Origin of the sequence: Propioniciclava coleopterorum (assembly GCF_011393335.1) — a bacterium.
In the GTDB taxonomy this organism is placed as follows: domain Bacteria; phylum Actinomycetota; class Actinomycetes; order Propionibacteriales; family Propionibacteriaceae; genus Propioniciclava; species Propioniciclava coleopterorum.
On the sequence record NZ_CP049865.1, the window covers coordinates 2,717,931 to 2,773,141 of the forward strand.

General features: G+C 73.1%; 56 protein-coding genes and 4 pseudogenes (2 of these 60 cut by a window edge). 36 read left to right on the forward strand and 24 right to left on the reverse strand.

The annotated features are described in order from the left end of the window. The 4 genes in view from sufC to G7070_RS12950 are tightly spaced (each overlapping or abutting the next) and all read left to right on the forward strand, a layout consistent with a single transcriptional unit that may run on beyond the window. On the forward strand, positions 1 to 693 hold the 3' portion of the coding sequence (gene sufC / locus G7070_RS12935; RefSeq protein WP_166234074.1) for a Fe-S cluster assembly ATPase SufC. 72 nt of this gene lie to the left of the window's left edge; only the last 693 of its 765 coding nucleotides appear in the window; the start codon falls outside the window, past its left edge; its stop codon occupies positions 691 to 693. Beyond that, entirely contained in the window at positions 686 to 1,963 is a 1,278-nt protein-coding gene (locus G7070_RS12940) for a SufS family cysteine desulfurase (RefSeq protein ID WP_166234075.1), read from the forward strand. The genes sufC and G7070_RS12940 overlap by 8 nt, the downstream gene beginning before the upstream one ends. Next, positions 1,960 to 2,418 (forward strand): Fe-S cluster assembly sulfur transfer protein SufU, encoded by a 459-nt coding sequence (sufU, locus tag G7070_RS12945; RefSeq protein WP_166234076.1) that lies wholly within the window; start codon positions 1,960 to 1,962, stop codon positions 2,416 to 2,418. Before G7070_RS12940 ends, sufU begins: the two co-directional genes overlap by 4 nt. Then, positions 2,415 to 2,798, forward strand: coding sequence for a metal-sulfur cluster assembly factor (locus G7070_RS12950; protein WP_166234077.1), 384 nt, complete (start codon positions 2,415 to 2,417; stop codon positions 2,796 to 2,798). The genes sufU and G7070_RS12950 overlap by 4 nt, the downstream gene beginning before the upstream one ends. Before the next feature lie 138 nt (positions 2,799 to 2,936). Here G7070_RS12950 and G7070_RS12955 read toward each other — a convergent pair whose 3' ends face one another. Continuing rightward, a complete protein-coding gene (locus G7070_RS12955) occupies positions 2,937 to 4,181 on the reverse strand; it encodes an AI-2E family transporter (protein ID WP_166234078.1) in 1,245 nt (414 codons plus the stop codon). Between the two features lie 87 nt (positions 4,182 to 4,268). Here G7070_RS12955 and G7070_RS12960 point away from each other — a divergent pair, with 87 nt between their 5' ends. The 10 genes from G7070_RS12960 (at position 4,269) to G7070_RS13005 (ending at position 14,435) form a co-directional block, all read left to right on the forward strand. Next, positions 4,269 to 5,486 carry a M20 metallopeptidase family protein gene (locus G7070_RS12960; RefSeq protein ID WP_246227102.1) on the forward strand — a complete coding sequence of 406 codons (1,218 nt, stop codon included), beginning with the start codon at positions 4,269 to 4,271 and terminating at the stop codon, positions 5,484 to 5,486. A 100-nt stretch (positions 5,487 to 5,586) separates the two neighbouring features. After that, positions 5,587 to 7,188, forward strand: a complete 1,602-nt coding sequence (locus G7070_RS12965) for an ABC-F family ATP-binding cassette domain-containing protein (RefSeq protein WP_166234079.1) — start codon at positions 5,587 to 5,589, stop codon at positions 7,186 to 7,188. A gap of 205 nt (positions 7,189 to 7,393) precedes the next feature. Continuing rightward, positions 7,394 to 8,344 carry a COX15/CtaA family protein gene (locus tag G7070_RS12970; RefSeq protein WP_166234080.1) on the forward strand — a complete coding sequence of 317 codons (951 nt, stop codon included), beginning with the start codon at positions 7,394 to 7,396 and terminating at the stop codon, positions 8,342 to 8,344. 106 nt (positions 8,345 to 8,450) lie between these two features. Beyond that, positions 8,451 to 9,548 (forward strand): DUF2330 domain-containing protein, encoded by a 1,098-nt coding sequence (locus G7070_RS12975; protein ID WP_166234081.1) that lies wholly within the window; start codon positions 8,451 to 8,453, stop codon positions 9,546 to 9,548. 9 nt (positions 9,549 to 9,557) lie between these two features. Continuing rightward, a complete protein-coding gene (locus tag G7070_RS12980; protein ID WP_166234082.1) occupies positions 9,558 to 10,049 on the forward strand; it encodes a DUF456 domain-containing protein in 492 nt (163 codons plus the stop codon). 256 nt (positions 10,050 to 10,305) lie between these two features. After that, positions 10,306 to 11,850 carry an acyl-CoA carboxylase subunit beta gene (locus G7070_RS12985; protein WP_166234083.1) on the forward strand — a complete coding sequence of 515 codons (1,545 nt, stop codon included), beginning with the start codon at positions 10,306 to 10,308 and terminating at the stop codon, positions 11,848 to 11,850. Between the two features lie 17 nt (positions 11,851 to 11,867). Beyond that, on the forward strand, positions 11,868 to 12,260 hold the full coding sequence (locus G7070_RS12990) for an OadG family transporter subunit (protein WP_246227997.1): 393 nt from the start codon (positions 11,868 to 11,870) through the stop codon (positions 12,258 to 12,260). A gap of 5 nt (positions 12,261 to 12,265) precedes the next feature. Beyond that, complete coding sequence (locus G7070_RS12995) at positions 12,266 to 12,796, forward strand: acyl-CoA carboxylase biotin carboxyl carrier protein subunit (RefSeq protein ID WP_166234085.1); 531 nt, start codon at positions 12,266 to 12,268, stop codon at positions 12,794 to 12,796. Position 12,797: 1 nt separating this feature from the next. Then, positions 12,798 to 13,919, forward strand: a complete 1,122-nt coding sequence (locus tag G7070_RS13000) for a sodium ion-translocating decarboxylase subunit beta (protein ID WP_166234086.1) — start codon at positions 12,798 to 12,800, stop codon at positions 13,917 to 13,919. Between the two features lie 150 nt (positions 13,920 to 14,069). Further along, complete coding sequence (locus G7070_RS13005; protein ID WP_166234087.1) at positions 14,070 to 14,435, forward strand: cupin domain-containing protein; 366 nt, start codon at positions 14,070 to 14,072, stop codon at positions 14,433 to 14,435. A gap of 198 nt (positions 14,436 to 14,633) precedes the next feature. Here G7070_RS13005 and G7070_RS13010 read toward each other — a convergent pair whose 3' ends face one another. The 5 genes from G7070_RS13010 to G7070_RS13030 form a co-directional block, all read right to left on the reverse strand. Then, positions 14,634 to 14,936: a zinc-binding metallopeptidase family protein gene (locus tag G7070_RS13010; protein WP_166234088.1), complete on the reverse strand. Its 303-nt coding sequence runs from the start codon at positions 14,934 to 14,936 to the stop codon at positions 14,634 to 14,636. Beyond that, positions 14,933 to 15,355 (reverse strand): peptidase dimerization domain-containing protein, encoded by a 423-nt coding sequence (locus G7070_RS13015; protein WP_166234089.1) that lies wholly within the window; start codon positions 15,353 to 15,355, stop codon positions 14,933 to 14,935. Before G7070_RS13015 ends, G7070_RS13010 begins: the two co-directional genes overlap by 4 nt. Positions 15,356 to 15,366: 11 nt before the next feature. Then, entirely contained in the window at positions 15,367 to 15,807 is a 441-nt protein-coding gene (locus G7070_RS13020) for a M20/M25/M40 family metallo-hydrolase (RefSeq protein WP_166234090.1), read from the reverse strand. A 10-nt stretch (positions 15,808 to 15,817) separates the two neighbouring features. Next, on the reverse strand, positions 15,818 to 17,230 hold the full coding sequence (locus G7070_RS13025; protein WP_166234091.1) for a bifunctional ADP-dependent NAD(P)H-hydrate dehydratase/NAD(P)H-hydrate epimerase: 1,413 nt from the start codon (positions 17,228 to 17,230) through the stop codon (positions 15,818 to 15,820). A 100-nt stretch (positions 17,231 to 17,330) separates the two neighbouring features. Next, entirely contained in the window at positions 17,331 to 17,612 is a 282-nt protein-coding gene (locus G7070_RS13030; RefSeq protein ID WP_166234092.1) for a hypothetical protein, read from the reverse strand. A gap of 20 nt (positions 17,613 to 17,632) precedes the next feature. Here G7070_RS13030 and G7070_RS13035 point away from each other — a divergent pair, with 20 nt between their 5' ends. Then, positions 17,633 to 18,151, forward strand: coding sequence for a hypothetical protein (locus G7070_RS13035; RefSeq protein WP_166234093.1), 519 nt, complete (start codon positions 17,633 to 17,635; stop codon positions 18,149 to 18,151). A gap of 30 nt (positions 18,152 to 18,181) precedes the next feature. Here G7070_RS13035 and G7070_RS13040 read toward each other — a convergent pair whose 3' ends face one another. Together G7070_RS13040 and G7070_RS13045 are read right to left on the reverse strand one after the other, a co-directional pair. Further along, positions 18,182 to 20,164: an acyl-CoA dehydrogenase family protein gene (locus tag G7070_RS13040; protein ID WP_166234094.1), complete on the reverse strand. Its 1,983-nt coding sequence runs from the start codon at positions 20,162 to 20,164 to the stop codon at positions 18,182 to 18,184. A gap of 4 nt (positions 20,165 to 20,168) precedes the next feature. Further along, positions 20,169 to 20,810 carry a TetR/AcrR family transcriptional regulator gene (locus G7070_RS13045; RefSeq protein ID WP_166234095.1) on the reverse strand — a complete coding sequence of 214 codons (642 nt, stop codon included), beginning with the start codon at positions 20,808 to 20,810 and terminating at the stop codon, positions 20,169 to 20,171. Positions 20,811 to 20,885: 75 nt separating this feature from the next. Between G7070_RS13045 and G7070_RS13050 the strand changes: the two genes are divergently transcribed. Next, a complete protein-coding gene (locus tag G7070_RS13050) occupies positions 20,886 to 22,130 on the forward strand; it encodes an acetyl-CoA C-acetyltransferase (protein ID WP_166234096.1) in 1,245 nt (414 codons plus the stop codon). On the opposite strand, the gene G7070_RS17960 is transcribed toward G7070_RS13050, so the two are convergent. After that, on the reverse strand, positions 22,105 to 22,314 hold the full coding sequence (locus G7070_RS17960; RefSeq protein ID WP_206079784.1) for a hypothetical protein: 210 nt from the start codon (positions 22,312 to 22,314) through the stop codon (positions 22,105 to 22,107). The genes G7070_RS13050 and G7070_RS17960 overlap by 26 nt on opposite strands. Positions 22,315 to 22,382: 68 nt before the next feature. Beyond that, the gene (locus G7070_RS19465) at positions 22,383 to 22,511 is read right to left on the reverse strand and encodes a hypothetical protein (protein ID WP_284690938.1); all 129 of its coding nucleotides are present in this window, start codon (positions 22,509 to 22,511) and stop codon (positions 22,383 to 22,385) included. A gap of 291 nt (positions 22,512 to 22,802) precedes the next feature. On the opposite strand from G7070_RS19465, the gene G7070_RS17965 reads away from it, so the two are divergent. From G7070_RS17965 to G7070_RS17975, 4 genes and pseudogenes are all read left to right on the forward strand, one after another. Continuing rightward, positions 22,803 to 23,531 (forward strand): SDR family oxidoreductase, encoded by a 729-nt coding sequence (locus tag G7070_RS17965; protein WP_206079785.1) that lies wholly within the window; start codon positions 22,803 to 22,805, stop codon positions 23,529 to 23,531. A gap of 103 nt (positions 23,532 to 23,634) precedes the next feature. Continuing rightward, the gene (locus G7070_RS13060; protein ID WP_166234097.1) at positions 23,635 to 24,390 is read left to right on the forward strand and encodes a MaoC family dehydratase; all 756 of its coding nucleotides are present in this window, start codon (positions 23,635 to 23,637) and stop codon (positions 24,388 to 24,390) included. Between the two features lie 58 nt (positions 24,391 to 24,448). After that, a pseudogene (locus G7070_RS19995) lies at positions 24,449 to 24,703 on the forward strand (PfkB family carbohydrate kinase); the annotation flags it as partial. 86 nt (positions 24,704 to 24,789) lie between these two features. Further along, positions 24,790 to 25,347, forward strand: a complete 558-nt coding sequence (locus G7070_RS17975) for a PfkB family carbohydrate kinase (protein ID WP_246227104.1) — start codon at positions 24,790 to 24,792, stop codon at positions 25,345 to 25,347. Here the strand turns inward: G7070_RS17975 and G7070_RS13070 are convergent. After that, positions 25,316 to 25,744, reverse strand: coding sequence for a M15 family metallopeptidase (locus G7070_RS13070; protein WP_166234098.1), 429 nt, complete (start codon positions 25,742 to 25,744; stop codon positions 25,316 to 25,318). The two genes, G7070_RS17975 and G7070_RS13070, sit on opposite strands and share 32 nt — an antisense overlap. 544 nt (positions 25,745 to 26,288) lie before the next feature. Continuing rightward, positions 26,289 to 27,209 (reverse strand): annotated as a pseudogene (locus G7070_RS20000) (CapA family protein); the annotation flags it as partial. Positions 27,210 to 27,665: 456 nt separating this feature from the next. Here G7070_RS20000 and G7070_RS13080 point away from each other — a divergent pair. The 3 genes from G7070_RS13080 (at position 27,666) to G7070_RS13090 (ending at position 31,726) form a co-directional block, all read left to right on the forward strand. Beyond that, the gene (locus tag G7070_RS13080) at positions 27,666 to 29,186 is read left to right on the forward strand and encodes a purine-cytosine permease family protein (protein WP_206079788.1); all 1,521 of its coding nucleotides are present in this window, start codon (positions 27,666 to 27,668) and stop codon (positions 29,184 to 29,186) included. Next, positions 29,183 to 30,031 carry a cysteine hydrolase family protein gene (locus tag G7070_RS18925; RefSeq protein WP_246227108.1) on the forward strand — a complete coding sequence of 283 codons (849 nt, stop codon included), beginning with the start codon at positions 29,183 to 29,185 and terminating at the stop codon, positions 30,029 to 30,031. The genes G7070_RS13080 and G7070_RS18925 overlap by 4 nt, the downstream gene beginning before the upstream one ends. Before the next feature lie 1,218 nt (positions 30,032 to 31,249). Further along, complete coding sequence (locus G7070_RS13090) at positions 31,250 to 31,726, forward strand: hypothetical protein (protein WP_166234100.1); 477 nt, start codon at positions 31,250 to 31,252, stop codon at positions 31,724 to 31,726. 463 nt (positions 31,727 to 32,189) lie between these two features. Here G7070_RS13090 and G7070_RS13095 read toward each other — a convergent pair whose 3' ends face one another. Then, positions 32,190 to 33,920, reverse strand: coding sequence for a long-chain-fatty-acid--CoA ligase (locus G7070_RS13095; protein WP_166234101.1), 1,731 nt, complete (start codon positions 33,918 to 33,920; stop codon positions 32,190 to 32,192). Positions 33,921 to 33,962: 42 nt separating this feature from the next. Continuing rightward, a complete protein-coding gene (locus tag G7070_RS13100) occupies positions 33,963 to 34,193 on the reverse strand; it encodes a hypothetical protein (protein ID WP_166234102.1) in 231 nt (76 codons plus the stop codon). 68 nt (positions 34,194 to 34,261) lie between these two features. Here G7070_RS13100 and guaA point away from each other — a divergent pair, with 68 nt between their 5' ends. Together guaA and G7070_RS13110 are read left to right on the forward strand one after the other, a co-directional pair. Continuing rightward, positions 34,262 to 35,833 carry a glutamine-hydrolyzing GMP synthase gene (guaA, locus tag G7070_RS13105; RefSeq protein ID WP_166234103.1) on the forward strand — a complete coding sequence of 524 codons (1,572 nt, stop codon included), beginning with the start codon at positions 34,262 to 34,264 and terminating at the stop codon, positions 35,831 to 35,833. Continuing rightward, the gene (locus G7070_RS13110; protein ID WP_166234104.1) at positions 35,830 to 36,714 is read left to right on the forward strand and encodes an oxygenase MpaB family protein; all 885 of its coding nucleotides are present in this window, start codon (positions 35,830 to 35,832) and stop codon (positions 36,712 to 36,714) included. Before guaA ends, G7070_RS13110 begins: the two co-directional genes overlap by 4 nt. Positions 36,715 to 36,739: 25 nt before the next feature. On the opposite strand, the gene G7070_RS13115 is transcribed toward G7070_RS13110, so the two are convergent. From G7070_RS13115 to G7070_RS13130, 4 genes are read right to left on the reverse strand one after another with little or no spacing between them, the layout of a single operon-like run. Beyond that, on the reverse strand, positions 36,740 to 36,988 hold the full coding sequence (locus G7070_RS13115; protein ID WP_166234105.1) for a PspC domain-containing protein: 249 nt from the start codon (positions 36,986 to 36,988) through the stop codon (positions 36,740 to 36,742). Positions 36,989 to 37,037: 49 nt separating this feature from the next. After that, positions 37,038 to 37,190 (reverse strand): hypothetical protein, encoded by a 153-nt coding sequence (locus G7070_RS13120; protein WP_166234106.1) that lies wholly within the window; start codon positions 37,188 to 37,190, stop codon positions 37,038 to 37,040. A 22-nt stretch (positions 37,191 to 37,212) separates the two neighbouring features. Further along, a complete protein-coding gene (locus tag G7070_RS13125; RefSeq protein WP_166234107.1) occupies positions 37,213 to 38,061 on the reverse strand; it encodes a cell wall-active antibiotics response protein in 849 nt (282 codons plus the stop codon). Continuing rightward, a complete protein-coding gene (locus G7070_RS13130; RefSeq protein ID WP_166234108.1) occupies positions 38,049 to 38,381 on the reverse strand; it encodes a PspC domain-containing protein in 333 nt (110 codons plus the stop codon). The genes G7070_RS13125 and G7070_RS13130 overlap by 13 nt, the downstream gene beginning before the upstream one ends. Positions 38,382 to 38,498: 117 nt before the next feature. Here G7070_RS13130 and G7070_RS20005 point away from each other — a divergent pair. The 3 genes and pseudogenes from G7070_RS20005 to G7070_RS13140 all read left to right on the forward strand — a co-directional run. Then, positions 38,499 to 38,645: pseudogene (locus G7070_RS20005) on the forward strand (PspC domain-containing protein); the annotation flags it as partial. Between the two features lie 38 nt (positions 38,646 to 38,683). Next, positions 38,684 to 39,757, forward strand: a complete 1,074-nt coding sequence (locus G7070_RS18930; RefSeq protein WP_246227110.1) for a sensor histidine kinase — start codon at positions 38,684 to 38,686, stop codon at positions 39,755 to 39,757. Next, complete coding sequence (locus tag G7070_RS13140; protein WP_166234110.1) at positions 39,754 to 40,440, forward strand: response regulator; 687 nt, start codon at positions 39,754 to 39,756, stop codon at positions 40,438 to 40,440. Before G7070_RS18930 ends, G7070_RS13140 begins: the two co-directional genes overlap by 4 nt. Positions 40,441 to 40,550: 110 nt before the next feature. Here the strand turns inward: G7070_RS13140 and G7070_RS13145 are convergent, their stop codons facing one another. Continuing rightward, a complete protein-coding gene (locus G7070_RS13145; protein ID WP_166234111.1) occupies positions 40,551 to 40,814 on the reverse strand; it encodes a GlsB/YeaQ/YmgE family stress response membrane protein in 264 nt (87 codons plus the stop codon). Positions 40,815 to 40,973: 159 nt separating this feature from the next. Beyond that, positions 40,974 to 42,203, reverse strand: a complete 1,230-nt coding sequence (locus tag G7070_RS13150; protein WP_246227112.1) for a phospholipase D-like domain-containing protein — start codon at positions 42,201 to 42,203, stop codon at positions 40,974 to 40,976. A gap of 79 nt (positions 42,204 to 42,282) precedes the next feature. Here G7070_RS13150 and pcrA point away from each other — a divergent pair. Beyond that, a pseudogene (gene pcrA / locus G7070_RS13155) lies at positions 42,283 to 44,747 on the forward strand (DNA helicase PcrA). A 111-nt stretch (positions 44,748 to 44,858) separates the two neighbouring features. On the opposite strand, the gene G7070_RS13160 reads toward pcrA, so the two are convergent. Next, complete coding sequence (locus G7070_RS13160) at positions 44,859 to 45,755, reverse strand: M23 family metallopeptidase (RefSeq protein WP_166234112.1); 897 nt, start codon at positions 45,753 to 45,755, stop codon at positions 44,859 to 44,861. 377 nt (positions 45,756 to 46,132) lie between these two features. On the opposite strand from G7070_RS13160, the gene sucC reads away from it, so the two are divergent. Both sucC and sucD read left to right on the forward strand, forming a co-directional pair. After that, positions 46,133 to 47,317, forward strand: coding sequence for an ADP-forming succinate--CoA ligase subunit beta (gene sucC, locus G7070_RS13165; protein WP_166234113.1), 1,185 nt, complete (start codon positions 46,133 to 46,135; stop codon positions 47,315 to 47,317). Between the two features lie 3 nt (positions 47,318 to 47,320). Then, complete coding sequence (sucD, locus tag G7070_RS13170; protein WP_166234114.1) at positions 47,321 to 48,205, forward strand: succinate--CoA ligase subunit alpha; 885 nt, start codon at positions 47,321 to 47,323, stop codon at positions 48,203 to 48,205. 58 nt (positions 48,206 to 48,263) lie between these two features. Here sucD and G7070_RS13175 read toward each other — a convergent pair whose 3' ends face one another. After that, positions 48,264 to 49,778: a sensor domain-containing protein gene (locus tag G7070_RS13175; protein WP_166234115.1), complete on the reverse strand. Its 1,515-nt coding sequence runs from the start codon at positions 49,776 to 49,778 to the stop codon at positions 48,264 to 48,266. Between the two features lie 111 nt (positions 49,779 to 49,889). On the opposite strand from G7070_RS13175, the gene G7070_RS13180 reads away from it, so the two are divergent. From G7070_RS13180 to G7070_RS13200, 5 genes are read left to right on the forward strand one after another with little or no spacing between them, the layout of a single operon-like run. Next, positions 49,890 to 51,125 (forward strand): cell division protein PerM, encoded by a 1,236-nt coding sequence (locus tag G7070_RS13180; RefSeq protein WP_166234116.1) that lies wholly within the window; start codon positions 49,890 to 49,892, stop codon positions 51,123 to 51,125. 9 nt (positions 51,126 to 51,134) lie between these two features. Next, positions 51,135 to 51,749: a phosphoribosylglycinamide formyltransferase gene (purN, locus tag G7070_RS13185; RefSeq protein WP_166234117.1), complete on the forward strand. Its 615-nt coding sequence runs from the start codon at positions 51,135 to 51,137 to the stop codon at positions 51,747 to 51,749. A gap of 9 nt (positions 51,750 to 51,758) precedes the next feature. Further along, positions 51,759 to 53,309, forward strand: coding sequence for a bifunctional phosphoribosylaminoimidazolecarboxamide formyltransferase/IMP cyclohydrolase (gene purH / locus G7070_RS13190; RefSeq protein ID WP_166234118.1), 1,551 nt, complete (start codon positions 51,759 to 51,761; stop codon positions 53,307 to 53,309). Positions 53,310 to 53,317: 8 nt separating this feature from the next. Continuing rightward, positions 53,318 to 54,172, forward strand: a complete 855-nt coding sequence (locus tag G7070_RS13195) for a bifunctional methylenetetrahydrofolate dehydrogenase/methenyltetrahydrofolate cyclohydrolase (protein ID WP_166234119.1) — start codon at positions 53,318 to 53,320, stop codon at positions 54,170 to 54,172. Further along, complete coding sequence (locus G7070_RS13200) at positions 54,169 to 54,498, forward strand: DUF3017 domain-containing protein (RefSeq protein WP_166234120.1); 330 nt, start codon at positions 54,169 to 54,171, stop codon at positions 54,496 to 54,498. Before G7070_RS13195 ends, G7070_RS13200 begins: the two co-directional genes overlap by 4 nt. Before the next feature lie 13 nt (positions 54,499 to 54,511). Here the strand turns inward: G7070_RS13200 and G7070_RS19470 are convergent, their stop codons facing one another. Continuing rightward, on the reverse strand, positions 54,512 to 55,114 hold the full coding sequence (locus G7070_RS19470; protein WP_284690939.1) for an AMP-binding enzyme: 603 nt from the start codon (positions 55,112 to 55,114) through the stop codon (positions 54,512 to 54,514). Further along, on the reverse strand, positions 55,006 to 55,211 hold the 3' portion of the coding sequence (locus tag G7070_RS13205) for an AMP-binding protein (protein ID WP_284690940.1). It continues 1,027 nt past the right edge of the window; the window shows 206 of its 1,233 coding nt (coding positions 1,028-1,233); the start codon falls outside the window, past its right edge; it ends in the stop codon at positions 55,006 to 55,008. The genes G7070_RS19470 and G7070_RS13205 overlap by 109 nt, the downstream gene beginning before the upstream one ends.

Here is a 55,211-nt window from a genome sequence, read left to right on the forward strand (position 1 = left end):
GTCGACCTGACCATCAACCCCGGTGAGGTCCACGCCATCATGGGCCCCAACGGCTCGGGCAAGTCCACGCTGGCCTACAGCCTCGCCGGCCACCCGAAGTACCACATCACCTCGGGCACCGTGACGCTGGACGGCACCCCGCTCAACGAGCTCACCGTCGACGAGCGCGCCCGCGCCGGCCTGTTCCTGGCCATGCAGTACCCGGTCGAGGTGCCCGGCGTCTCCACCGCGAACTTCCTGCGCACCGCCAAGACGGCGCTGGACGGCGAGGCCCCCAAGGTCCGCACCTGGGTCAAGGAGGTCAACGCAGCCATGCAGGAGCTCGGCCTGGACGACTCCTTCACCTCGCGCTCGCTGAACGAGGGCTTCTCCGGCGGCGAGAAGAAGCGCGCCGAGATCGTGCAGTTGCAGCTCCTGCAGCCGAAGTACGCGATCCTGGACGAGACCGACTCCGGTCTGGACATCGACGCCCTGCGCGTCGTGGCCGACGGCGTCAACCGCTACACCGCCCAGGGCGACCGCGGCGTGCTGCTCATCACGCACTACACGCGCATCCTCAACTACATCAAGCCCGACTTCGTGCACGTGTACGTCGACGGCCGCGTGGTGACCGAGGGTGGCCCCGAGCTGGCCCAGAAGCTGGAGGAGACCGGCTACGACTCCTACATCGCCGCGGCCCGGGCGAATGCCTGATCGAGCCGCTGCGCAGGCGCTGCCCGCCCGCGTCCGGTCCGATTTCCCCATCCTGGACCGGACGGTGGGCGGCGCGCCGCTGGCCTACCTCGACTCGGCGAACACGTCGCAGAAGCCCCGCGTCGTCATCGACGCGCTGGCGGAGCACTACGCCGAGCACAACGCCAACGTCGCCCGCGCCATGCACACGCTCGGCGCGGAGGCGTCGGCCGGCTTCGAGGGCGGCCGGTCGAAGGTCGCCACGTTCGTGGGCGCGACGCGCCCCGAGGAGATCGTCTTCACCAAGAACGCGTCCGAGGCACTGAACCTCGCCGCGCACACCCTCGGTGAGCACGTGCGCCTGGGCCCGGGCGACGAGGTCGTCATCTCGGTGCTGGAGCACCACTCCAACATCGTCCCCTGGCAGCTGCTGTGCCGCCGCACCGGCGCCACGCTGCGCTGGTTCGACATCACCGACGAGGGGCGCCTCGACCTGGCAGGGGCGGACGCCGCGGGCCTCATCAACGAGCGCACCAAGATCGTGTCGGTGGCGTGGGTGTCCAACGTGCTCGGCACGGTCACCCCGGTCGCCGACATCGTGGCGCGCGCGCACGCCGTCGGGGCGATCGCCGTCCTGGACGCCTCGCAGGCCGTCCCGCAGTTCGCGGTCGACCTGCCCGCCACCGGCGCCGACCTGGTCGCGTTCACCGGCCACAAGATGGTCGGGCCGACCGGCATCGGCGTGCTGTGGGGCCGCTACGACCTGCTCGCCGACCTGCCGCCGTTCCTCGGCGGCGGCGAGATGATCGAGGTCGTCACCATGGAAGGCTCCACGTTCGCGCCGCCGCCGGCCCGCTTCGAGGCCGGGACGCCGCCGATCGCGGAGGCCGTCGCGCTCGGCGCCGCCGCCGACTACCTCACCGGGGTCGGCATGGACGCCGTCGCGCAGCACGAGCACGCCATCACCGCCTACGCGCTCGAGCGGCTGCAGGCCGTCGAGGGGCTGCGGATCCTCGGGCCCACCGAGCCGGTCGACCGCGGGGGAGCGATCTCGTTCACGCTCACCAGCGAGGACGGCTTCGACATCCACCCGCACGACACCATGCAGATGCTCGACGCCCGGGGGGTCGCCGTGCGCGGCGGCCATCACTGCGCGCGGCCGCTGCACAAGCGCCTCGGCGTCCAGTCGTCGACCCGCGCGTCGTTCTACCTGTACACGACGCCGCAGGAGATCGACCAGCTGGGCGAGGCGCTCGACTACACCCGCGACTTCTTCGGGAGGCACCGATGAGCGTCGAGCAGATGTACCAGGAGATCATCCTCGACCACTACAAGGAGAAGCACCACGCCGGGCTCCGCGAGCCCTTCGAGGCGCAGGTGCATCACGTCAACCCGTCGTGCGGCGACGAGATCGACCTGCGCGTCCACCTGGACGGCGACCGGGTCGCCGACGTCAGCTACGACGCGGAGGGCTGCTCCATCTCGCAGGCGTCCACCTCGGTGATGGCCGACCTGGTGATCGGGCGTACCGTGGAGGAGGCGCTGGCCATCGAGGCGGCGTTCCACGAGATGATGCACAGCCAGGGCAGGGCCGAGCCCGACGAGGACGTCCTGGAGGACGGGATCGCCTTCCTCGGCGTCTCCCAGTTCCCGGCGCGCGTGAAGTGCGCGCTGCTGGGCTGGTCGGCCTGGAAGGACGCCGCCGCGCAGGCGCTGGCGTCGAACGAACAGCAGGAGGAAGCATGACCGAGACCCCCCGCCCCTCGGACCTGGTGAAGGACACCTTCCCGGACGCCGCGGCCGCCCCGGGCGCCGACGTCGCGTCCATCGAAGACCTCGAGGAGGCCATGCGCGACGTGGTCGACCCCGAGCTGATGGTCAACGTCGTCGACCTGGGCCTGGTCTACGGCATCACGGTCGACGAGGACAACAACGCCACGATCGACATGACGCTGACGTCGCCGACCTGCCCGCTGACCGACCGCCTGGAGTACGACACCCAGGTGGCGCTGTCGCCGCTGGTCAACTCGGCGACGATCAACTGGGTCTGGCTGCCGCCGTGGACCCTGGACAACATCACCGACGACGGCCGCGAGCAGCTGCGCGCCATCGGCTACAACCTGTAGCGCCGTCACACGAACGCCCGCCCGGGACGCCCGGGCGGGCGTTCGTGCGTCCGGTGCGCCGCGGTGCGGGTGGCCGAGGGCGCCGGGGGCTCGACGCCGACGCGTCCCCCGGACGGCGTGCGCGGTGGGGCGGCCGGGCTAGGAGGTCGCGGAGTCGCGAGGCGTCGGGGAGCCGGGCGAGCCGTCCGCGTCGGCGGCCGGGTCGGTGGCCGCCGGGGCCGGGCCGGGGACGGCGTCCGGGGCGGCGGGCCGCGACGCGGGCGTGCCGTGGTGGTGGTCCTCGTCGGACGCCGGGACGCGCGGGTCGGCCATCGCGGGGTCGTTGGAGATGAACGCGTTCAGCCAGCGCATCTGCGGGTCGTGGTCGACGAGGATCGCCTTGGCCAGCAGCGTCATCGGCAGCGCCAGCAGGGCGCCGAGCGCGCCGATCACCGAGCTCCACAGCAGCAGCGACAGGAACGACACCAGCGCGGTGACGCCGACGGCGTCCCCGTTGAACTTGGGCTGGATGATCGACTGGATCACGAAGTTGACCACCGAGTAGATGATCACGACCAGCAGCGCTGTCAGCGGGTCGTTGGCCAGCAGCGCCATGATGGCGGGCGGCACGAGGCCGATGACGAAGCCGACGTTGGGGATGTAGTTGGTCAGGAACGCGAGGATGCCCCACACCAGCGCGAGCGGCACGTTGAGGAACTCCAGCGCGATCACGTCGATGATCGCGACGATGAGGCCGAAGATCGTCGACACCACCCAGTACCGGCGCACGCCTGCGATGAAGTCGGCGATCGAGTGCCAGATGCGCGGCTGGTAGCGCTTCAGCGCGTCGTTGCGGCCGCCGAACGTGTCGGTGTCGAACGCCATCATGAAGATCATCACGATGATGACGGTGAGCATCGTCACGATGTTGGTGACGCTGCCCAGGGCGCTGGTCAGGATGCCGGTGAAGCTCGCCGGGTTGAGCGTCTTGAGCTGGTCCAGCACCTGCTGCTCGGAGATCCCGAACTGACTCAGCCACGACACCGTCTGGTGGTACAGCGTCCAGAACTGCCGCTGGTACTGCGGGAGTTCCTGCACCAGCGCGGTGATCGACCACACCAGCGCGAAGAAGAACGCGGACAGGATCGCGAACACGACGATCGCCAGGATGATCTGGGCCAGCAACTTCGGGACGCCCTTGCGGATCAGGAGCGTCTGGATCGGGTACGCGGCGATGAACAGGTTCAGCGTCAGCATCAGGGGGCCGATGATGTCGGCGTACTGGTGCATCCCGAACAGCACCACGAGCGCGCAGGTGAGCGTCAGCAGGATCGTGGTGACCGCGGGAATGACGACGCGCCTACTGCGCGGGGGCGTCGCGGCTGTGTCGCTGGGCTGTGCCATGGAGGAGAGCCTAGGCGGTGCGAACGACGTGTCGCGCACCGCCCACGCTTCCCTAGACTCGGGTCGACCACCCGATCATCCGGAGGAATGATGCGCGACTACACCGCGGACGCACGCGAGCTCCACACCGAGATCACGGAGCTGCGCCACCGGCTGCACTCCCATCCCGAGACGGGCAACGACGTGCCCTGGACGCAGTCGGTCGTCCTGGACGCCCTGGCGGGCCTGGACCTCGAGGTCACGAAGGGCACCGGCTCCACGTCCGTGACGGCGGTGCTGCGCGGCGGGGCCGCGCCGGACGGCGAGCGTCCCATCGTGCTGCTGCGCGCCGACATGGACGGCCTGCCCGTGCAGGAGGAGACCGGCTGGGAGCACGCGTCGCAGCGCGCCGGCTTCATGCACGGCTGCGGCCACGACGTCCACACCTCCTCGCTGGTGGGGGCCGCGCGGCTGCTGCACGCCCGCCGCGACGAGCTTCCCGGCGACGTCGTGTTCATGTTCCAGCCCGGCGAGGAGCTCCTCACCGGCGCGCCGATCATGATCGCCGAGGGCGTCCTGGACGCCGCGGGCCGGCGCGCCGACCGGGCGTTCGGCATGCACGTGTTCAGCTCGATCTTCCCCGCGGGCACCTGGTCGACCCGTCCCGGGCCGATCATGGCGGCCAGCGACTCGCTCACCGTCGACCTGGTCGGCAAGGGTGGCCACGGCTCGGCCCCGCACCTGGCCAACGACCCCGTGCCGGTGATGGCGGAGGTGATCTCGGCGATCCAGACGGTGATCGCGAAGAAGTTCGCCGCCACGGACCCCGTCATCATCAACGTCGGCGTCGCGTCAGCGGGGGAGGCCCGCAACGTCATCCCCGAGCGCTGCCACCTCGACATGTCCATCCGGACGTTCTCCGACGGCGCCCGCGACCGCATCGAGCAGGTGCTGCCCGCCCTGGTGGAGGGGATCGCGTCCGCCCACGGCGTCCGGGCGGAGATGGTGTACGCCCGCGGCGTCGGCCCCACGGTCTGCGACCCCGAGCAGGCCGCGTTCGCCGAGCGGGTGATCCGCGGCGTGGTCGGCGACCGCTACTTCGAGCTGGAGTCGCCGCTGGGCGGCTCGGAGGACTTCTCCGAGGTGCTCAACCTGGTGCCGGGGGCGTTCATCGCGTACTCGGGCGTCCCGGCGGGCACCGACCTGGCCGACACCACCTACAACCACTCGGCGACCGCGTTCTTCGACGACGCGGTCCTGCCCGAGGCGATGGCGGTGTACGCGACGCTGGCGCACGAGGCGCTGGACGAGCTCGCCGCGTCCTGAGCCGGGCCGGGCGGCCGGCGGCGATCGATCCTCGCCGGACGGCCGCCGCCGGATCACCCCGGTTCGGGTTGGGGACGGCGGGACGGTAGAGTGGATCCTCGTGATTGTTGCGCGCGATGTGTCCGTGGCCGTCGGCGCCCGCACCCTCCTGGAGCCCACCAGCTTCCAGATCGCCACCGGTGACCGCATCGGCCTCGTGGGCCGCAACGGCGCCGGCAAGACGACCCTGACCAAGATCCTGGCCGGCGAGGGACAGCCGGCGTCCGGACTGGTCACCAACTCGGGCCTGGTCGGCTACCTGCCGCAGGACCCGCGCACCGGCGACCCCGACCAGCTCGCCCGCGACCGCATCCTGTCGGCGCGCGGCCTGGACGGCATCCTGAAGCGGCTCGCGACGACGTCGCACGCCATCGCGGACGCCGTCACCGACGAGGCCCGCGACGACGCCATGCGCCGCTACGCCCGCGCCGAGGCCGAGCTGACCGCTGCGGGCGGCTACGGCGCCGAGTCCGAGGCGGCGCGGATCGCCGCCAACCTGGGGCTGCCCGACCGCGTCCTCACCCAGCCGATCCGCACCCTGTCGGGCGGCCAGCGCCGCCGCGTCGAGCTGGCCCGCATCCTGTTCTCGGGCGCCGACACGCTGCTGCTGGACGAGCCCACCAACCACCTCGACGCCGACTCGGTCGTGTGGCTGCGCGGCTTCCTGGCCGGCTACCCGGGCGGCATCCTCGTCATCAGCCACGACACCGGCCTGCTGGACGCCGTGGTCACGAAGGTCTACCACCTGGACGCCAACCGCGCCGAGATGGACCAGTACAACCTCGACTGGAAGAAGTACCTGGTCCAGCGCGAGACCGACGAGAAGCGCCGCCGCCGCGAGCGCGCCAACGCCGAGAAGAAGGCGTCCCGGCTGCTGGAGCAGGCCGCGAAGATGGGCGCCAAGGCGACCAAGGCCGTGGCCGCGCAGAACATGGCCCGGCGCGCCGAGAAGCTGCTCGCCGCCACCGAGGGGGAGCGCGCCCAGGACCGGGTCGCGAAGATCCGGTTCCCCGAGCCCGCCTCGTGCGGCCGGGTGCCGCTGACCGCCGAGAGCCTGTCGAAGAGCTACGGCAGCCTCGAGGTGTTCACCGGCGTCGACCTGGCGATCGACCGCGGCGCCAACGTGGTCGTGCTGGGGCTCAACGGCGCCGGCAAGACGACGCTGCTGCGCATCCTGGCCGGCCTGGAGGAGCCCGACACCGGCGAGGTCGTCCCGGGCCACGGCCTCAAGCTGGGCTACTACGCCCAGGAGCACGAGACGATCGACGTGGGCCGCAGCGTCCTGGACAACATGGTCTCGGCGTCGCCGAACCTCGACGACACCCAGGTGCGCAAGATTCTCGGCTCGTTCCTGTTCACCGGCGACGACGTCGACAAGCCCGCCCGCGTGCTCTCGGGCGGCGAGAAGACCCGGCTCGCGCTGGCGATGCTCGTCGTGAGCTCCGCCAACGTCCTGCTGCTCGACGAGCCCACCAACAACCTCGACCCCGCCTCGCGCGCCGAGGTGCTGGATGCCATCCGCACCTACGCCGGCGCCGTCGTCCTCGTCACCCACGACGAGGGCGCCGTCGAGGCGCTGCAGCCCGACCGCGTCCTGCTCCTGCCCGACGGCGACGAGGACCTGTGGAGCCCGGAGTACACCGAGCTGATCTCCCTGGCCTGACCCCCGGACGCCCGTCGGACGGGGGCGCGCCTCGCACACGACGCGAAGGTAAGGGGGCGTGCTGCGCGCACGACGCCGGGTCGCCCGGACGCCGCCGCGCGGATCTGCCGAATCGGTCCCGCCCCCGCGCCGGAGGTGATGGGATGAACGGCGGATCCCAGGCGACGATCCCGTCGCGTCCCGTTTCTCCCGGAGGTACCGACCCGTGCCCACGACCACCCATCGCCGCGTCTCGCGGTGGGCCGCCATCCTGATCTTCGTGACCGTCACGCTCGGCGGCGTCGTGTGCGCGACCGACTCCAGTTCGGCGTGCCCCGCGTGGCCGGTCTGCTACGCCGACCAGGTCGGCCCGGCGCTGCAGGCGGGGTGGCTGGAGAACCCGATCATCGAGTTCGTGCACCGGGCGATCAGCTTCGCCGGGCTGGTGCTGCTGGGCGTCTCGGGCCGGCTCGGACGCCGCAGCGCGGACGCGCGGGTGCGCGTCCTGCCCTGGGTGGCGCTCGGCTGCGCCGTCGGGTCGGCGGTGTTCGGGATGATGATCATCCTGTTCACGCTGCCGTTCGCCCTGGGGCTGCTGGACCTGGGCTTCGCTCTGGTCGCGATGGTGCTCGCGATCGTCACCGACCGCGCGCTCCGCGCCGAGCGCCGCGCCTCCTCCGAGCCGTTCCTGGCCCGGCTCGCCGCAGGCACGCTGGTCCTGCTCGGCGCCATGCACCTGCTGGGCAGCGTGGTCGCGGGCACGACCGCGGGCGGCGTCCAGTCCTACACCCGCTGCCTGAGCTGGCCGCTGTGGCAGATCCACGACATCGACCGGCTGCCCGCGCTGCAGGTGCTGCGGATCGGGATGGCGCTGTCGGCCATCGTCCTCATCGCCGCCGTGACCGCGCTCGCCGCGCGGCGGCCCGCCGTCCGGGTGCCCGCGTTCGTGGCGGCGGGCTGCCTGGCCGTGGAGCTCGCGCTGGGCGCGCTCATCACCACCGCCGGCCTGGCGCCGACCCAGACCAACGGCATCGACGCCACCATCGCGGTGCTCTACTCCGTCGCCGCGGTCGCGATCATGGGCGCCCTGGCCTGGGTGCTGGGGGCGGCGCTCCCCGCGGCCGACGACGGCGCCGACGACCACGCACTCGCACGGCTGGTCGCGCAGGCGGGCTGACCGCGCGGTCGGTCCGGCAACGGTGCGGTCACGATCGGTCGTCGGCGGGTCACCGTTGCGCATCGCCCCCTCCCGCGGGGCGGCCGCCGCGCCCTACCGTGGCACCATGGCTCGCTTCCGTGGTCGTGCTGCCGCCCTGCTCGCCCTGGCCGCCCTCGTCGCGGGGGTGCTGGTCGGTGCCGCTCCGGCGCACGCGTGCGCGTGCGGGGGCTACGTGGGGCCGCCCGGGGCGTCGGTGGCGGTGCAGTCCGAGTCGGCCGCCCTCGCCCTGGTCGACGGGCGCGAGACGATCGTGCTGTCGATGGGGGCCGTCACCGAGGCCGACGACGTCGCGCTGCTGATCCCGACCCCGGCGCCCGCCGAGGTCGCCCGCGGCGGCGCCGGCGTCTTCGTCGAGTTGGCCGGGGTCACCGCCCCGACGCCGCGCGTCGAGTACGACTGGTGGGGCACCGGCGGCGACGGGACGTCCGCGGGCGCCGCCCCGCAGGCCACCGGCGCGCCCGTCACCGTGCTGACGCAGGTGCAGTTGGGCGAACTCGAGGTCACCACCCTGGCGGCGTCCGACGCGGACGCGCTCGCGGGCTGGCTGGCGGCGCACGGGTACGTCATGCGGGACGGGCTGGCGGCCGCGGTGCGGCCCTACGTCGCCGAGGGCTGGTCGTACGCGGCGGTCCGGCTGCGGCCGGAGGCGGCGGCCACCGTTTCGGGCGAGATGCAGCCCCTGGTGCTCACGTTCGACGCCGACGAGCTGGTCTACCCGATGCGGCTCTCGGCGGCGGCGTCCACCGCCCAGCACGTCCGCACCTACGTGTTCGGCGCGCACCGCGTGGACCGCACCGACGCCCAGGCCCACACCGCGGTGCTGCACTTCGCCGCTCCGGTCGCCCCGTCCGACTTCGCCGACCCGCAGCTCGCCCGGTTCGCCGAGGCCGGCTTCCTGACCGCGCACGACCAGACGTTCCGCGACCCGGTCGCCCAGATCACCGCCGACTTCGCGTTCGCCAACGCCGACCAGGACGCCGTGTTCCGGCCGGAGTACCGGGTCACGCAGGCGGTGACGCTGCTCGGCCTGCCCGCGGGTCCGGTTCTGGTCGCGCTCGGCGTCCTCGCGGCCGCCGGTGCCGCGATGGCCGTCGCGGCGCGGCGCCGGAACCAGGCGGAGGCCGGGGACATCCCCGGCGTCCGGGACGCGGGGCGCCAGTAACCTGGGGACGTGCCCGAAGCCTTCATCGCCGCCCTGTGCATCATCCTGGCCATCGTCGGGATCTGCGGGGTCGTCGTCCCCGTCCTTCCCGGCTCCATCACCGTCGCGGTTTCGCTGCTCGTCTGGGCGATCTGGGGCGGCTCGTCGTGGGGCTGGGTCGCCTTCGGCGTCGGGATCGTGCTGCTGGCGGTGGGGTTCGCCTCCCAGTACGTGCTGACCGGCCGACGGCTCAAGGAGCGCTCGATCCCCAGCCGCTCGGTCGTCATCGGCCTCGTCTGCGGCGTCATCGGCCTGTTCGTCATCCCGTTCCTGGGGCTGCCGCTGGGCTTCGCCCTGGGGCTGTGGCTCGCCGAATACGCCCGGGTGCGGGACCCGAAGGAGGCGACCTCGACGAGCTGGGCCGCCCTGAAGTCGGTCGGCCTGGGCATGGCGGTCGAACTCGGCTGCGCCCTGACGGCCGGCGGCGTGCTGCTCGCCAGCATCCTCACCACCGTCTTCTGAGCGGCGCCGCCCCCGTGTGACGAACCGCCCGCGCCGACGCGCGGGCCCACCCCGCTCCGGGCTGCGCATCACCCCATTCCGCGTGGGCGCATCGCGGCGTTGCGGGCCGCTCCGGGACGCCGTTCTAGTCGCCCCGACAGCAACCAGGAACGAGGTTGTTGCATTCGGCGCGGGGGCCGAACACCCCCGCTACGTTGTGTAGTAGATCCCCGGAATGAACCGGGTGAACCCATTCACAACGGACGAGGCTGAACCGATGAGTGACCATTTGGCAACGCTGCGTGAGAAGAGACAGAAGGCTCTGGAGGGTGGTGGCGCCAAGCGCATCGACGCGCAGCATGCGAAGGGCAAGCTGACCGCCCGCGAGCGGCTGTCCATCCTGCTCGACGAGGCGTCCTTCCAGGAGTTGGGCGCCCTGGCGACCCACCACAACACCGACTTCGGGATGGACGAGCACCGCTACCCCGGCGACGGCATCATCACCGGGTTCGGCAAGATCCAGGGCCGCCGCGTCGCGGTGTTCGCCCAGGACTTCACGGTGCTCGGCGGCTCCTTCTCCGAGGTGCAGTCCAACAAGATCTCCCGCATCCAGGACCTGGCGATCCAGGCGGGCATCCCGCTGATCGGCCTCAACGACTCCGGCGGCGCGCGCGTCCAGGAGGGCGTCCGCTCGCTGGCCGCGTACGGCGAGGTGTTCGTCCGCAACGTGCGGGCCTCGGGCGTGATCCCGCAGATCTCGCTCATCCTCGGCCCGTGCGCCGGCGGCGCGGTCTACAGCCCGGCGCTGACCGACGTGACGATCATGGTCAACGACACCTCGAACATGTTCCTGACCGGCCCCGACATCATCAAGACGGTCACCGGCGAGGACGTCTCGGCCGAGGAACTGGGCGGTGCGCTGGTGCACAACGCGACGTCCGGCGTGGCGCAGGTGATGGCCGCCAGCGAGCAGGAGGCGCTGTCGCTGACCAAGTCGCTGCTGAGCTACCTGCCGCAGAACAACACCGAGGACCCGCCGCAGCTCGAGCCCTACGACCCGGCCGACCGGATGGACGAGTCGCTGAACACGATCGTCCCCGACGACGACCGGCTGGCCTACGACATGCGCGACGTGCTCGACATGGTGTTCGACCACGACTCGGTCTTCGAGCTCCACAAGGAGTGGGCGCAGAACGCGCTGGTCGGGTTCGCCCGTCTCGACGGCAACAGCGTGGGCTTCATCGCGAACCAGCCGCTGGTGATGTCGGGCTGCCTCGACATCAACGCCTCGGACAAGATCGCCCGGCACATCACGCTGTGCGACCAGTACAACATCCCGCTCATCACGTTCGTGGACTGCCCGGGCTACCTGCCCGGCGTCGAGCAGGAGTACAACGGCGTGATCCGGCACGGCGCGAAGATCATCTACGCGTACTGCCAGGCCACGGTCCCGCAGATCTCCCTGGTGACGCGCAAGGCGATGGGCGGCTCGTACGTCGCCATGAGCTCCAAGCAGATGAACAACGACGTCGCCTTCGCCTGGCCCAGCGCGCAGATCGCGGTCATGGGCGCCGAGGGGGCGGCCCGGCTGCTGAACCGGCGCGCCATCGAGGCCGCCGAGGACCCCGCCGCCGAGGAGGCCCGGTTCATCGCCGAGTACAAGGAGAAGTTCTTCAACCCCTACCAGGCCGCCGACGTGGGCCAGATCGACGAGGTCATCGAGCCCCGCGAGACCCGCGCCCGCCTGATCCGTGCTCTGGAGGTGCTGCGCACCAAGGTGACGCAGACCATCCCCAAGAAGCACGGCCTCTTCCCGGTGTAGGGGCGAGCACCGTGACGATGGACGACCTCCTGTGGGGGTTGATGATGATGGTGGTCGGCATGGGCGTCGTGTTCGCCCTGCTGCTGCTGCTGACGCTGGTCCTGACGCTGATCGGACGCCTCGACCGCACCCCGGTGGTCGAGGAGCCCGAGCCGGTGCCGCTCGAGGCCGTCGCGGCGCTCGCCGAGCTGGATGAGGCGCCCGCGGCGCCCGCGGTCCGGATCATCGCCGACGGCCTGGACGAGGACCAGGTGGCCGCGATCACCGTCGCCGTCATCACCCACGCCGAGACGAGGCGCCGCAAGGCCGCCCCTGAAACCCGCGCCCACGCGCCGGGCAGCCAGCTCTTCGCGAGCCGGTGGCTGTCGGTCGGCCGAGGGCTCCAGAACAACCCCTTCACCCGGAGGTAAAGGCGATGCGCCGCTACACCATCACCGTCAACGACACCACCAAGGTGGTCGACGTCGAGGCGCTGGGGGCCGACACGTTCCGCGTCCAGTTGGACGGACGCCTCGTGGACGTCCGCCTCGAGGACCACCGCGACCTGGCCTGGGAGGCGCCGATCACGCCGGCGATCCAGTCCCGCCGCGCGTCCGCCACCCACGGCGTCGTCGCGCCGTCGCCGGACCCGGCCGCCGCGGCCCCGTCCGCGCCGGCGCCCGCCGCCTCCGCGGGGGCACCCGCCCCAGCCGCGCCGCGGGCCGCCGCCCCGGCGTCCGGTGGGGGAGGCCGCGACAAGATGACCGCCCCCATGCCGGGCGTCATCCTCACCATCGACCAGGGCGTCGGCGCCCAGGTCAAGCGGGGCGACACCGTCATGGTCCTGGAGGCCATGAAGATGAAGAACGAGCTCAAGGCCCCCAAGGACGGGGTGATCGCCGAGATCTACGTCGCCGAGGGCGCGCAGGTGAAGTTCGGCGAGACGCTGGTGAGGTTCGAGGCCTGACATGAGTCCCGAAACCCTCCACTACCTGCTGCAGGGGGTCCAGAACGTCACCTGGCAGAGCCTGGTGATGATCGCGGTGGGCCTGCTGCTGATCTGGCTCGCGGTCAAGAAGGAGTACGAACCCCTTCTGCTGCTGCCGATCGGCGCGGGCGCCGTCCTGGCGAACCTGCCTCTGTCCCCGATGGTCGGCGAGCACGGCGCGCTGACCGTCCTCTACAACATGGGCGTCGGGAACGAGCTGTTCCCGCTGCTCATCTTCGTCGGCATCGGCGCCATGACCGACTTCGGGCCGCTGCTGGAGAACCCGAAGATGGTGCTGCTGGGCGGCGCCGGCCAGTTCGGCATCTTCCTGACGCTGCTGCTGGCGCTGTTCCTGGGGTTCAACCACAACCAGGCGGCGTCCATCGGCATCATCGGCGCCATCGACGGGCCGACGTCGATCTACGTGTCGAACAAGCTCGCACCCGAGCTCGTCGCCCCCATCACCGTGGCGGCCTACTCCTACATGAGCCTGGTGCCGATCATCATGCCCCCGATCATGCGGGCGCTGACGACGGCCAAGGAGCGGGCGATCAAGATGCCCTACACCAGCCGCGAGATCAGCCAGCGCACCCGCATCCTGTTCCCGATCATCGTCACCATCGTGGTGGGCACCCTGGTGCCGTTCGCGACGCCGCTGATCGGCATGCTGATGCTGGGCAACCTGATGCGCGAGTCGAAGGTCGTCGAGCGCCTGACCGGGGCGGCGTCCAACGAACTGGCCAACATCGTCACCCTGTTCCTGGGCCTGGCGATCGGCTCGACGATGGTGGGCGCGAGCTTCATCAACGTCTCGACCATGCTGATCCTGGTGCTCGGCCTCGTGGCGTTCTGCCTCGACACCGTGATGGGCGTGCTGTTCGGCAAGCTGATGAACCTGTTCTCGGGCGGCAAGTTCAACCCGCTCATCGGCGCGGCCGGCATCTCGGCCTTCCCGATGGCGGCCCGCGTCGTGCAGCGCGAGGCGCAGCGGGAGAACTTCGACAACTTCATCCTGATGCACGCGATGGGCGCGAACGCGGCCGGTCAGGTGGCCTCGGTGGTCGCCGGCGGCGTCCTGCTGGCCCTGATGGGCGCCGCCTGACGCTCGCACGCGCGACGGCCCGTCCCCTCCGTGGGGGCGGGCCGTCGTCGCGCGTGCTGCCGGACGCCGCGGTGCCGCGGGGCTGGGACGCGGCGGTGGCTGCGGCGGGACGCCGTGGCTCGTGGGGGCCGGGTGTGATTGGCTGACGCCATGAGCGACGGCGTCCGCAACGTGACCCAGGCCCTGGCGGGCGTGCAGCAGCCCTGGCAGCCGCACCGGCTGGTCAGCGTCAACGACTACGACGTGAAAGTGGTCAAGCTGCACGGCGAGTTCGTGTGGCACAGCCACCCCGACACCGACGAGCTCTTCCACGTGATCCGCGGCGAGCTGACGATCCAGCTCCGCGACGGCGACGTGCTGCTCGGCCCCGGCGACGTGTACGTGGTGCCGCGGGGCGTCGAGCACTGCCCGCGCGCGGACGCCGAGGTCGAGGCCCTGCTGATCGAGCCGCAGGGGACCCTCAACACCGGGGACGCCGGCGGCGAGCGGACCTCCCCGCTCCGCGAACTGGACTGAGCGCCCGGCGGGCGCCGAGCCCGCCGACGGCGACGTCGGGCAGGCGCACGCGCCGACCCAGAGCTTCGTGGTGGCGGCCTGCGCCTTCCTAGACCCAGCGCAGCAGCAGCGGTACGACCACGGCCAGCACCAGGACGCCCACCGTCACCGTCGCGCCCACGAGTTGCGGCGACGGGCCCGCCGCCGGTGCCGGACGCGTCAGGACGTGAGCAGGTCGGCGGCCGCGACGTAGCTCGCGGCGTAGGTGACGGCGCACAGCCGCAGCGCCTCGCGGCCGGGCAGGAAGCGCGCGTGGTGCAGGCCGACGCCCTCGACGGGGCCGGTCCCGACGAAGCTCATCAGCGAGGGCACCGACTCGCCGTACTCGGAGAAGTCGTCCGAGCCGCACGAGCGGAACGGGGTCTCGGCGACCCGGACGCCGAGGCGGGTCAGGGCGGCGTCCGCACGGGGGACCAGCAGCGGGCTGTTGACCAGGGCGGGGCCGCCCCGGGTGAAGGTCACCGACGCGGCGGCCCGCGCGCGAGCGCCTGGCCCTCGGCGAGCCGGGTGAGCGCGCCCTGCAGGACGGCGCGGTCGGCGTCGTGGAAGGTCCGCATCGTGCCGGTGCAGTGCGCGCTCTCGGCGATGATGTTCTCGGCGGTGCCGCCCCGGATGGTCCCGACCGTGACGACGCTGGGGTGGATCGGGTTGATCACCCGAGCCGCCGCCTCGGGCAGCGCGGCCACGATCGTGGCCAGCACGGTGATGGGGTCGATGGCGGTGTGCGGGTAGGCGCCGTGGCCGCCGCGTCCGGTGATCGTGATCTCGAAGGTGTCGAACGCCGCGTTCACCGGGCCCTCGCCCGTGGACACCACGCCGCGCTCGACCGCCGGCTGCACGTGGACGCCGACCATCGCCTGCACGTCCTCGTCGTCGAGCATCCCGGACGCGATCACGTCCCGGCCCCGGGCGGGTTGCTCTCCTCGCGGGGCTGCAGGATCGGGACCAGGCCGACCGGCAGGCCGGGGTCGGCGTCCTGGATGGCGGCGAGCACCGCCCACAGCGCGGCCATGTGGACGTCGTGCCCGCACGCGTGCATGATGCCGCGGCGCTGCGAGGCCCACTCGACCCCGGTGGCCTCGGTGATGGGCAGGGCGTCCAGTTCGGCGCGCAGCCCGACCGCGGGCCCGGCGGGGCCGAGGCGTCCGAACGCGCCGGTGTCGGCCAGCGGCAGCCACTCCAGCCAGGGGGCGGCGGTGGTGAAGGCGTCCCGGGTGTCGGCCTCGTCGCCGCCCAGGTGCGGGTCGGCGTGCAGCGCGCGGCGCAGCGAGGCGGCCTCGGGCAGGACGGCGTCGATGCCGGAGACGAGTCGGGCGAGGAGATCGTCGTTCACCCGGACGAGCCTAGTGCTGCAGCGCGACGATGGCGTCCGGCAGGCCGCGCGTGGCGACCTCCTCGGGCGTGCGGGGGCCGGGCAGCGCGTGGGCGGCGCGGGCCTGCAGCGAGGCGGCCAGCGCGCCGGCCCGCCACGGGTCGAGCCCGGCGGCGAGCAGCGTGCCGGCGATCCCGGCGAGGGTGTCGCCGGACCCGGCAGTCGCGGTCCACGCCGGGCCGGGCTCGGCGATCAGGACGCCGCCGTCGGGGGCGACGCTGTACTGGGTGGCCCCCTTGAGCAGGACGTGCGCCCCGGTGCGCGCGGCGGCGTCCCGGGCGTGCTCGATCGGCTCGGCCTCCACGTCGGCCCGCGGGACGCCGAGCAGCCGCGCCAGCTCGCCGGCGTGCGGGGTCAGCAGGCTGCCGTCGGGCAGCGCGGCCGGCAGGGCGGCGAGCGCCCCGGCGTCCAGCACCGTCGGGACGCCGTCGGCGAGGCGGCGGGCCAGCCGGTCGGGGTCGGCGTCCGGCCAGCCGGAGCCGCACACCCACGCCTGGACGCGGCCGGGGTCGGCCCCCTCGAGCGGGGCGACGACGCTGGGGAAGGCGGCCAGCACGGCGTCGCGCGCCGGGCCGACGTAGCGCACCATGCCGGCGCCGGCGTGCAGCGCGCCGCCCACCCCGAGCAGCGCGGCGCCGGGGTAGCCCGCTGAGCCTGTGTCGATCCCGACCACGCCGCGGGAGTACTTGTCGCTGAGCGGGCCGGGCCAGGGGTACCAGGCGCGCAGGTCGTCGGCGGTGACCAGCCAGGTGTCGGTGGCGGGCGGCTCGACGCCGATGTCGACGAGGTCGACCCGCCCGCACGCGGACGCCGCGGGTTGGGCCACCTGGGCGAGCTTGCGCGCGATGAACGTCACCGTCACGTCGGCGACGAAGCTGGGATGGGCCCGCGCCGAGTCGGCGACCAGGCCGCTGGGCAGGTCGACGCTCACGACCGGCACGGACGCCTCCGCCGCGGCCCGCGCGACCGCCAGGGCGGCGTCCGGCAGGCCGGGGCGGCCGCCGAGCCCCGACAGCCCGTCGAGGACGACGCCCACCCCGGTGGCGTACAGCAGCGCCGCCGCCGCGTCGATCACGACGGCGCCCTCGCCGAGCGCGGCCGCGAGGCCGTCCTCGTGGGTGCGGTCGGCGACGGGCCAGACCCACAGCGGGACGCGGCGGCCCAGCAGGTCCGACAGTTCCGCGGCGGCGAACAGCGCGTCGCCCGCGTTGTTGCCGGGACCCGCGACCACCAGGACGCCCCACGACTCGCGCCCGGCGAGTTGCGCGGCGGCGGCGCGGGCGACGGCGGCCGCGGCGCGCCCCATCAGGTCGCCGCGTGGGTGGGCGTCGAACCAGGACTGCTCGGCCGCGCGGATCCCGGCGGCGGTGGCGATCGGCTCCATGGCCGCACCCTACGACGGGCGGACGCCGCGGGCGGCCCCGTCCGGCGCGGCGCTCACCAGGGGACGCCGAGGATGGCGGAGGCCCCGCCCGCCGCTGTGCTCACCAGGGGACGCCGAGGGTGGCGGCCGCCACGCCCAGCGCGGCGCCCACGATCAGCGCCGGCCCCATCGGGACGTCGGCCTTCGGGTCGCGGGTCCGCACCAGGACGCCGACCGCGACCAGCCCGTGCAGCACCACCCCGGCGACGAGCCCCACGCCGACGGCGTCCCAGCCGAACCAGCCGAGCACGGCGCCGAGCAGGAGCGCGAGCTTCACGTCGCCGAAGCCGAGCATGCCGCGGGCCAGCAGGGCGGCCACGTAGAACCCGACGAACAGCACCACGGCGGCCAGGCGGCTCGCTGGTGGTGCGCGGGGCCGTCGACAGCCCGTGGCGCGAGGCCGCCGCCGCGATGGGCGTCCCGCTGGCCCCGCGGTTCGAGGCCGCCGGCGTGACGCTCACGCCGGTCAAGCCCGAGTTGCCGATCGCGCGGCCCGACCTCACCCCGATCATCGCGGCCGCGGCGGGGGCGCTCGCGGCGGTGCTGGCCCTGGTCGGCGTGGTGGTGGCGCTGCTGCGGCGGCGTCCGAAGCTGCACGGCTCGCTGGCGATCGCCCGCCAGGGCGCGACGGTGCGGGAGTTCGTGCTGGACGCGCCGACGGTCGACCTGGCGCGCGCCTGGCCCGGGGCCGGCCTCACCGGCACGCTGCGGCCCGCGACGTCCCGCGACGGCGTCGAGGCCGTCAGGGTGGTCGCGCGGGCCGGCGGCCAGAAGGTGCGCACCGTGCTGCGCGACGACGAGGCCGTCAACGTGGGCGAGTTGACGCTGCGCTGGACCGCGCAGCGCACCCGCACCCTGGAGATGGTGAACGAGGGGCTGTGACCCCGGCGCCGCGGCGCCGGGGCCCGCGGCTCACCGCAGGATGGCGCTGTTGAGCCACTCCTCGTTGGCGCCCAGGCCCTCCACCAGCGGGATCGCCTGGTGGCTGAGCCGTGCCGACAGGTCGAGCACCTGCTGGCTGATCGCCTTGGCGCGGGTGCTGTCGATGCGCTCGTGCTCCAGCAGCCAGCCCTTGTTCTCCTCCAGCACCGTCAGCGCGTACAGGTCGCACACCTGGATCAGCACCGACTTCACGTACGGGTCGCCCACGGCCTCGATGCCGGCGATGAACGCCTCCAGCACCACCCGGTCGGTGTGGGCGCGCGCCGCCGCCAGCATGTGCTCCTGGCAGGCGTTGATGGCCGTGAACGAGTCCTCGGTGGACGCCTTGCCCGCCGCCCGCATCCGCTTGGCCAGCCCCTCCAGGGTGTGGCGCTCGCGGTCCTCGAACATCTGGACGTGCCAGCCGCGGGAGGTGAGCTGCGCCGACTCGGGGCGGCGCGCCGCGCTCGCGACGAGCCGGTCGATGACGGCTCGGGCGGTCGTCCGCTCCAGGACCGTCTCGCCGACCATGCGGGCCGTGGCCTGCGCGGTGCCGCGCAGGTCCATGTCGCCCCAGGTCTGCTTGTAGCCCTGCAGCAGCGACTTGGCGACGAGCTGCAGCAGCACCGTGTTGTCGCCCTCGAACGTGGCGAACACGTCGGCGTCCTGCCGCAGCATCGTGAGGCCGTTCTCGCTCATGTAGCCCGCCCCGCCGCACGCCTCGCGGCACACCTGGATGGTGTCGTTGGCCCAGCGCGTCAGCACGGCCTTCATGGCGGCGGCGCGGCTCTCCAGCTCGCGGGAGGCCTTCGGGTCGGAGCCCGCGGCGTCCGTGACGCGCTGCAGTTGGTCCATCAGCTCGTTCATGGCGAAGCCGTAGGCGTAGGCCTTGGCGATGTTGGGCAGCAGCTTGCGCTGGTGGGTCTGGTAGTCCAGCAGGCGGATCTCCTCGCCGAGGCCCGGCGCGCGGAACTGGGTGCGCTTCGTGGCGTACCGGGTCGCGATCGACAGCGCCTTGCGCGCCGCGGACGCCGCCCCGCCGCCCACGCAGATCCGGCCGCGGACCAGCGTGCCGAGCATCGTGAAGAAGCGGGCGTTCTTGCTGGCGATCGCCGACTCGTAGACGCCCTCGTCGTTGACGCCGCCGTAGCGGTTCAGCAGCTGGCGGCGCGGGATCCGGACGTGGTCGAAGGCCAGGGTGCCGTTGTCGACGCCGAGCAGGCCGCCCTTGTGGCCCTGGTCGCCGATCGTGACGCCGGCCGCCGGGGTGAGGTCCTCCTCGCGGATCCGGACCATCGCCACGTGCACGCCCTGGTTCTCGCCGGCGACGAGGAGCTGGCCGAAGACCGCCGCCCACTTGCCGTCCTTGGCCGCGTTGCCGATGTAGGCCTTGCGGGCCGTCGGAGTGGGGGAGTCCACCTCGAACTCGTCGGTGTCGGGCAGGTAGGTGATGGTGGTCTCCAGCGACTGCACGTCGGAGCCGTGGCCGAGCTCGGTCATGGCGAAGCAGCCCGTGATCGAGCAGTCCATGGTGCCGGGCAGGTACGTCTCGTGGTGCCACTGGGTGCCCAGGTTGTTGATGGCGCCGCCGAACAGCCCGTGCTGCACGCCGGACTTGATCGTGAGGCTCAGGTCGCCCAGCGCGAGCATCTCGAACTGCGCCACGGAGTCTGCCTGGTTCCCGATCCCGCCCAGAGCGGCCGGGAAGCCCGCGACGAGGTGGCCGCGCTCCACGAGCGAGACCATCTGCGCCAGCGCCCACTCCCGGGCGGTCTCCAGGTCCCAGGTGGGGTCGCGCACGACGTCGGCGGCGGAGATGGTGTCGCGCCAGCGCTGCTTGAGGTCGTGGTAGCGGCCGTCCAGCGCGCGGCGCAGCGCCTCGCCGGTGGGCGAGACGCGTCCGGCTGCCGGCCGCGGGGCGGGCGCCCGTCCGGCGGGGGTGTCGGTGTGCGCGTCGTGGGTCGTGGTGGTCATGGGATCAGGACTCCTTCGTCGGTTCCATGGGTCGGGCCGTGGCGGGTTGGGCGTCGAACGCGGGCGTGAACAGGTCGCCGATGAAGGCGACGATGTCGGCGCGCGGGCGGCGCAGGTCGGTGAGGATCCAGCGGTCGGCCACCGCCCAGGTGAAGCCGACGACGCCGTGCCCCCAGGTGTTGGCCGGGGACGGATCCAGGTCGTGGGCGACCAGCCAGCGCGCGAGCGCCGCGGACACCTGGTCGCCGATGCGGTTGGTGATGCCGAGCACCGGGTCGGGGCTGCCCCCGGGCCGGTTGGTGACGAACCGGTAGATCTCGCCGTCCACCTCGACGACGCGCAGGTACGCGTCCGCGAGGCCGGTGACGAGTTCCTGCGGCGGGCGGTCGGTCGCCAGGGCGTCCGACAGGCTGCCCCAGATGAACGCGTGCACGGACTCGACCACGGCCTCGTACAGGCCGCTGCGGTCGCCGAAGTGCCGGTAGAAGACGGTCTTGGACGTGCCCGCCTCCGCGGCGATGTCGTCCATGCCGACGGCGTGGCCGTGCCGGCGGATCGCCCTGAGCGTCGCCTCGACGAGCTCGCGGCGACGCGTGGCGTTGTGCCGGGCCCACCGCGTGGTGCGGCCGTCAACCGAGGTCGTCATGCACAGCAGGGTATCCGACACTTCAAGTACCTGCTACCGTCGGTGTCGAACAATTTTTCTCATCGAGGAGACTCCATGGCTGAGCTGAACGCCGTCGTGGTCGGCGGCAACCGCACCCCGTTCGTCAAGGCCGGGGGCGCGTACGCGAAGGCGTCCAACGTGGACATGCTGACCGCGGCGATCGACGGCCTCGTGGCCCGGTTCGGCCTGGCGGGGGAGAAGATCGACGAGGTCGCCGCCGGCGCGGTGCTCAAGCACACCCGCGACTTCAACCTCACCCGCGAGGCGGTGCTCGGCTCGGCGTTGTCGCCGCACACGCCCGCCTGCGACCTGCAGCAGGCCTGCGGCACCGGCCTGGAGGCCGTCATCTACGCGTCCAACAAGATCCGGCTCGGCCAGGCCCGCACCGGCATCGCCGGCGGCGTCGACTCGGCCTCGGACGCCCCCATCGTCGTGAGCGAGGGCCTGCGGCACGCGCTGCTGCGCGCCAACCACGCCCGCTCGCTGCCCGAGCGCCTCAAGGCGCTGGCCGGCATCCGGCCCGTCGACCTGGCGCCCGTGCCGCCCGCGGTGCTCGAGCCGCGCACCGGCCTGTCGATGGGCGAGAGCCAGGCGCTCACCACCGCGAAGTGGGGCATCACCCGCGAGGCGCAGGACGAGCTGGCCGCGGCCTCGCACGCCCGGCTCGCCGCCGCCTGGGACGCCGGCTTCTTCGACGACCTGGTCACCCCGTTCCTCAAGGTGAGCCGCGACGGCATCCTGCGCCCCGACACGTCGGTGGAGAAGCTGGCCAAGCTCAAGCCGGTCTTCGGCGGCCCCGAGGGCACCATGACCGCCGGCAACTCCACCGCGCTGACCGACGGCGCGGCGGTCGTCCTGCTCGCCGAGGAGGGCCACGCCCGCGAGCGGCACTGGCCGGTGCTGGCCCGGGTGGTCGACTCCCAGGTCGCGGCGTCCGACTACGTCACCGGCACCGAGGACCTGCTGCTCGCCCCGACCCGCGCGATCCCCGAACTGCTGGAGCGCAACGGGCTGAGCCTGGCCGACTTCGACTTCGTCGAGATCCACGAGGCGTTCGCGTCCACGGTGCTCGCCACGCTCGCCGCGCTGGAGAAGGCCGGCGTCGGCACCGTCGACCGCGCCCGCCTCAACGTGCACGGCAGTTCGCTGGCCGCCGGGCACCCGTTCGCCGCCACCGGCGGCCGGATCGTCGCCTCGCTGGCCAAGATGCTGCACGCCAAGGGCGCCGGCTCGAAGGGCCTCATCTCGATCTGTGCCGCCGGCGGCATGGGCGTCACCGCGATCCTGGAGGGCTGCTGACATGAGCGTGCTGGAGACCCTGTTCCGTTCCCCGGTCGGCCAGAAGGTCGCCGCCAAGGCGGGCCTGGCCGAGCCGCCGACGCTGCGCCGCGGCCGCGTCGCGCCGCTGGGCGAGGTGCTGCTGGCCGACCTGCCCGGCGGCGGCATCGGCCGCGCCACCCTGGACGCCCTCGGCGTCGCCCACGGCGAGCCGCTGCGCGACGTCGCCGACGCCCGGACGCCCGACGAGAAGGGCCGGCCGCAGCCGCCGCGCTACGAGCGCAAGCCCGGCGCGCTGGTGATCGACGCCACCGGCGTCCGCACCATCGCCGAGCTCGAGGGGCTGCGCCAGGTGCTGCGTCCGGTGATGAAGCGGCTCGAGCCGTCCGGGCGGATCGTCATCCTCGCCGCCGACGCGTCCGCGGTCGAGGGCCTGGAGGCCAAGGCGGTCGCCCAGGGCATCGACGGCATCAACCGCACCGTCGGCAAGGAACTGCGCGACGGCGCCACCTCGAACCTGCTCTTCCTGAAGGCGGGCGTCGAGGCGGCCGACCTGACCTCGACGCTGTCGTTCCTGCTGCAGGGCCGCTCCGCGTTCGTCGACGGCCAGACCTGGCGGATCGCCCCCGCAAGGCCGGGGACGCCGTCGGCGCCGGCTACGACCCCGCGCGTCCGTTCGCGGACCGCATCGTCGTGGTCACCGGCGCCGCCCGCGGCATCGGCGCGGCCATCGCCCAGACGTTCGCCCGCGACGGCGCCAAGCTGGTCGTGGTCGACGTGCCGCAGGCCGGGGACGCGCTCGCGAAGGTCGCCAACGGGCTGCACGGCTCGGCGCTCCAGCTCGACATCACCGCGCCGGACGCCGGCGAGCGGATCGCCGCCCACGTGGCGCAGGTGCACGGCCCCGACGCGAGGATCTGGGCGATCGTGCACAACGCCGGCATCACCCGCGACAAGATGCTCGCCAACCTGGACGAGAAGCTGTGGGGCGCGGTGCTGCAGGTGAACCTGGCCGCCGAGATCGCCATGAACGCCGTCCTGCTGGGGGATCTGCCCGGCGGGCTGGCCGACAACGCGCGGATCGTCGGGATCGCGTCCACCTCGGGCGTGGCCGGCAACAAGGGCCAGACCAACTACGCGGCGTCCAAGGCGGGCGTGATGGGGCTGGTGTGGGCGCAGGCCGAGGAACTGGCCGACCGGCCGGTGACGGTGAACGCGGTCGCGCCCGGCTTCATCGAGACCGACATGACCGCGGCGATCCCGTTCGTGCCGCGCGAGATCTTCCGGCGCACCAACTCGCTGTCCCAGGGCGGCCAGCCCGTCGACGTCGCCGAGACCATCGCGTACTTCTGCGACCCGGCCTCGGGCGGCGTCAACGGGCAGGTCGTCCGGGTGTGCGGCCAGAACCTGGTGGGCGCCTGATGACCGACGTCGTCTACCCCGACCTGCCCGCCGGCGGCCCGCTGCTGGTCCGCTCGCTGGCCCGGATCGGCCGCACCCCGAAGCGGGTGTCGTCCCTGCCCCGGTGAGCGCCACCGTGAGCGGGCACACCCAGGACGTCGCCCGGCTCGCCGCCTACGACGAGGTGTGCGGGTTCACGCTGCGCGACGCCGTCCCCGCGACCTGGCTGCACGTGCTCACGTTCAGCCTGCAACTGGCCGTGATGAGCCGGCGCGACTTCCCGTTCGGGCTCGCGGGGCTCGTGCACGTCTCCAACGACATGTCGCTGCTGCGTCCGGTCGGGGTGGCCGACGAGCTCGACCTGCTGGTGCGTCCCGGGGAGCTCACCGCCCACAAGCGCGGGGCGCTGTTCGAGCTGGTGGGGGAGGCGCGGGTCGGCGGCGAGGTCGCCTGGCGCGGCGTCAGCCGCTACCTCGCCCGCGGCGTCCAGGCGCCCGGCGACGTGCCCGAGGTTCCCCGGCTCGCCGTCCCGGACGCCCCCGCGGGGCAGCGCTGGCGGCTGCCCGCCGACCTGGGCCGGCGCTACGCCGCCGTCTCGGGCGACGTCAACCCGATCCACCTGTCCAACCTGGCCGCGAAGGCGTTCGGGTTCCCGCGCGCGATCATCCACGGCATGTGGACCCACGCCCGCGCCCTGGCCGCACTCGAAGGCGCGCTGCCCCCGGCGTACCGGGTCGCGGTGGACTTCACCAAGCCCATCCTGCTGCCCGGGAAGGTCGGCTTCGCCGCCGCCCCGGACGCCGACGCGACGGCGTTCGCGGTGCTGGGCCGGGAGGACAAGCCGCACCTGATCGGGCGCGTGGAGCCGCTCGCGCCCTAGGCTGCGGCCCATGCCTCGCATCATCCACACCGGGCAGGCGCTGGTGGACGCCACCGCGATGGTCCCCGCGCTGCCCGCCCGCGGCCAGAACGTGATGGCCGGCGGCTGGAGCCAGGAGGCCGGCGGCGCGGTCAACATCCTGGCCGCCGCCGCCCGCTCCGGCGCGGCCTGCGTCCACGCCGGAGCCATCGGCACCGGGCCCAACGGCGACCTGGTTCGCGAGGCCCTCGAACGCGAGGGCGTCACGTGGTGCGCCCCGGCGGTCGAGGGCGCCGACACCGCGCTGTGCGTCGTCCTGGTCGAGCCGTCGGCCGAGCGCACGTTCGTCACCACCTTGGGCGCGGAGCGCCGGCTGAGCGTCGCGGGCCTGGACGCCGCGGCGGCGTCCCCGGCGACCTGGTGTGCCTCACCGGCTACTCCCTGGCCGTGCCCTCGACGCGCGACCCGCTGCTGGCCTGGCTGCCGACCCTGCCGACCGGCGTCGAGGTCGTCCTGGACCCCGGCGCGGTGTTCGCGACGCTGCCCGCGGCGCTGCAGGAGCGCGTCCTGGCGGCGACGACGGTGTGGACGTCCAACCAGGAGGAGGCCACCGCGCTGACCGGGGTGGACGGCATGGCCACGGCGGCCGACGCGGTCGCGGAGCGGCTGCCCGCCGGCGCGGTGTCGATCGTGCGGGACGGGCCCGAGGGCTGCGCGGTGCGCGCCGCGGGCCTGACCGAGGTGGTGTCGGGCTTCCCGCAGGAGCCGGTCGACACCAACGGCGCCGGGGACGCGCACACCGGCGTCCTGCTGGCGGAGCGGGCCGCGGGCGCGGACTGGGTGACCGCGTGCCTGCGCGCCAACGTCGCGGGCGCGATCAAGGTGACCCGCCGCGGCCCCGCGACGGCGCCGAACCGCGCCGAGATCGACGCGTTCCTGGCCGGCATCACACCAGGCCGAGGTACTCCTCGAGCGTGATGCCGGGCGTCTTGGCCATCGCGGCGGCGACCTCGACGCCGACGTAGCGGATGTGCCAGGGCTCGTGGTCCACGCCGGTGATGTGCCGCTTGCCCTCGGGGTAGCGGATGATGAAGCCGTACCTGGCCGCGTTCGCGGCCACCCATCCGGCCTGCTTGGTCGCGGCGAACTTGTAGCCCTGCATGCTGGTGCCGTCCGACAGGTCCAGCGAGAGCCCCGTCTGGTGCTCGCTGTGGCCCGCCTCCGCGTAGTAGCGCCGCGCCCCCTCGCCGTACTTGGCGTAGGCGCGCTTGAAGCTGGCGTCCTGCACCGCCCACGAGCGGTACCCGCTGCGGACCGCCAGCGGCATCTTGGCCGCCTTCGCGTCGGCGAACATCTGGTTCAGCGCCGCGCGCACCTCGGGCTTGAGGCCGTCGGTCTCCTTCGACCAGGCCGGGGTGTAGTTCTTCGTGAGCGGGTAGCTGCTGCTGATGACCGGGACGCCCTTGAACTCGTACGGGGTGTCGCGGGCCGGCTGCCTGGCCGGGGCGGTCTTCGCGGCGCCGGGGGCCGGGGCTGGGGGCTGCGCGGCGGGGGGCTGCGCGTTGGGGGCTGCGCGGCGGCGTCCGGGCGGGCGCGGCGCCGGGCCGGGCGGTCGCCAGCTTGGAGCAGCCCTGGACGGCCGCGCGGTCGGCTCGCATCTGGTCGGCGGTCGCGGGGTCGGCCACCGGGATGCCGGACGTGGGGATGCTGAGCGGCTGCCAGGCGTCCTTGGCGACCACCGAGCCGGCCTTGCCGCGCTCGGCCGGCGGCAGGCCGCGGCGGGCCTGGACGGCCGCCTTGTCGATGTCGAGGGTCAGCACGCCGGTCGAGCGGCCCGGGAAGGTCGTGTTGAGGAACCACACGAAGTTGCCCAGCCCGTAGCCGACGTAGGTGTTGCCCTGCCAGCCCGAGCCCATCACGCGGTGGGAGTGCCCGCCCACGACGATGTCGGCGCCCGCCTCGGCGAGCCGCTGCGCCGCGGTGGTCTGCGGCGCGGTCGGGCAGAGCTCCTTCTCGGTGCCCCAGTGCGGCACCACGACGACGACGTCGTAGCGGGCGGCGGCGTCCCGGACGGCCGCGGTGATCGCGTCCAGCTCGACCATGCTCGCCACGCCCGGCTTGTTCTCGCCCGCGGTGAAGCCGGCGGTGGTCTGCTCGCGCAACTGGGTGGCGGCCAGGACGGCGACGCTCACCCCGTCCACGACCGTGACGGCGGGCGCGAACGCCTCGGCCCTGTTCGCGCCGATGCCCGCGATCTTGACCGGGCTGGACGCCTTCGCCGCCAGGGTGTCCTTCAGGCCGGCCGCACCGAAGTCGACGGCGTGGTTGTTGGCCATGGACACCACGTCGACGCCGGCCTCGGCCAGCGTCGTGAGGGCCGAGGGCGGCGCCGCGAACGTGAACTGTTTGCCGCCCAGGGGCGCGCCCGTCGCGGTGATGGCGGTCTCGAGGTTGAGCACCGTGATGTCGGCGCCGGACAGGTACGGCTTGAGCCCGGCCAGCCCCTGGGGGTCGGCGGCCACGGGGGTGAGTTGGTTGGCGAAGTGGGTGTCGCCGGCGAACGAAATGGTCACCGGGTCCGTGCCGGTGATCGGCGCGGGCGCGGGCGCCGGGGGAGCGGGCGGGGCCGGCTGCGGTGCCTCCGCGTCCGGGGCGGCCGTGGTGGGGACCGGTTGTGGGGCGTCAGGCTGGGTGAGGGCGTCCGCGGGTGTCACCACGGCGGGGGTGGCGGGCGGCGCGATCAGGCCGGCGACGGCGTTCACGCCGGAGGCGGTGCCCCAGATGAGGCCGGCCACGCCGACGAGCACCACGGCGCGACGCAGGGCGTAGTTGGGGGCCACGGCGCTCCTTCCTTCCTCGGCAGGCTAGCCGCGGCGGCGTCCCGCCCCCGGCGCGGCGCGCCGGGGCAGAGGCGCTTGGGCGCTGCTGGGGGTGATCCGTGTGGGTGCGGGCTGCTTGGGGCGCGCTGGGGCTGAGCCGTGTGGGGCGTGCGCCCATGGCCGAGCCGCTCAAGCGAACCGCTGGGGACGAGCCGTGTGGCGGCGCGCGCTGTTTGGACCGTGCGTCGGGTGGTGCTGGTGGCCGGCGATGGCGCCGTCGGCCCCACTTGAGTGACGTTGTGAACAGATGGCGCGCGTGGCGTGCGCGAGCCCGCCCCGGCGGTCGGTGGTGAGTGTCGGGCTGGGGTGCTGACCGTGAGGTGGAGGCGTGGGCCGCGAGGGCGCCGATCGCCCGTGGGCGGCGTGTCCCGGAGGGGTACTGATGGCCGCGGTCGTCCGCATGGGATGATCTCGCCCATGACAACGCCCGAACCGGTGAATCAGACCTCCGCGGCCGGCTTCGACGAAGCCACCAAGGCGCGGCTCATCGAGACCAACGGCATCGACATCATCAGCGAGTCCGAGCGCACGGCGAAGCCGCGCGACCTGTTCTGGCCGTGGTTCGCGGCCAACGTGTCCGTGTTCGGCATGAGCTACGCCGCCTTCATCTACGGCTTCGGGGTGTCCTTCGTCCAGGGCGTCGTCGTCACCGTGATCGGCGTCGTCGTGTCGTTCCTGCTGTGCGGCATCATCGCGATCGCCGGCAAGCGCGGCTCGGTGCCCACGATGGTGCTGTCGCGGGCCGCGTTCGGCGTCCACGGGCAGAAGGTGCCCGGCGTCGTGAGCTGGTTCCTGTCGATCGGCTGGGAGACGTTCCTGGCGATCATGGCGGTGCTGGCCACCGGCACGGTGTTCGCGCGGCTGGGGTTCGGCGAGGGCAACGGGATCAAGATCGTGGCCGCGGTCGCGGTGGCCGCCCTGATCGTCGCCGCCGCCGTGCTGGGCTACCACACGATCATGAAGCTGCAGTCGGTGCTCACCTGGATCACCGGCGCGATCACGATCGTCTACATGGCGCTGACGTTCAGCCACATCAACTGGTCGGCCGTCCTGGCCATCCCCAACGGCGACGTCGCCGCCGTGATCGGCGCCCTGACCATGGTGATGACCGGCTTCGGGCTCGGCTGGATCAACATCGCCGCCGACTGGTCGCGCTACCAGCACCGCGACGCCCCCAACGGCCAGATCGTGCTGTGGAACACCCTGGGCGGCTCGGTCGCGCCCGTGATCCTGGTGATCTACGGCCTGCTGCTCGCGGGGTCCGACCCGGCCCTGGCCGAGGGCATCACCGCAGACCCGATCGGCACGCTGGCCGGCATCCTGCCCATCTGGGTCCTGATCCCGTTCTGGCTGACCGCCGTGCTCGCGCTCGTCTCGGGCGCCGTGCTGGGCATCTACTCGTCGGGCCTGACGCTGCTGAGCCTCGGCATCCGGATCCCGCGTCCGGCCGCCGCCCTGATCGACGGCATCATCCTCACGCTGGGCACCATCTGGGTGGTGTTCTTCGCCGAGAGCTTCCTCGGCCCGTTCCAGAGCTTCCTGCTCATCCTGGGCGTCCCGATGGCCGCGTGGGCCGGCATCCTGATCGCCGACATCCTCACCCGCCGCGAGCCTTACGACGAGGCCGCGCTCTTCGACGCGTCCGGACGCTACGGCGCCTTCGACTGGCTGTCCATCGGCACTCTGGTGGGCGCGACGATCATCGGCTGGGGCCTGGTGGTCAACAACTTCGCCGGCGACGCCCCCTGGGCCAACTGGCAGGGCTACCTGCTGCAGCCGCTCGGCCTGGGCACCCGCACGGTCGTGGACGGTGTCGAGCAGTGGGACGGCTCGTGGCCGTGGGCCAACCTCGGCGTCCTGTTCGCGCTGGTGCTCGGCTTCGTCATCACCTGGTTCGGACGCCGCGGCACCATCGCCCGGCAGGAGGGCCGGGCGTGACCCGGCGCGAGGATCCGGCCGCAGCGGCCTTGGCGCCGGATCCGGCGTCCGGGCCGGTGCTGGTGTCCGAGCCGGAGTCGGAGTCCGGGCCGTGGCTCGTCGTGATCGACGGTCAGCGGATCTTCGCCGACCCCGCCAGCGACTGGGGCTCCCCGATGTGGCCGGACGCCGCCGCCCGGATCGCGGAACTGCTGCCGCGCTTCGCCGGCCGCACGATCTTCACGCGCTGGGTGCCGCCCGCGCCCGGGGAGCGCGTCGGCTCCTGGGACGCCTACATGGCCGCCTGGCCGTTCGCCGATCGCCCCGCGTCCGACCCGATGTTCGACCTGGTTCCGGAGTTGGCCGGCGCGGGCGCGGATGCTCCCGCTCCGTCCGGCGCCGAGGCGGCCGACACCCCCGCTGCGTTGCCGGCGACGGTGGATGCGCCCGCTCCGGCGAGGGGGGATCTGCGCGCGGAGGCGGGTCCCGCTCGGGTGGGCGCGGATGCTCCCGCTGCGTCCCGTGCCGAGTTGGATGATGCCCCCGCTCCCGCGAGGGTGGATGAGAGCGTAAGCCCCGCGCCGGCGGGCGCGACGGTGGTGGATGCGCCCACCTTCGGCAAGTGGGACGCGCTCGCACCGCTGGTGGGGCCCGCTCCCGAGCTCGTGATCACCGGGGTCTCGACCGACTGCTGCGTGATCTCGACGGTGCTGCCCGCCGCGGACGCGGGGGCCACGATCACGGTGGTCACCGACGCCTGCGCCGGCTCCACCCCGGAGAACCACGCCGCCGCGTGCACGGTGATGGGCCTCTATCCGCCGCAGGTCACGCTCACCACGACCGCGGAGCTCCTGGGCTCCCTCTGAAACCACGCCGCTGCGTGCACTGCGAGGGGTCTGTGCGCGGATCGCGCTCAGCACGTCGGAGTCCGTGGCTCCGGAGCGCTCGCCCGGCGCCGCTGCTCAGTCTGCCGCTGGCTCGACCCGCCGCGCTCTCGGCCGAGTCGCCCCTGCTTGGGACGAGTCGCCCCGGCTTGGGACCTGTCGCCCCCGCTTGGGACCTGTCGCCCCCGCTTGGGACGAGTCGCCCGCGTTGGATGCAGGCGCCCCCGTAGGAAAGGGGGCATCTGGCACGAAAGGGGGCGACTGTGCGGGCGTGGCGTCACTATCGCCACGATGCGTGGTGCGGAGCCAGGCACTCGACGCGGGTCTCGGCATGGGGCCTCCGGAATCCGCGGCGCATCCGATTGACCGGGTGAGTCCGTGTCGTTCTGGTGCCTCGACTTCGATGCGCCGTTCGAGGAAGCCCTAGTCAGCGCATGTTGGGCTCTGCGCCACGTGCGCTCGGGGCACCAGAGCGACGCGTCCGTCTCGCGCGGGGTGCGTCGCGCCGGCCGAGGACGTCCTCTGCTTCGTCGTTGATCTCGGCCAGCGGCGCACCCGTCCGCGGTGCATGGTTTCGGCGATCGGAGGCGTCGAGTGCTTGCTCAGGATCGTGAGTGGGCTGCCAGCTCAACTGCATGCGTCGCTCTCGTGCCTGGAGAACGGGGCAGCGTGGGCGGAAGCCCTTGTCAGCATGTGTTGGGCGAATGCGCCGAGCGCGCTCGGGGCACCAGAGCGACACGGACAACCTGTTTCATCAGCGCGTGCCGCAGATTCGTCGCGGTTCGATGGCGAAGCAAGGGGATGGCGAAGCCTTCGTCGCCAACGCCCGAGTTCGCACCTGGATCCATGCGATCGGGCTCGCCGGCGTGCTCAGTCGCCCCCTCTTGTGCCAGATGCCCCCTTTCCTGCGGGGGCGTCTGCAGCGAACGGGGGCGGTTCGTTCCTAGCCGGGGCAACTCGTCCCAGGCGGGGGCGGTTCGTCACTAACGGGGGCGGCTGGTCGCAGGCGGGGGCGGTTCGTCGCAAGTGGGGGCGGCTGGTCGCAAGTGGGGGCGACGCCCGCAGGGCCGGGCGAGGTGCCCATGGGGGTGTTTGTCACAATGGCGGCATGCCCCCTCGAAGCTCATGATCATCCGGCACGGCGAGAAGCCGGCTGACCCGCCCGTCCAGCCGCCGCCGCACGGGGTGGATGTCCGTGGGGTGGCGAATCCGCATTCGCTGCTTCCGCGCGGGTGGCAGCGCGCGGGCGCGCTGGTGTCGATCCTCGCCAACGCGGTCCGACCGCCGCTCGTGCGGCCCGACGTGCTGTTCGCGCCCGACTACAAGCATCTCGTGCCGTTCCACCGCACGTCGGAGACCATCACGCCGCTGGCGCACCGGCTCGAGACCGCCATCCGGACGCCGCTGCGCAAGGGCGACGAGGCCAAGCTCGTCAAGGACCACCTCGCCGGGCTCGATGGCGCAGCGCTCGTCTGCTGGGAGCACCACCACATCCCCGATCTGGCGGAGGCGTTCTGCGCCGCCGTCGGCCTGGACGCCTCGGCGCTGCCGCCGATCGCCCGGTCATGGCCCGAGGAGGACTTCTACTCCGTGATCGTCTTCACCCGCGACGAGCACGGCGGCTACAGCGTCCAGGTGACCAGCCAGGACGCCCTCGCCGGCGACCCCGCCCGCTGAGCGGGTCCGAGGTGGACTTCCACTCCGTGATCGTCTTCACCCGCGACGAGCAGGGCGAGTACAGCGTCGAGGTGACCAGCCGGGACGCCCTCGCCGGCGACCCCGCCCGCTGAGTGGTACGGGTGATCTCGTCGCCCCCGAGCGCATCACGGATCGCCACCACCGCCGGGTCCGAGGTGGGCCCTCCATCCGTGATCGTCCTCACCCGCGACGAGCAGGGCGATGACAGCGTCGAGGTCACCAGCCAGGACGCGCTCTCCCGCGACCCCGCCCACTGAACGCGTTGCGGCAGTGCCGCTGAGCGCGACCGCGCCGCTCGGCGCACCCCCGCGGAGACCGCTGAGCGCGACCGCGCTCGGCGCACCCCGCGGAGACCGCTGAGCACGCCGCGCCGCTTGGCGCGCCCCCGCGGAGACGAGCCGCTGAGCGCGACGCCGCCGGAGCGGAGCGCGCCGAACCGGCGTCAGGAGCCGTGGGGGAGGTCGGCGTCCGCGACGGTGACCGCGGCGTCGTCGGCCAGCAGGGCGTCGCGGACCTGCTTGCGCAGCACCTTGCCCAGCATCGACTTGGGGAGTTCGTCCACCACGTGCACCCGGCGCGGCACCTTGTAGGCGGCCAGCCGGCCGCGGCAGGCCTGCCGCACGGTGGCGGGGTCCAGCGTCGCGCCCGGCTCGGGGACCACGACCGCGACGACCTGCTCGCCGGAGTGCGACGACGGCAGCCCCACGACCGCGGCGTCCGCGACGCCGTCGACCTGGCGCAGCGCCTGCTCCACCTCGGTGGGGGAGACGTTGAACCCGCCGGTGATGATGAGTTCCTTGAGCCGGTCCACCACCGTGGTGAAGCCGTCGGCGTCCACCGTGACCAGGTCGCCGGTGCGCAGCCAGCCGCCGGGCAGCAGCGTCGCCTGGGTGTCGGCCGGCTTGTTCCAGTAGCCGCCGAAGACCTGCGGGCCGTGCAGCAGCAGTTCGCCGGTCTCCCCGGGCGCGATTTCGCGCGAGGTGTCCTCGGGATCGACCACCCGCATCAGCGTGCTCGGGAACGGGACGCCCACGGTCCCGGTGCGCCGGGTGGGCCAGAACGGGTTGCCCAGCGCGACCGGCGAGCACTCGGTCAGGCCGTAGCCCTCCACCAGCAGGCCGCCCGAGACCGACTCCCACAGCTCGACGACCTCGTCGGTCAGCGCCATCGCGCCCGAGATGCAGAACCGGGCCGAGCGCAGCGAGATGCCGCGCTCGGCAGCGGCCTTCGCCGTGCGCTCGTAGATCGGCGGCACCGCGCAGTAGACGCTCGGCGGGCGCTTCTTCGCCACCGCCAGCACCTGGTCGACGTCGAAGGTGGGGAACAGCACGATCCGCGCCCGCTTCAGGACGCCGAACGTGAGGTAGAGCGTCATCCCGAACGCGTGGAACATCGGCAGCACGGCGTAGATGGTCTCGGCGCCGTCGACGGCGTCCGTCATCCAGGCCGCGCCCTGCAGCGCGTTGGCGTACAGGTTGCGGTGGCTGAGCATGGCGCCCTTGACCCGGCCCGTCGTGCCGGACGTGTACTGGATGACCGCCAGGTCGGCGACCGTCGGGGCGGGGTGGTCGTCGGCCAGCCGCTCGCCCGAGACGACCTCCCGCCACGGGACGCCGCCGGGCGCGGCCCGGTGCAGTCGGTCCCGCGTGGCGCGCAGCTTCGGCACCGGAAGCGCCAGCGCGAGCCGCTTGGTCAGCGGGAAGGCGTCCAGCAGGTTCACCGCGATCAGGTGCTCCACGCCGGCGCCGGCGATCTTCGGGGCGGCGACGTCCCAGGCGATCGCGACCGTCGCGCCGTGGTCGGCGAACATCTCGGCCAGTTCGGGGGCGGTGTAGAGCGGGTTGTGCTCGACGACGACCGCCCCGACGCGCAGCGCGGCGTAGAACGCGACCACGTGCTGGGGGCAGTTGGGCAGCAGCAGCGCGACCCGGTCGCCCGGCCGGACGCCGAACCGGTGCACCAGCGCGTGCGCCAGCCGGGACACCTGGTCGGACAGTTCGCGCCACGACGTCGTCGCGCCGAAGAACTCCAGGGCGATCTCGTCTCCGCCGGCGGTGCTCGCGCGGCGCAGCAGCGCCGAGAGCGGCTCGTCGGGGACGTCGATGGTGGCGGGCACGCCGGGCTGGTACTGCTGCACCCACGCGGGCGCGGAATCGTGCGAAGGATCGGTCACGGCGCCATTGTGCCGCGTCCCGTCCTCTCCGGGGCGCCGGGGCTACAACCCGCCGTCGTCCCCGTCGTCGGCCAGCGTGGTCGGCCGCTGGGACTCCTCGTCGGCGTCCTCGGGCCGCCGCTTCAGCGGGCTGTGCGTGTGGTCGATCGGGCCCTGGGTCTCCGAGACGTGCTCGCCGTCCTCGTGGTCCCGGGCGCCGTAGTGCCCCGCCGCGTGCCCCGTCAGGTTGCCCAGCAGATCGCCGAGCGGTCCGGGTTCGTGGGTGCCTGTCATCGCGACCTCCTCGGCCACCATTGTGCCCGCGTGCGGCCCCGCCCGGAAGCGCCACTAGACTTCCGCCCATGACCCAAGCCGCAGCCGACCTGGCGCAGCACGCACATGTCCTCGTCGTCGATTTCGGCGCGCAGTACGCGCAGCTGATCGCGCGCCGCGTCCGCGAGGCGAAGGTGTACTCCGAGATCGTGCCGCACACGATGCCGGTGGCGCAGATCGCCGCGAAGTCCCCGGACGCGATCATCCTTTCGGGTGGCCCCCAGTCGGTGAACGCCGACGGCGCCCCCCAGGTGGACCCGGCGCTGTTCGAGCTCGGCGTGCCCGTGTTCGGCATCTGCTACGGCTTCCAGGCGATGGCCGCGGCGCTCGGCGGCGAGGTGGCGCGCACCGGCCAGTCCGAGTACGGCCGGACGCCGACCGTCGTGGACGCCGGCGGCGTCCTGCTGGACGACCTGCCCCGCAGCTTCTCGAGCTGGATGAGCCACGGCGACTCGGTCACCCGCGCCCCGGAGGGCTTCGTCACGCTGGCGCACACCGCCACGACCCCCATCGCGGCGTTCGAGGACGTCGACCGGAAGCTCGCCGGCGTGCAGTGGCACCCCGAGGTGCTGCACAGCGAGCACGGCCGGCAGATCCTGGCGCAGTTCCTCTACGACGTCGCCGGGCTGACGCCGGACTGGACGCCGGCCAACATCGTCGAGGAGTCGATCGCCGCGATCCGCGCGCAGGTCGGCGACAAGCAGGTGCTGTGCGCGCTGTCGGGCGGGGTCGACTCCGCCGTGGCCGCGACGCTGGTGCACCGCGCGATCGGCGACCAGCTCACCTGCGCGTTCGTCGACCACGGCCTGCTGCGCAAGGGCGAGCGGGAGCAGGTCAAGAAGGACTTCGTCGAGATCACCGGCATCAAGCTGGTCGTCGCGGACGCCGAGGAGCAGTTCCTGGCCGCGCTGTCCGGTGTGACCGACCCCGAGACCAAGCGCAAGATCATCGGCCGGGAGTTCATCCGCGTCTTCGAGCAGACCGTGCGCGACATCGCCGACGAGGCCGACATCGAGTTCCTGGTCCAGGGCACGCTCTACCCCGACGTGGTGGAGTCCGGCGGCGGCGAGGGCGCGGCCAACATCAAGAGCCACCACAACGTCGGCGGCCTGCCCGACGACCTGCAGTTCACCCTGATCGAGCCGCTGCGCGCCCTGTTCAAGGACGAGGTGCGCGCGGTCGGCGAGGAGTTGGGCCTGCCGCACGACATGGTGTGGCGCCAGCCGTTCCCCGGCCCCGGCCTGGGCATCCGCATCATCGGCGAGGTCACGCGCGAGCGCCTCGATCTGCTGCGGGACGCCGACGCGATCGCGCGCGAGGAACTGGCGAAGTCCGGCCTGGAGAAGGAGGTCTGGCAGTTCCCGGTGGTGCTGCTGGCCGACGTCCGCAGCGTGGGCGTCCAGGGCGACGGCCGCACCTACGGCCACCCCATCGTGCTGCGCCCCGTCACGAGCGAGGACGCCATGACCGCCGACTGGTCGCGGCTGCCCTACGACCTGCTCGAGAAGATCAGCACGCGCATCACCAACGAGGTGGCCGAGGTCAACCGCGTCGTGGTCGACGTGACCTCCAAGCCCCCGGGCACCATCGAGTGGGAATGACGCCCCGCGCTCTCCGGCCGCTGCAGCGCGCGTTCGGCGAGGCCCTCCGCGCGCGGGTGGCCGGCGACGACGCGCACGAGCGCGGCCTGGGGATCTGGGGCAAGCCCGGGCAGCGCTGGTTCGCGCCCACCGACCCGATCTGGCGCGTCCACGAGGACGCCGCCATGTTCGCCGGCGGCATCGCCGCGCTCGTGCTGCAGTCGCTGCACCCGCTCGCCATGGCCGGCGTCGCCGGGCACTCGGGCTACCGCGGTGACCCGTGGGGCCGGCTGCAGCGCACCTCCGACTACATCGCCGTCACCTCTTACGGCACCGTCGAGGACGCCGAGGCGCTCATCGCGAAGGTGCGGTCGGTGCACGAGCGCGTCCGCGGCAAGGACCACCGCGGCCGGCCCTACCGCGCGTCCGACCCGCACCTGCTGGGGTGGATCCACGCCGCCGAGATCAGCGCGTTCCTCGCGGCGCACCAGGGGCTGGGCTCCCGCCCGCTCTCGGACGCCGACGCCGACACCTACGTCGCCCAGACGGCGATCCCGGCCGCGCGCCTGGGGGTGATCGACCCGCCGACCACGGCGTCCGGCCTGGCGGCCACCCTGGCGTCCTACCGCGACGAGCTGGAGTTCAGCCCCGCGGCCGCCGACACGATCGACTTCCTGCTGCGGACGCCGCCGCTGCCCGCCGCCGCGAAGCCCGGCTACTGGATGCTGGCCGCCGGCGGGGTGGCGGTCATTCCGGACTGGGCCAGGGCGCTGGCGGGGATCCGCCTGCCCGTCGGGCTGGGCCGCGCGCTGGGCCGGGCCGGCACCGCCGCGACGCGCTGGGGCCTGGCAGGCGTCGAGGACGGGCGCCGCAGTGCGGCACCCGCCCCCGATCGGGACTGAGCCGGGGCGTCCCGGCCCGCGTCGGCTAGTGCTGCGCGCCGCCGCCCTTGTTGCTGAACTGGTTCATGAGGCTCTCCAGGCCCGAGGGGCCGTCGTCGCTGGGCAGGACCAGCCAGAGCGCCGCGTAGGCGATCCAGCCGATCTGCCAGAACGCGGCGATGACGAAGATCACGCGGATCAGGTTGGCGTCGATGCCGAACTGGCGCGCCAGCCCGCCGCAGACGCCCGCGATCATCTTGTTGGAGCTGCTCCGCTTGAAGGAGTTGTCGGACATGTCGTTCCTTTCGTGGTGGCTTGCGGTTGTCGGTGGTAGGGACGGATGGTCAGGGACGGTGCCGGGAGGCGAGGAGGCCGAGGACGCCGATGACGACCAGGCACAGCGGCGCGGCCAGGGCGACGGCGGTCCAGGAGACCTGGCCGAAGGCGGCCCAGAGCCCCAGCCCCGCGAGCAGCAGGCTGACGAGGCCGATCACCATGGCCACGACGTCGGCGCGGGGGTCACGGCTCCACCACCCTCACGTCGCCGGCGGAGAGCCGGACGTTGATCGTCAGGGTCGGGGCGTCGGGGACCTCGGTGCGGCGCCACGAGTCGTGGATGTTGAAGCCCTCGGCGCTCGACCCGGGGGTGGCGATCTCGCCGGCGTCCACCCAGGTGTTCACCACGACGTTGCCGGTCGCGGGCACCACGACGGTGACCTCACCCAGCATCATCGAGTACTCGACCTCGGAGTCCGCCAGCACCGGCGTCGTGGTGTAGTCCAGCAGGTGCTCCCCGATGGCGAGCTCTGCGGCGCCGACGGCGATCGGGCTGGGCGTGGAGTTGCTGATCATCAGCCGCTGCGGCGAGGCGCCGCCGACCACGGTCGTGACGAGCAGCCCGGCGGTGAGCAGTCCGGTGAGGACGGTCACGGTCGCCAGCAGCGGCGGCCGGCCGAGCGCCGCCCGCGACGGGCGCGCCGACCACACCAGGGTGAGCGCCAGCACCGCGAGGGAGGCGCTGGCCCAGGCCAGCGGCGGGACGGTCACGCCGAGGCTGCCGAGCGCGCCGCACGCGAACCACACCGCGCCGACCCCGACCAGGACGCCGAACCAGCTCCGCCGGCCGTGGCGGCGGTGCACCGAGCTGCCCACCACGTCGGACGGGGCGCTGTAGAGGCCGTGGGGGTCGGGGTCGTCGTACTCAGGCGCCCAGTCCACCGGACGGCCGGCGTCCACGTTGGCGAGCCGCTGCTCCCACGCACGGGCGAGCCGCTCGAACGGGGTGCGGGGCTCGAAGACGGGCTGCGGCGGGGGCGTGCGCCGCCGCGAGCCGTTGCGCAGCAGCAGCCACACGATCAGGAGCAGCACCAGCGGGCCGGGGCCCGAGCCGGTGAAGACGCCCCCAGCGTCAGGGAGGCGGCCAGCACCACGATCACCAGGGCGGTCGGCGACCACGTCCGGGTGAAGGGGAGCCACTGCCGCAGCGGCTCGACCCCGGTCTCGCGCGAGGGGGTCAGCCCCCAGAGCACGAAGTAGCCGAGGATCGCGACGCCGCCGGTCACGACGGCCAGCAGCGCGAAGCCGATGCGGACCAGGAGCGGGTCGAGCCCCGAGGACCGCGCGAGCGCACCGCAGACGCCGCCGATCTTGGCGTCGGCGCGGTCGCGCACCAGGGGCTGCAGGGTCATGTGTCCATTCTGTCGAGTCCCGCGGCCGGAACCGTCAGGGAAGCACCCCTGGCCACCCTGGTCCGGGATGGGGGACGGGGCGGCGTCCCCTAGGCTGAGGCCATGGTGCAGGGGGAGATGGCGGTTCCTGAGACCGTCGACGCACCGGCACGCCGCCTCGTGCGTCCCCTCGAGCGCGCCCAGATCGGCGGCGTGGCCGCGGGGCTCAGCGAGCACACCGGCCTGTCCGTGTGGGTGATCCGGGGCGTGTTCGTGCTGCTGGGCGCCTGGCAGCTCGTCGGGGTCGCCGCCTACCTCGCGCTGTGGCTCGTCATCCCCCCGGCGACGGCGCAGCACGCCGCCCCCGGCGTGGACGCCGCGTCGCGGCGCGGCATGCGCGAGCAGGCGGAGCACCGCCCCCTCACGATGCCCGCGACCTGGGGCAGCTCGCCGCGTTCGGGCTGGTGTGGCTCGGGCTGCTGTGGCTGGTCCAGCTGCTGGGCTGGGGGCTGTCCGCCCGCCCCCTGGGCATCGCGCTGCTGGTGGCCGCGTCCCTGGCGCTGGTCTGGTGGCAGGCCGACCGGGCCGGCGGCACCGCGCGGGAGGCGGCGCAGGGCCTGCGCGGCTGGGCGCGCTCGCTGGCCGCGCACTGGACGACCGTGCTCGCCCACGTGATGGCCGCCCTGTGCCTGGCCGGCGCCGTGCTGCTGATCGTCACCGAGGCCCCCGCGTCGGCGCCCACCCTCCTGATCGCGCTGGTGCTGCTGCTCACCGGCCTGGCCCTCATGGCGACGCCGTGGGTCCTGCGCGCCCGGCGCGCGCTCGCGCAGATCCGCGAGGAGAAGCTGCTCTCGGACGCCCGCGCCGACCTGGCGGCGCACCTGCACGACTCGGTGCTGCAGACCCTGGCCCTCATCCAGCGCCAGTCGGACAACCCGCGGGAGGTGCTGCGGCTCGCCCGCCGGCAGGAGCGCGAACTGCGCGAGTGGCTGTACGGCGCCGACGAGCAGGCGGCGACGCTGCGGGCCGCGCTGCTCGAGGCCGCCGGCGACCTGGAGGACCTGTTCCCCGTCACCGTCGAGACCGTCACCGTGGGGGAGGACCCGGAACTGTCGCCGGCCCTGGCCGAACTGGTCAAGGCGGCGCGCGAGGCCATGACGAACGCCGCGAAGCATTCGGGCGCGGCGGTCGTGGACGTCTACGCTGAGGTCGGTGAGGATCTCGTCGAGGTCTTCGTCCGGGACCGTGGCCGAGGCTTCGACCTCGACGCGATCGCCGAGGACCGCCACGGCGTCCGCGGGAGCATCCTGGAGCGGATGGGTCGGCACCACGGCACGGCCCGCATCACGTCGAATCCCGACCGTGGCACGGAAGTGAGCTTGGAGATGAAGCGATGAGTGAGCAGACCCCCGAACGCCCGACCGCGCCCGAGGCGTCCAACCGCCAGCGCCGGGTCGTGGTGGTGGACGACCACGCGATGTTCCGCAGCGGCGTCAAGCACGACATCGGCCCGTACGTGACGATCGTCGGCGAGGGCGAGGACGCCCCGACCGCCGTCGAGGCCGTGCTGCGGACCGACCCCGACGTGGTGCTGCTGGACGTGCACCTGCCCGGCGGGGGCGGCATCGAGGTCATCAAGCAGGTGCACGCCAAGAGCCCCGAGGTGAAGTTCCTGGCCGTGTCGGTCTCGGACGCCGCCGAGGACGTCATCGGCGTGATCCGCGCGGGCGCCCGCGGCTACGTCACGAAGTCGATCTCCGCCCCGGAACTGGTCGAGGCCATCGGGCGCGTCGCGGACGGGGACGCCGTGTTCAGCCCGCGGCTGGCCGGCTTCGTGCTGGACGCCTTCTCCGGCGCCATCGACATCGCCTCGATCGACGAGGACCTGGACCGGCTCTCGCAGCGCGAGCGCGAGGTGCTGCGCCTGATCGCCCGCGGCTACGCCTACAAGGAGGTGGCCAAGGAGCTGTTCATCTCGATCAAGACCGTCGAGACCCACGTGAGCAGCGTGCTGCGCAAGCTGCAGCTGTCCAACCGCCACCAGCTCACCCGCTGGGCCACCGACCGCAAGCTGGTGTAGTCACCCGGACCCGGACAGACGAGAACCCGGCCGGACGCGAGGCGTCCGGCCGGGTTCGTGCTTGTCAGATCTGCTTGGTCAGACCTTGCTTGTCAGGTCGAGCGGATCGGTCAGGCCCGACGCTTGGCGACGAAGCCCCAGATGGCCAGGACGATGAGCGCGCCGACGATCGACGTGATCAGGCCCTGGAACGAGAAGATCTCCGAGTAGTTGACGTTGAAGAGCAGGCCCCCCAGGAACCCGCCCAGGAGAGCGCCGACGATGCCCAGAGCCATGGTGGCGAGCCAGCCGCCACCCTGCGTGCCCGGCATGATCGCCTTGGCGATCGCACCGCCGATGAGACCGATGACGATGTAAGCGATGATTGTTCCCATAGCCGAGATACTAGGTGCGGGTTCGCGTCGACCGCCAGTCACACGCCGATATGACAGGGCCGAATCAGGATCACCCCGAACAAGTTCAGGGTTTTTGGTCGGGCGATCCCGGATGCCCCTGCGACGCGGCGGGGGAGCGGTTCCCCGGCGTCCGGACGGTCACAGGAAGTGCCGCAGCGGCGACAGGATCGCCTCGCTCACCTTCATCGCGATCGAGCGGGTCTGCCATTCCTCCAGCGTCAACTCGATGCAGTTCGACGCGTCCATCTCGAAGATGCGCTCCATTTCCGCGGCCACGTCGGCGTCCAGGATCTCGGCGTTGATCTCGTAGTTCCCGGTCAGGCTGAGCCGGTCCAGGTTGGCGGTGCCGATCACCGACCAGCGGCCGTCCGCGGTGGCGGTCTTGGCGTGCACCATGGCGTCCTGGTAGAGGAACAGGCGGATGCCGCGGCGCAGCAGCGTGGTGTAGAAGCCGCGCGAGATCCAGTCCGCCACGATGTGGTTCGACTCCGCCGGCACGATGATGCGCACGTCCACGCCGCGGTCGGCTGCCTCCACCAGGGCGTAGGTGAGGTCGTCGTCGGGGATCAGGTAGGCGTGGGTCAGCCAGATGTGGTCCCGCGCCCGGTCGATCGCCTCCAGGTAGGTGTAGCGGATCGGGTAGACCCCGATGCTCGGCACGTTGCGGGTGATCCGCACCGAGGACTCCCAGGGACGGTCGGCCGGCTGGGGGAGGGCCCGCTGCCCGCGGCGGGCCATGTTCCAGTAGTCGACGAAGGCGTTCGCCAGGTCGGCCGCGGCCGCCCCGCGGATGCGCAGGTGGGTGTCGCGCCAGCGGGTCGCGTACAGCGAGCCGAGGTTGTAGCCGCCCAGGAACGCCGTGGTGCCGTCCACGACGAGGATCTTGCGGTGGTTCAGCCCCGGGCTGCGGAACGACAGCGGCCCCCGCGCCCCGGTCCAGGGCCGGTGCCGCAGCACGTGGATGCGCGGGTCGAACCGGAAGAACTTCTGCGGCACGACCAGGTTCGCGAACACGTCGTAGACGACGTGCACCTCGACGCCGCGGGCGGCGGCCTCGGTGAGCGCGCGCTTGAAGCGCTGCCCGACCCGGTCGCCCTTCCAGATGTAGGTCTCGAGGAAGATCGTGTGCTCAGCGGCGTCGATCGCCGCGATCATGTCGTCGTAGAGGTCGCGGCCCTTGGTGTAGACGCTGAGCAGGTCCTCCCCGGCCGGGAGTTCGCGCGGCGGGGTGCTGGGGAAGCGCACGTGCCCGCGGTGACGCTTGCGGCGGCGGTCCACCACCATGAGCGCGGCGATCGTGCCGGCCTGCGCGGCGGCCAGCGCCGCCAGGCTCACCTTCGCGGCCGTCCGCACCCGCCCCAACACCATGCACGTCACTGTAGTGGCGCCGCCGCGACGGCGCGGGTGGGAGGCCCGCTCCGACCGCGGGAGGTAGCCTGGGACGGCCATGACTGACCTCCCCGATCTCTTCACGTTCGACGCCGAGCCGGCGCGCCCCGCCCCCGTCCCGACGGCGGCCGCGCAGGTGGGCGAACCGCCGCGCCGACGCGAGGGGAAGGCCCGTCGGGCGTCGCCCGAGGAACTGCTCGAGGGGCTCAACCCGCCGCAGCGCGAGGCCGTCCAGCACGAGGGGTCGCCGCTGCTGGTCGTGGCCGGAGCGGGCTCGGGGAAGACCCGCGTCCTGACCCGCCGGATCGCGTGGCTGATCGGCCAGCGCGGCGTCCACCCCGGCTCGATCCTGGCGATCACCTTCACCAACAAGGCGGCCGCCGAGATGCGGCACCGCGTCGAGGATCTGGTCGGCAACCGGGCCCGCCTCATGTGGGTCTCCACGTTCCACTCCGCCTGCGCCCGGATCCTGCGCACCGAGATCGACCGGTTCGGGATGTCGAAGTCGTTCTCGATCTACGACGACACCGACTCCAAGCGGCTGATGTCGCTGGTGCATCGCGACCTGGGGCTGGACTCCAAGCGCTACCCGGTCCGCGGCGTCATGAACGCCGTGTCGGACTGGAAGAACGAACTGGTCGACCACGAGAGCGCCGCGCGGGACGCCGTGGGGGCCGAGGCCGTCCACGCCGAGGCCTACGCGGAGTACCAGCGCCGCCTGGTGGCGGCCAACGCGCTCGACTTCGACGACCTCATCATGACGACGGTGCACCTGCTGCAGGCGTTCCCCGACATCAAGGAGAAGTACCGCCGCAGGTTCCGGCAGGTGCTGGTCGACGAGTACCAGGACACCAACCACGCCCAGTACGCGCTGATCCGGGAGTTGTGCGGCGAGGGGGCCCGCGACGAGGGGCAGGTCGAGGCGCCCGAACTGATGGTCGTCGGCGACTCCGACCAGTCGATCTACGCGTTCCGCGGCGCCACGATCCGCAACATCCTCGACTTCGAGGAGGACTTCCCCGGGGCGGGCACCATCCTGCTGGAGCAGAACTACCGCTCCACGCAGACCATCCTGACCGCGGCCAACGCGGTGATCGAGCGCAACGAGGGGCGTCCGGCCAAACGGCTGTGGTCCGACGCGGGCGACGGCGAACTGGTCGTGGGGTACGTCGCCGACACCGAGCACGAGGAGGCGCAGTTCATCGCCTCGGAGATCGACCGGCTCGTCGACCAGGGCATGCACTACTCCGACATGGCGGTGTTCTACCGGACCAACGCCCAGTCCCGCGCCTTCGAGGAGGTGTTCATCCGCGTCGGGCTGCCCTACAAGGTGGTCGGCGGCGTCCGCTTCTACGAGCGCAAGGAGATCCGCGACGCGATCGCGTACCTGCGCGCGATCGCCAACCCCGCCGACGACGTGAGCGTCCGCCGCATCCTCAACGTCCCCAAGCGCGGCATCGGCGACCGTGCCGAGGCCGTGGTGGACGCCTACGCGGCGGAACGCCGACTGCCGTTCGGGGTCGCGCTGGACCAGGTGGCTGACATCCCCGGCCTCGCCCCGCGCTCGGCCAAGCAGCTTGCCGGCTTCGCCGCGATGATGGCCGAGCACCGCCGCCTCGTGGCGGAGGGCGTGAGCGCCGACCAGATCCTCGCCTCGATCCTCAACGACTCGGGTTACCTCGACGAGTTGACCGAGTCGAAGGACCCGCAGGACCAGACCCGTCTGGAGAACCTCATCGAGTTCGTCAGCGTGGCGGGGGAGTTCGTGGCCGCTGCGCACACCGAGGACGTGGGCCCCGGCACCTCGGGGCTGCTGCCGGTCGAGTCGGCCGAGCCGCCCGAGGAGGACGCCGACGGCGGCGCGCTCACCCTGGGCTCGCCCGAGCCCGACGACTCGCTGGCGGCCTTCCTGGAACGGATCGCCCTGGTCGCCGACTCCGACCAGATCCCGGACGCCGACGCGGACGATCGCGGCGTGGTGACCCTGATGACGCTGCACACGGCCAAGGGCCTGGAGTTCCCGGCGGTGTTCCTGACCGGGTTCGAGGACGGGATCTTCCCGCACATGCGGGCGATGACCGACCCGACCGAGCTCGCCGAGGAGCGCCGGCTGGCCTACGTGGGCATCACACGCGCCCGGGAGCGGCTGTACCTGACGCGGGCGACCGTCCGGGTGATGTGGGGCCAGCCGCAGTACAACCCCCAGAGCCGCTTCGTCGACGAGATCCCGACCCGGCTCCTGGACTGGCGGCGGCTCGGCAGCAGCGTCGGCTCGTGGTCCAGCGGCGCCCAGCGCCGCAGCGACCAGTCGTGGCGCTCCACCGTGGGCTTCGGCTCCAAGGCGCCCGCGCCCAAGGTGGCGGCCGCGCTGTCGATCGGCGACCGCGTCCTGCACACGACGTTCGGCATGGGGACCGTCACCGAGACGGCGGGGCCGGCGACAACCTCAAGGTCGTCGTGGACTTCGGCTCCTCGGGGCAGAAGAAGCTGTCGGTCAAGCACGCGCCCATGGAGAAGCTCTAGCGAGGTTCGGTGACGGGCGGACGTGGCCGGGAAAGGACCGGGCAGGCGCCCGCCGGACATGCGTCGGCCCCGGCGTCCTGAGCGGACGGCCGGGGCCGGGTGCGTGCGGGGTCAGCGTCCCTTGGCCAGCCAGGGGGCGGGGTCGCTGTTGACGCCGTTCTCGTAGACCGAGAAGTGCAGGTGGGGGGCGGTGGAGAGGCCCGTGTTGCCCACGGTCCCGATGCGCTGGCCCTTCTTGACCGTCGCGCCGGCGCTGATCTCCAGCGAGTTCATGTGCAGGTAGGACGTCTCCAGCGCCACGCCGTCGACCTTGCCGTGGTCGATGCGGACGTTGTTGCCCGAGCCGCCGTTGTAGCCCTCGGCGGCCTTGGTGACCGTGCCGTCGGCGACGGCGTAGATCGGGGCGCCCAGCGCGCCGCCGATGTCGGCGCCGCCGTGCAGGCGGCTGTAGTGCAGGATCGGGTGCATCCGCATGCCCCACGGGGAGACGATGCCGCCCTCGGTGGGCCAGAAGAACACCTGCGACTTGATGCGCTCGTTCTCGGCGTCGATCGCGGTGGTCGTGGAGGTCAGCGACGCGCTGCGGGCCTCGGCGGCGACGGCGGTCTGCGCCTGGGCGACCTGCTCGCCGACGTTCTCCAGGCCGGCCGCGCGCTCGGCGACGGCGGTCTCGACGGTGGTCTCGATCTCCTCGCGCAGCGTGTTGCGGTCGGTCTGCGAGCCGCGGACGGCGAAGGCGTCGGTGGTGCCGGGACGGGCGGTGGTGTCCGCGGCGGGGGTGGCGTCCACGACCGCGGGGTTGTTCGCGGCGATCGCGCTGGTCGCGACGCCCGGCGTCACGACGGCCAGCAGGCCGACCACGCCGGCGGCGCCGAGGGCGATGCCGCCGCGCAGGAGGCGGTTCGGGGTGGCCTTGCGGCGGGGGAGCGAGGAGCCGTCCAGGAAGGCCGCGTCGGGATCTTCGATGGCGCACCGTGGCTGGTAGGAGCCGGGGAGCGAACGTGCCACGCGTGGAGCCTTTCCTGAGAAAATCTGACTGCCCGTGCGGGGGTCGTTCCACGCCTGAGCAACAGGAACAAAGTTAGCAGTTCTTAGATGTTTCTCAGAAATCTTCTCAGGTTGTTGCCGCGGGTTGGCGGGAGGGTTTCTCGGCCCGCGCGGCCCGGTGGGGTGCCCCCGGACCACGGGTCGGCCGGGTGTTCGGTGCGGCGCCCCCGGCGCGAGGTCACGGTGGGTGTCGTGCGTCCCCCGGCCGCGTCGGGGCGACCTCGGCAACCCGGTGGAGGGCGTAGCCCGCCGCCGGACGCGCGTTGGCCGTGGGTCCCCGGGGCGGTAACCTCCGAACCGTGCCGCACCGACGCCGCACGATGACAAGGACGGAGAGCATGGATCTTTACGAGTACCAAGCGAGAGACATCTTCGCTGAGCACGACGTACCGGTCCTGCGGGGCATCGTCGCCCGCACCCCGGCCGAAGCCCGCGCCGCCGCCGAGGAACTCGGTGGTGGCCTCGTGGTGGTCAAGGCCCAGGTGAAGGTGGGCGGACGCGGCAAGGCGGGCGGCGTCAAGCTCGCCGCCACCCCCGAGGACGCGTACAAGGCCGCGAGCGACATCCTGGGCATGGACATCAAGGGCCACACGGTCCGCGCCGTGATGATCGCCGAGGGCGCCGACATCGAGGACGAGTACTACTTCTCGATGCTGCTGGACCGCGCCAACCGCAACTACCTGGCGATGTGCAGTGTCGAGGGCGGCATGGACATCGAGCAGTTGGCCCAGGACCGACCCGACGCGCTGGTGCGCCACGCGCTCGACCCCCGCACCGGGCTCGACGAGGAGGCAGCCGCGGCGATCGTCGCGGAGGCCGGCTTCGGCGAGGACGTCGCCGAGGAGGTGGCGCGCGTCCTGGTGCTGCTGGGCCGCGTGTACGACGCGGAGGACGCCACGCTCGTCGAGGTGAACCCCCTGGTCAAGACCAAGGACGGCCGCATCATCGCGCTGGACGGCAAGGTCTCGCTCGACGAGAACGCCGACTTCCGGCACCCCGCGTGGGGCGAACTGCGCGACGACAGCCAGGTCGACCCGCTCGAGGTGCGGGCCCGCGCCAAGGACCTCAACTACGTCAAGCTGGACGGCCAGGTCGGAATCATCGGCAACGGGGCCGGCCTGGTGATGAGCACCCTCGACGTGGTGGCGTACGCCGGCGAGGAACTCCCCGGCAAGCCGCGCCCCGCGAACTTCCTCGACATCGGCGGCGGCGCGTCCGCCCAGGTCATGGCCGACGGGCTGGACATCATCCTGTCCGACCCGCAGGTCAGCGTCGTGTTCGTGAACGTCTTCGGCGGCATCACGGCCTGCTCCGAGGTGGCCAAGGGCATCCGCGAGGCGCTGCGCCAGCTGGGGAACCGGGCGAGCAAGCCCATCGTCGTCCGGCTGGACGGCAACGCCGTGGAGGTCGGCCGCGCGATCCTCGCCGAGTACGACCACCCGCTGGTGACCCAGGTCGAGACGATGGACGAGGCGGCCGCCAAGGCCGCGCAGCTGGCCTCCGCGGCCATGGGAGGGAAGTGAGTCATGGCCATCTGGCTGGATCATCGCAGCAAGGTCATCGTCCAGGGCATGACGGGCACCGAGGGGCGTAAGCACACCAACCGCATGCTCATGTTCGGCACCCGGATCGTCGCCGGCGTCACGCCCGGCAAGGGCGGCCAGTCGGTGACGTTCGAGGAGGACCCGATCCCGGTGTTCAACACCGTGGCCGAGGCCCGGCACTCCACCGGGGCGAACGTGTCGGTGGTCTTCGTGCCGCCGCCGCACGCCAAGGCGGCCGTCATGGACGCCATCGCCGCCGGGATCGAGCTCATCGTCGTCATCACCGAGGGCATCCCCGTCGCCGACACCGCCGAGTTCTTCGCGGCCGCCCAGCAGGCCGGCGTCCGGCTCATCGGGCCCAACTGCCCGGGGATCATCTCGCCCGGACGCTCGAACGTGGGCATCATCCCGCCGAACATCGCCCGCTCGGGTCACGTGGGGCTGGTGTCGAAGTCGGGCACCCTCACCTACCAGATGATGTTCGAGCTGGGGGACATCGGGTTCTCCAGCGCCGTGGGCATCGGGGGCGACCCGATCATCGGCACCACGCACATCGACTGCCTCCAAGCCTTCCAGGACGACCCGGAGACCGACTGCATCGTCATGATCGGCGAGATCGGCGGCGACGCCGAGGAGCGGGCCGCGGACTACATCCGCGAGCACGTCACCAAGCCGGTGGTCGCCTACGTCGCCGGGTTCACCGCCCCCGAGGGCAAGACGATGGGGCACGCCGGCGCGATCGTGTCGGGCAGCTCCGGGACGGCCGCCGCCAAGAAGGCCGCTCTGGAGAAGGCCGGCGTCAAGGTCGGCCGGACGCCGAGCGAGACCGCCCAGCTGGTGCGCGACGTGATGCGCCGCCACCGCTGACCCGCGCCACGCACGAGGCCCGCCGACCGGACTCCGGTCGGCGGGCCTCGTCGGTTGCTCAGGCGAGTTCGGCCAGCCGCTGCCCGGCGCGGGCCGCGACGCCGTGCCAGCTGTCATCGCTGAAGTCGAAGCTCTCGCTCGGGTTGGCGACCAGGTAGACCAGGTGCGCCCCCGACACGTGGGCGGCGCTGCGGAACCGTGCGGTGGTCGAGGCCTGATCGACCTTCTGCACCACGACCCACGCCGCCGCCGCGCCGGAGCCGCTCGGATCCCCGGTGCGGGTGACCTGGGCGGTCGCCGCGCGGCTCGCGCAGGCGTCCATGTTCTGCGCCAGCTTGGCGAAGGCGGCCTGCGCCTCCTCGGCGGAGCCGAACGTGTAGAGCGCCTCGTCGACGCCGAAGTTCTGCGGCGCGTTCGTGTCGTCGCGCAGCAGGTAGGTCCGCTGCTGCTTCCTGGTGGCCCCCGGCATGCCGGCCAGGTCGATCGCCTCGCACTTGGTGCCCGGCAGCGTCACCGCGTCCGCCACCTCGGTCGCGCGCCACGAACCGGAACCGGTCGTGATGCGCGGCAGGTCGACCGCCGAGAGCCAGCCCGCAGGCGTCGAGGGCAGCGGCGCGCCCTCGGTGACGGCGACCTGGGCGGGGCAGGTGCCGCCGTCGGTGCACTGACGTACGCCGACCGCCGACAGCACGCCCGCGACGGCCTCGCCCCCGACGGGGGCCTCGGTGTGGGTGGCGTCCATGATGTTCACGCGCGCTCCGGTCCGCGACAGCGCGATCGTGTGGTACTCGCTGGTCGCGTCCTGGACCACCAGCACCTGGCCGGCCGCCTCGTCGGACAGGCCGGTGATCGCGAGCCCGTTGCGGGCCAGCACCGTCGAGCGGTCGCAGTTGCCGAGCTGGGCCGTCAGCGCGTCGAAGGCGGTCGCGGCGGCCTCGGGGGAGTCGTAGCGGTTCACCTGGTGGAGCACGGCGCCGGTCCCCGCCGCGGCCGCGGAGAAGGTCCGCAGCATCGCGTCGGCGGGCGTCTGCTGCTGCTCGGCCGCCGGGAGGAGGCATTTGGCCTGCGGCGAGGTCGGCTCGATCTTGGTGAGCGTGTCGACGACCGTCCAGGTGGTGCCGGACGCGAGTCCGGCGAGATCCTCGGGTTGGGCGAGGTAGGTCGCGACCGGGTCGATGGTCGGGGTGGGGGTCGACGTGGGCGTCGGGCCCCCGAGGACGCCCGCGCGCTGGGCGAGCCAGGCGCCGCCGACGAGCAGGGCGAGCACGATCAGCGACACGACGGCCACGACGATCCGGCGGCGTCCGGCCCCGGCGGCCGGGGCGGCGGCCCGCTCGGAGCCCGTGGCCGGGGAGCCCGGCTCGGCGAACCTGCGGCCGGGGGAGTCGCCGCCGCGTCCGCTGGGCGGCTTCGCGGGCTCGGGGATGCGCTGCTGCGCGGCGGGTTCGGCCGCGCGGGACCCGGAGGCCGCCCGACGACCGCCCGTGACGGGCGCGTCGGGGGAGCCGGCCGCGGGATCCTCGTCCCGCGGGGGAAGCGCCCGGCGCGGTCTTGAATCACCCTGCTCGCTCATCGTCCTCCAGACGTCGTGGATGCAGAACGGCGCAACTTTACCAAGGCTAGGCGTGTCTCCACGATTCCCCGCTCCGGAGCGCGCGACCATGGGGGCATCATGCGCACGCCCGTGGAAGCGAACCCCGATGTCAGCCTGACCGTGGCCAGGCCCGACGAGGACGCCGTCGGCGCCGCGCACCCCCGCTGGACCTACCTCCCCTGGCCGCTGGCGGCCACCCTCTGGACGCTGGGCGCCGCCGTCGCCGGCTGGGTCGCCTCGGCCGCCCTCCCGGTCGTCGCGTGGGTCGCCGCGTCCCGGACGCCCGCGCTGGTCGTGTTCGAGGCGACCGGGGAGACCTGGCTCGCGGCGCACGGCGCCCCCGCCCACCTCGGCGGCGTCCTGATCGACCTCATGCCGTTGGGCATCACCCTGCTCGCGGTCGCCGCCTGCGCGGCCGCCGCGCACCACGCGGCCGACCAGTGGGTCCTGCCCGAGGACGCCGACGCCGCCACCCGCTGGAAGTCCGTGGCCGCCGTCGCGGGCACGTGCGTCGCGACCTACGCCGTCGCCGCCCTCATCATGGCGCCCATCGTCGGCGGCGCCGACCAGGTCGGGCCCGCCGTCGCCGGCGCCTTCGGCGTCGTGCTGCTCGGGGCGGTGCCCGGCGCCGCGCTGGGGCTGGACGCGCACCCGTTCGCGGACGCCCCCGCGTGGGCGGCCCGTGCGCCGCGCGCCGTCGCGGCGGGGCTGGGGTCGCTCACGCTCGGGTCGGCCGCCGTCGCGCTCACCGCGCTCGTGGCGCACTGGCCGCGCGTCCAGGAGGTGCAGGCCGGCCTGGACGTCGACGCCGTCGGAACGGCGACCCTGACGCTCGCGCAACTCGTCTACCTCCCCACGATCCTGCTGTGGGCCGGGTCGTTCATGCTGGGCGCCGGGCTGACGCTGGGGCCCCAGGGTCTCCTGGTCCCCGGCCACGTCGAGGTCGCCGCGCTGCCGGCCGTGCCCGTCTTCGGGGCGCTGCCGACCGTGTCCACCGAGGCGGACTGGGCGTGGCTCGCGCTCGGCGTCGCCGCCGGGATCGCCGCCGGCGTCGTGATGGTGCGCGGCACCGAGCCCACCTGGCTCGAGGCGGCCTGGCGCGGCGCGATCGCCGGGGCGGCGTCGGGCGCGGTGTGGGCCGCCGCGTCCTGGTTCGCTGTCGGCGACCTCGGGACGCGCGCGCTGGCCGGGCTGGGGCCGAGGTTCCCGGAACTCTGGCTGTTCGCCGTGGGTCCGCTCGCGGTCGCCGGCGCGCTGGGCGGCCTCGCGGTGCTGGGGGTGCGCGCGGTGCGGGCACGGCGCGGGGAGGCCCCGGAGCCTGGCTAGGCTGTGGCCATGACCCTCCGGCTCCTCGTCCTGGCCTCCGGTTCGGGGACGCTGTTGCAGGCGCTCCTGGACGCCCAGGCGTCCGGCGACCTGGCCGGCGAGGTCGTCGCCGTCGGCACCGACCGGCCCGGCATCGCCGCCCTGGACCGCGCGGCCGCCGCCGGCGTGCCCACGTTCGTCGTCCGGCTGGGCGACCACCGCGCCGCCGACGGCAGCCTCGACCGCCCCGCCTGGGACGCCGCCCTGGCGCGGGCCTGCGCGGCGCACGCCCCCGACCTCGTCGTCAGCGCCGGGTTCATGAAGCTGGTGGGGGAGCCCTTCCTGGCCCGGTTCGGGGGCCGCATGATCAACACCCACCCGGCCCTGCTGCCGAGCTTCCCGGGCGCCCACGGCGTCGCGGACGCGCTCGCGCACGGCGTGAAGGTCACCGGGTGCACCGTCTTCGAGGTGGACGCCGGCGTCGACACCGGCGCCATCCTCGACCAGGTGGCCGTCCGGGTGGAGGACGGCGACACCGAGGAGACCCTCCACGAACGCATCAAGGTCGCCGAGCGGCGGCTGTTGGTGGACACGATCAACCGGCTCGCCGCCGCGGCGTCCGGGACGCACGAGCAGGACGACTAAGGAGAACGCATGGAACGCTCACCGATCAGGCGCGCGCTGATCTCGGTCTACGACAAGACCGGGCTGGCCGAACTCGGCAGGACGCTGGCCGACGCCGGCGTCGCGATCGTCTCGACGGGCGGCTCCTACAAGACCCTGGCGGACGCCGGCGTCCCGGTCACGGAGGTGGCCGACCTGACCGGCTTCCCCGAGTGCCTGGACGGCCGCGTCAAGACGCTGCACCCGATGGTGCACGCCGGCATCCTCGCCGACCGCCGCAAGGAGTCCCACGTCGCGCAGCTCGCCGACCTGGGCGTCGAGCCCTTCGACCTGGTCGTGAGCAACCTGTACCCGTTCACCCAGACCGTCGCCTCGGGCGCCGGCCCGGACGAGTGCGTCGAGCAGATCGACATCGGCGGGCCGTCCATGGTGCGCGCGGCCGCCAAGAACCACCCCAGCGTCGCCATCGTCACCTCCCCGGCGCAGTACCCGCAGCTGGAGGAGGCGCTCGTCGCGGGCGGCTACACCCTGGAGGAGCGGCGCGTCCTGGCCGCGCAGGCGTTCCAGCACACGGCGTCCTACGACAGCGCGGTCGCGTCCTGGCTCACCGGGCAGACCGCGGCCGCGGACGAGGCGTTCCCCGCGTGGCTGGGCCGCGACTGGGACCTGGTCGGCACGCTGCGCTACGGCGAGAACAGCCACCAGCCCGCCGCCCTCTACGCCGACGCCGCCGGCGCGACCGGGATCACCGGCGCGAACCAGCTGCACGGCAAGGAGATGAGCTACAACAACTACACCGACGCCGACGCCGCCTACCGCGCCGCCTACGACTTCGACCAGCCGTGCGTGGCGATCATCAAGCACGCCAACCCGTGCGGCATCGCGATCGGCGACGACATCGCGCAGGCCCACCGCCTCGCCCACGCCTGCGATCCGGTCAGCGCGTTCGGCGGCGTCATCGCCACCAACCGCCCCGTGTCGCTGGAGATGGCCCAGCAGGTCGCCGAGATCTTCACCGAGGTGATCGTCGCGCCCGGCTACGAGGACGGGGCGCTGGAGCTGCTGGCGCGCAAGAAGAGCATCCGCATCCTGGTGGCGCCCGCCTACGAGCACGAGGCCGTCGCGCTGCGGCCGATCTCCGGCGGCGTCCTGGCGATGGCCCCCGACCAGCTCGACGCCCCCGGCGACGACCCGGCCTCCTGGACGCTGGCCGCCGGCGAGGCCGTCGACGAGGCGACCCTGGCCGATCTGGACTTCGCCTGGAAGGCGTGCCGCGCGGTCAAGAGCAACGCGATCCTGCTGGCCGCGGGCGGCGCCTCCGTCGGCGTCGGCATGGGTCAGGTCAACCGCGTCGACTCCTGCAAGCTGGCCGTCGAGCGCGCCGGCGAGCGCGCCGCGGGCAGCGTCGCAGCCTCGGACGCGTTCTTCCCGTTCGCCGACGGGCCCGCGATCCTCATCGAGGCCGGCGTGAAGGCGATCGTCGAGCCGGGCGGGTCGATCCGCGACGACGAGACGATCGAGGCCTGCAGGGCCGCCGGCGTCGCGCTGTACTTCACCGGCACCCGCCACTTCTTCCACTAGGAGCTGCCATGACGGCGCAACGACTCGACGGCAAGGCGACCGCGGCCGCGATCAAGGCGGAGCTGACCACCAGGGTGGCGGCGCTGGCCGCCCGCGGCGTCCTGCCGGGACTGGCGACGGTCCTGGTGGGCGCGGACCCCGCCAGCCAGAACTACGTGCGGATGAAGCACCGCGACTGCGAGGAGGTCGGGATCGCGTCCATCCGCGTCGAGCTCCCCGCCGACGCCTCCGCGGCGCAGTTGCAGGAGGCGATCGAGGGCCTCAACGCCGACGACGCCTGCACCGGCTACATCGTGCAGTTGCCCCTCCCGAAGCACCTCGACGAGAACTGGGCGCTGTCCCTGATCGACCCCGCCAAGGACGCCGACGGGCTGCACCCGATCAACCTCGGCCGGCTCGTGCTGAACGAGCCCGGCACGCTGCCCTGCACCCCGCGCGGCATCGTGGAACTGCTGCGCCGCCACGGCGTGGAGCTCAACGGCGCCGAGGTGTGCGTGGTGGGCCGCGGCATCACGGTAGGACGCCCGCTCGGGCTCATCCTCACCCGGCGCAGCGAGAACGCCACCGTGACGCTGTGCCACACCGGCACCCGCGACCTGGCCGACCACACGCGGCGCGCCGACATCGTGGTGGCGGCGGCCGGCGTGCCGTCGATGATCACCGCGGACATGGTCAAGGAGGGCTCGGTGCTCGTCGACGTCGGCGTCAGCCGGGTGGACGGCAGGACGGCCGGCGACCTGGCCCCCGACGTGTGGGAGAAGGCGTCCTGGGTGACGCCGAACCCGGGCGGCGTCGGGCCGATGACGCGGGCGATGCTGCTGTCCAACGTCGTGGACCGGGCGGAGGCGCTGGCGGCGCCGTGACCGAACAGCCGCGCACCCACTGGGCCCCGGAGCAGGGGCCGCGCCCGCCGCGTCCGTGGCACGCCCAGGTGGTCGGCCAGTGGCCGCTCGCCGTCGTGCTGCTCGGCATCGCGGCCGGCGTGGTGTGGGCCGGCACGGGGCACTGGAAGCGCGGATCGTTCCTGATCGGGGCCACGTTCGCGCTGGCGACCGTGCTGCGCGCCGCCCTGCCCGCGGACCGGGTCGGCCTGCTCGCCGTCCGGTCGCGGGCGGTGGACGTGTGCTGCCTGGCCGTCCTGGCGGTCGGGATCGTGACGCTCTCGCTGATCGTGCCGCCCCAGCCCTGACGGGCGCGGCGGGTCAGCGGCGGCGGTAGGTCGCGTACAGGAACTGCCCGTCGGTGTCGCCGGACGCCACCCGCGCCGCCTCGGCGGCCCGCAACTCGACCCGGCGGATCTTGCTGCTCACCGTCTTGGGCAGCTCCTCGGTGAACTCGATGATCCGCACCAGCTGGTAGCCGTTGAGGTGCTCCTTGCAGTGCGCGAACACCGAGGCGGCCGTGGCGTCGTCGGCCGCGCCGGACGCCGCCAGCACGATGTAGGCCTTCGGGACCGCCCCGCGCACCGGGTCGGGGGAGGGCACCACGGCGCACTCGGCGACCGCGTCGTGCAGCATGAGCGCGCTCTCCAGCTCGAACGGGGAGATCTTGTAGTCCGACGCCTTGAACACGTCGTCGGCGCGCCCGACGTAGGTGAGGTAGCCCTCCTCGTCGCGCTCGGCGATGTCGCCGGTGTGGTAGAAGCCGCCGCGGCAGGCGTGCTCGGTCAGCTCGGGTGCGCCGTAGTAGCCGCCCATCAGGCCCGCGTGGTCGGCCGACAGGTCGAGGCAGATCTCGCCCTCGCCGGGGCCCTCGAGAGGCTGCTCGGTGACGGGGTCGAGCAGCGCGACGGCGTAGCCGGGCATCGGGCGCCCCATCGCGCCGGCCTTGACCGGCTGGCCGGGGAGTTGCCCACGCAGCACGTCATCTCGGTCTGCCCGAAGCCGTCCCGGATGGTGTTGT

What these genes read in the sequence shown, in the direction of transcription:
- G7070_RS13045 (WP_166234095.1), bottom strand. Translation starts at nt 20,810, where the DNA reads ATGACGACCTCGGTTGACGGCCGCACCACGCGGTGGGCCCGGCACAAC.
- sufU (WP_166234076.1), top strand. Translation starts at nt 1,960, where the DNA reads ATGAGCGTCGAGCAGATGTACCAGGAGATCATCCTCGACCACTACAAG.
- G7070_RS13150 (WP_246227112.1), bottom strand. Translation starts at nt 42,203, where the DNA reads ATGGTGTTGGGGCGGGTGCGGACGGCCGCGAAGGTGAGCCTGGCGGCG.
- G7070_RS12975 (WP_166234081.1), top strand. Translation starts at nt 8,451, where the DNA reads ATGGCTCGCTTCCGTGGTCGTGCTGCCGCCCTGCTCGCCCTGGCCGCC.
- G7070_RS12985 (WP_166234083.1), top strand. Translation starts at nt 10,306, where the DNA reads ATGAGTGACCATTTGGCAACGCTGCGTGAGAAGAGACAGAAGGCTCTG.
- G7070_RS12940 (WP_166234075.1), top strand. Translation starts at nt 686, where the DNA reads ATGCCTGATCGAGCCGCTGCGCAGGCGCTGCCCGCCCGCGTCCGGTCC.
- G7070_RS12960 (WP_246227102.1), top strand. Translation starts at nt 4,269, where the DNA reads ATGATGCGCGACTACACCGCGGACGCACGCGAGCTCCACACCGAGATC.
- G7070_RS12995 (WP_166234085.1), top strand. Translation starts at nt 12,266, where the DNA reads ATGCGCCGCTACACCATCACCGTCAACGACACCACCAAGGTGGTCGAC.
- G7070_RS13120 (WP_166234106.1), bottom strand. Translation starts at nt 37,190, where the DNA reads ATGGTGATCGGCCTCGTCAGCCTGCTGCTCGCGGGGCTGGGGCTCTGG.
- G7070_RS13050 (WP_166234096.1), top strand. Translation starts at nt 20,886, where the DNA reads ATGGCTGAGCTGAACGCCGTCGTGGTCGGCGGCAACCGCACCCCGTTC.
- G7070_RS13040 (WP_166234094.1), bottom strand. Translation starts at nt 20,164, where the DNA reads ATGACCACCACGACCCACGACGCGCACACCGACACCCCCGCCGGACGG.
- G7070_RS12955 (WP_166234078.1), bottom strand. Translation starts at nt 4,181, where the DNA reads ATGGCACAGCCCAGCGACACAGCCGCGACGCCCCCGCGCAGTAGGCGC.
- G7070_RS13175 (WP_166234115.1), bottom strand. Translation starts at nt 49,778, where the DNA reads ATGAGCGAGCAGGGTGATTCAAGACCGCGCCGGGCGCTTCCCCCGCGG.
- G7070_RS19465 (WP_284690938.1), bottom strand. Translation starts at nt 22,511, where the DNA reads ATGACGATCCGCCCGGACGGCTCGAGCCGCTTCATCACCGGACGCAGC.
- G7070_RS13195 (WP_166234119.1), top strand. Translation starts at nt 53,318, where the DNA reads ATGACGGCGCAACGACTCGACGGCAAGGCGACCGCGGCCGCGATCAAG.
- G7070_RS13130 (WP_166234108.1), bottom strand. Translation starts at nt 38,381, where the DNA reads ATGACCCTGCAGCCCCTGGTGCGCGACCGCGCCGACGCCAAGATCGGC.
- sucD (WP_166234114.1), top strand. Translation starts at nt 47,321, where the DNA reads ATGGCCATCTGGCTGGATCATCGCAGCAAGGTCATCGTCCAGGGCATG.
- G7070_RS13025 (WP_166234091.1), bottom strand. Translation starts at nt 17,230, where the DNA reads ATGGAGCCGATCGCCACCGCCGCCGGGATCCGCGCGGCCGAGCAGTCC.
- G7070_RS13015 (WP_166234089.1), bottom strand. Translation starts at nt 15,355, where the DNA reads ATGCTCGACGACGAGGACGTGCAGGCGATGGTCGGCGTCCACGTGCAG.
- G7070_RS19470 (WP_284690939.1), bottom strand. Translation starts at nt 55,114, where the DNA reads ATGCCCGGCTACGCCGTCGCGCTGCTCGACCCCGTCACCGAGCAGCCT.
- guaA (WP_166234103.1), top strand. Translation starts at nt 34,262, where the DNA reads ATGACCCAAGCCGCAGCCGACCTGGCGCAGCACGCACATGTCCTCGTC.
- G7070_RS13000 (WP_166234086.1), top strand. Translation starts at nt 12,798, where the DNA reads ATGAGTCCCGAAACCCTCCACTACCTGCTGCAGGGGGTCCAGAACGTC.
- G7070_RS13115 (WP_166234105.1), bottom strand. Translation starts at nt 36,988, where the DNA reads ATGTCCGACAACTCCTTCAAGCGGAGCAGCTCCAACAAGATGATCGCG.
- G7070_RS12990 (WP_246227997.1), top strand. Translation starts at nt 11,868, where the DNA reads ATGGACGACCTCCTGTGGGGGTTGATGATGATGGTGGTCGGCATGGGC.
- purN (WP_166234117.1), top strand. Translation starts at nt 51,135, where the DNA reads ATGACCCTCCGGCTCCTCGTCCTGGCCTCCGGTTCGGGGACGCTGTTG.
- sucC (WP_166234113.1), top strand. Translation starts at nt 46,133, where the DNA reads ATGGATCTTTACGAGTACCAAGCGAGAGACATCTTCGCTGAGCACGAC.
- G7070_RS13100 (WP_166234102.1), bottom strand. Translation starts at nt 34,193, where the DNA reads ATGACAGGCACCCACGAACCCGGACCGCTCGGCGATCTGCTGGGCAAC.
- G7070_RS13110 (WP_166234104.1), top strand. Translation starts at nt 35,830, where the DNA reads ATGACGCCCCGCGCTCTCCGGCCGCTGCAGCGCGCGTTCGGCGAGGCC.
- G7070_RS13145 (WP_166234111.1), bottom strand. Translation starts at nt 40,814, where the DNA reads ATGGGAACAATCATCGCTTACATCGTCATCGGTCTCATCGGCGGTGCG.
- G7070_RS13080 (WP_206079788.1), top strand. Translation starts at nt 27,666, where the DNA reads ATGACAACGCCCGAACCGGTGAATCAGACCTCCGCGGCCGGCTTCGAC.
- purH (WP_166234118.1), top strand. Translation starts at nt 51,759, where the DNA reads ATGGAACGCTCACCGATCAGGCGCGCGCTGATCTCGGTCTACGACAAG.
- G7070_RS13140 (WP_166234110.1), top strand. Translation starts at nt 39,754, where the DNA reads ATGAGTGAGCAGACCCCCGAACGCCCGACCGCGCCCGAGGCGTCCAAC.
- G7070_RS13005 (WP_166234087.1), top strand. Translation starts at nt 14,070, where the DNA reads ATGAGCGACGGCGTCCGCAACGTGACCCAGGCCCTGGCGGGCGTGCAG.
- G7070_RS12950 (WP_166234077.1), top strand. Translation starts at nt 2,415, where the DNA reads ATGACCGAGACCCCCCGCCCCTCGGACCTGGTGAAGGACACCTTCCCG.